This window comes from Bradyrhizobium viridifuturi (assembly GCF_001238275.1).
Classification (GTDB): domain Bacteria; phylum Pseudomonadota; class Alphaproteobacteria; order Rhizobiales; family Xanthobacteraceae; genus Bradyrhizobium; species Bradyrhizobium viridifuturi.
The window spans coordinates 55,703-109,716 of the sequence record NZ_LGTB01000031.1 but is presented as its reverse complement, the minus strand read 5'-3'; the positions used below and the strand labels follow the sequence as shown (position 1 = coordinate 109,716).

The 54,014-nt window shown below is 63.1% G+C and carries 57 protein-coding genes, 1 tRNA gene and 3 pseudogenes (2 of these 61 running past the window's edge); 39 read left to right on the top strand and 22 right to left on the bottom strand.

What is annotated here, in order from left to right:
• From ALC15_RS26450 to ALC15_RS26425, 6 genes and pseudogenes are all read right to left on the bottom strand, one after another.
• Positions 1-188: the 5' portion of a hypothetical protein gene (locus ALC15_RS26450; RefSeq protein WP_128089589.1), read on the bottom strand. The gene continues 73 nt to the left of window position 1, outside the view; 188 of the gene's 261 nt are visible here — the first part of the coding sequence; the start codon lies at positions 186-188; the stop codon falls past the left edge of the window.
• Between the two features lie 307 nt (positions 189-495).
• Positions 496-927: a VOC family protein gene (locus ALC15_RS26445; RefSeq protein ID WP_050629819.1), complete on the bottom strand. Its 432-nt coding sequence runs from the start codon at positions 925-927 to the stop codon at positions 496-498.
• Positions 928-954: 27 nt separating this feature from the next.
• A pseudogene (locus tag ALC15_RS26440) lies at positions 955-2,717 on the bottom strand (MOSC domain-containing protein).
• A 58-nt stretch (positions 2,718-2,775) separates the two neighbouring features.
• Positions 2,776-3,654 carry a DUF427 domain-containing protein gene (locus ALC15_RS26435; protein WP_050629792.1) on the bottom strand — a complete coding sequence of 293 codons (879 nt, stop codon included), beginning with the start codon at positions 3,652-3,654 and terminating at the stop codon, positions 2,776-2,778.
• Positions 3,655-3,810: 156 nt separating this feature from the next.
• The gene (locus tag ALC15_RS26430) at positions 3,811-9,330 is read right to left on the bottom strand and encodes a trifunctional serine/threonine-protein kinase/ATP-binding protein/sensor histidine kinase (RefSeq protein WP_050629791.1); all 5,520 of its coding nucleotides are present in this window, start codon (positions 9,328-9,330) and stop codon (positions 3,811-3,813) included.
• Positions 9,331-9,645: 315 nt separating this feature from the next.
• On the bottom strand, positions 9,646-10,182 hold the full coding sequence (locus ALC15_RS26425) for a YkgB family protein (protein ID WP_050629818.1): 537 nt from the start codon (positions 10,180-10,182) through the stop codon (positions 9,646-9,648).
• On the opposite strand from ALC15_RS26425, the gene ALC15_RS45540 reads away from it, so the two are divergent.
• The 11 genes from ALC15_RS45540 to ALC15_RS26370 all read left to right on the top strand — a co-directional run bounded on the left by ALC15_RS45540 (position 10,174) and on the right by ALC15_RS26370 (position 20,400).
• Positions 10,174-10,422: a hypothetical protein gene (locus tag ALC15_RS45540; RefSeq protein WP_128089588.1), complete on the top strand. Its 249-nt coding sequence runs from the start codon at positions 10,174-10,176 to the stop codon at positions 10,420-10,422. The genes ALC15_RS26425 and ALC15_RS45540 overlap by 9 nt on opposite strands.
• 294 nt (positions 10,423-10,716) lie before the next feature.
• Positions 10,717-11,082 carry a response regulator transcription factor gene (locus ALC15_RS26420; protein WP_050629790.1) on the top strand — a complete coding sequence of 122 codons (366 nt, stop codon included), beginning with the start codon at positions 10,717-10,719 and terminating at the stop codon, positions 11,080-11,082.
• Positions 11,079-11,735 (top strand): sigma factor-like helix-turn-helix DNA-binding protein, encoded by a 657-nt coding sequence (locus ALC15_RS26415; protein WP_094194108.1) that lies wholly within the window; start codon positions 11,079-11,081, stop codon positions 11,733-11,735. Before ALC15_RS26420 ends, ALC15_RS26415 begins: the two co-directional genes overlap by 4 nt.
• Positions 11,736-12,282: 547 nt before the next feature.
• Positions 12,283-12,966: an HWE histidine kinase domain-containing protein gene (locus ALC15_RS26405; RefSeq protein WP_050629787.1), complete on the top strand. Its 684-nt coding sequence runs from the start codon at positions 12,283-12,285 to the stop codon at positions 12,964-12,966.
• A 19-nt stretch (positions 12,967-12,985) separates the two neighbouring features.
• Positions 12,986-13,492, top strand: coding sequence for a DUF417 family protein (locus tag ALC15_RS26400; protein WP_050629786.1), 507 nt, complete (start codon positions 12,986-12,988; stop codon positions 13,490-13,492).
• Between the two features lie 502 nt (positions 13,493-13,994).
• A complete protein-coding gene (locus tag ALC15_RS26395; RefSeq protein ID WP_050629785.1) occupies positions 13,995-15,641 on the top strand; it encodes an ATP-binding protein in 1,647 nt (548 codons plus the stop codon).
• 2 nt (positions 15,642-15,643) lie between these two features.
• A complete protein-coding gene (locus ALC15_RS26390) occupies positions 15,644-16,258 on the top strand; it encodes a response regulator transcription factor (protein WP_050629784.1) in 615 nt (204 codons plus the stop codon).
• 295 nt (positions 16,259-16,553) lie between these two features.
• Positions 16,554-17,528: a helix-turn-helix domain-containing protein gene (locus tag ALC15_RS26385; RefSeq protein ID WP_244486272.1), complete on the top strand. Its 975-nt coding sequence runs from the start codon at positions 16,554-16,556 to the stop codon at positions 17,526-17,528.
• 183 nt (positions 17,529-17,711) lie between these two features.
• A complete protein-coding gene (locus tag ALC15_RS26380) occupies positions 17,712-18,581 on the top strand; it encodes an alpha/beta fold hydrolase (protein WP_050629782.1) in 870 nt (289 codons plus the stop codon).
• Between the two features lie 41 nt (positions 18,582-18,622).
• Entirely contained in the window at positions 18,623-19,597 is a 975-nt protein-coding gene (locus tag ALC15_RS26375) for a zinc-binding alcohol dehydrogenase family protein (RefSeq protein ID WP_050629817.1), read from the top strand.
• Between the two features lie 32 nt (positions 19,598-19,629).
• Complete coding sequence (locus tag ALC15_RS26370) at positions 19,630-20,400, top strand: SDR family oxidoreductase (protein ID WP_050629781.1); 771 nt, start codon at positions 19,630-19,632, stop codon at positions 20,398-20,400.
• Between the two features lie 118 nt (positions 20,401-20,518).
• Here ALC15_RS26370 and ALC15_RS26365 read toward each other — a convergent pair whose 3' ends face one another.
• The 4 genes from ALC15_RS26365 to ALC15_RS26350 are packed head-to-tail and all read right to left on the bottom strand — an operon-like array spanning position 20,519 to position 22,407.
• Positions 20,519-20,731 carry a hypothetical protein gene (locus ALC15_RS26365; RefSeq protein WP_050629780.1) on the bottom strand — a complete coding sequence of 71 codons (213 nt, stop codon included), beginning with the start codon at positions 20,729-20,731 and terminating at the stop codon, positions 20,519-20,521.
• A 38-nt stretch (positions 20,732-20,769) separates the two neighbouring features.
• Complete coding sequence (locus tag ALC15_RS26360; RefSeq protein ID WP_050629779.1) at positions 20,770-21,036, bottom strand: DUF6510 family protein; 267 nt, start codon at positions 21,034-21,036, stop codon at positions 20,770-20,772.
• Positions 21,037-21,041: 5 nt separating this feature from the next.
• Positions 21,042-21,803 carry a ferredoxin reductase gene (locus tag ALC15_RS26355; protein ID WP_050629778.1) on the bottom strand — a complete coding sequence of 254 codons (762 nt, stop codon included), beginning with the start codon at positions 21,801-21,803 and terminating at the stop codon, positions 21,042-21,044.
• On the bottom strand, positions 21,790-22,407 hold the full coding sequence (locus ALC15_RS26350) for a sulfite oxidase-like oxidoreductase (RefSeq protein WP_050629777.1): 618 nt from the start codon (positions 22,405-22,407) through the stop codon (positions 21,790-21,792). Before ALC15_RS26350 ends, ALC15_RS26355 begins: the two co-directional genes overlap by 14 nt.
• A 220-nt stretch (positions 22,408-22,627) precedes the next feature.
• On the opposite strand from ALC15_RS26350, the gene ALC15_RS26345 reads away from it, so the two are divergent.
• From ALC15_RS26345 to ALC15_RS26290, 12 genes are all read left to right on the top strand, one after another.
• Positions 22,628-24,142, top strand: a complete 1,515-nt coding sequence (locus ALC15_RS26345) for an amidase (RefSeq protein ID WP_050629816.1) — start codon at positions 22,628-22,630, stop codon at positions 24,140-24,142.
• A 682-nt stretch (positions 24,143-24,824) separates the two neighbouring features.
• A complete protein-coding gene (locus ALC15_RS46525) occupies positions 24,825-25,166 on the top strand; it encodes a cytochrome P460 family protein (protein WP_244486270.1) in 342 nt (113 codons plus the stop codon).
• A 25-nt stretch (positions 25,167-25,191) separates the two neighbouring features.
• Positions 25,192-25,773 (top strand): cytochrome P460 family protein, encoded by a 582-nt coding sequence (locus tag ALC15_RS26335; protein ID WP_050629776.1) that lies wholly within the window; start codon positions 25,192-25,194, stop codon positions 25,771-25,773.
• A gap of 63 nt (positions 25,774-25,836) precedes the next feature.
• Positions 25,837-27,111: a beta-propeller fold lactonase family protein gene (locus tag ALC15_RS26330; RefSeq protein ID WP_050629775.1), complete on the top strand. Its 1,275-nt coding sequence runs from the start codon at positions 25,837-25,839 to the stop codon at positions 27,109-27,111.
• A gap of 110 nt (positions 27,112-27,221) precedes the next feature.
• On the top strand, positions 27,222-28,133 hold the full coding sequence (locus ALC15_RS26325) for an urease accessory protein UreD (RefSeq protein WP_244486269.1): 912 nt from the start codon (positions 27,222-27,224) through the stop codon (positions 28,131-28,133).
• 26 nt (positions 28,134-28,159) lie between these two features.
• Entirely contained in the window at positions 28,160-28,462 is a 303-nt protein-coding gene (locus ALC15_RS26320) for an urease subunit gamma (RefSeq protein ID WP_050629774.1), read from the top strand.
• A gap of 9 nt (positions 28,463-28,471) precedes the next feature.
• Positions 28,472-29,047, top strand: coding sequence for a HupE/UreJ family protein (locus ALC15_RS26315; protein ID WP_157860943.1), 576 nt, complete (start codon positions 28,472-28,474; stop codon positions 29,045-29,047).
• Entirely contained in the window at positions 29,044-29,382 is a 339-nt protein-coding gene (locus ALC15_RS26310; protein ID WP_050629772.1) for an urease subunit beta, read from the top strand. Before ALC15_RS26315 ends, ALC15_RS26310 begins: the two co-directional genes overlap by 4 nt.
• Before the next feature lie 12 nt (positions 29,383-29,394).
• Entirely contained in the window at positions 29,395-31,098 is a 1,704-nt protein-coding gene (ureC, locus tag ALC15_RS26305) for an urease subunit alpha (protein ID WP_050629771.1), read from the top strand.
• Positions 31,099-31,120: 22 nt separating this feature from the next.
• Positions 31,121-31,759 (top strand): urease accessory protein UreF, encoded by a 639-nt coding sequence (locus ALC15_RS26300; protein WP_244486268.1) that lies wholly within the window; start codon positions 31,121-31,123, stop codon positions 31,757-31,759.
• A gap of 55 nt (positions 31,760-31,814) precedes the next feature.
• Positions 31,815-32,504, top strand: a complete 690-nt coding sequence (gene ureG / locus ALC15_RS26295) for an urease accessory protein UreG (protein ID WP_050629769.1) — start codon at positions 31,815-31,817, stop codon at positions 32,502-32,504.
• Complete coding sequence (locus tag ALC15_RS26290; RefSeq protein ID WP_050629768.1) at positions 32,501-32,812, top strand: chorismate mutase; 312 nt, start codon at positions 32,501-32,503, stop codon at positions 32,810-32,812. Before ureG ends, ALC15_RS26290 begins: the two co-directional genes overlap by 4 nt.
• Positions 32,813-33,081: 269 nt before the next feature.
• Here the strand turns inward: ALC15_RS26290 and ALC15_RS26285 are convergent, their stop codons facing one another.
• A complete protein-coding gene (locus ALC15_RS26285) occupies positions 33,082-34,083 on the bottom strand; it encodes an alpha/beta fold hydrolase (protein WP_094194106.1) in 1,002 nt (333 codons plus the stop codon).
• Between the two features lie 366 nt (positions 34,084-34,449).
• On the opposite strand from ALC15_RS26285, the gene ALC15_RS26280 reads away from it, so the two are divergent.
• The 3 genes from ALC15_RS26280 (at position 34,450) to ALC15_RS43520 (ending at position 36,152) form a co-directional block, all read left to right on the top strand.
• Positions 34,450-35,313, top strand: a complete 864-nt coding sequence (locus ALC15_RS26280) for an alpha/beta fold hydrolase (RefSeq protein ID WP_094194105.1) — start codon at positions 34,450-34,452, stop codon at positions 35,311-35,313.
• A gap of 278 nt (positions 35,314-35,591) precedes the next feature.
• The gene (locus ALC15_RS47960) at positions 35,592-35,855 is read left to right on the top strand and encodes a PilZ domain-containing protein (RefSeq protein WP_128089587.1); all 264 of its coding nucleotides are present in this window, start codon (positions 35,592-35,594) and stop codon (positions 35,853-35,855) included.
• A 114-nt stretch (positions 35,856-35,969) separates the two neighbouring features.
• A complete protein-coding gene (locus ALC15_RS43520; protein WP_128089586.1) occupies positions 35,970-36,152 on the top strand; it encodes a hypothetical protein in 183 nt (60 codons plus the stop codon).
• Positions 36,153-36,415: 263 nt separating this feature from the next.
• On the opposite strand, the gene ALC15_RS26275 is transcribed toward ALC15_RS43520, so the two are convergent.
• Positions 36,416-36,500 (bottom strand) — tRNA-Leu (locus ALC15_RS26275).
• A 156-nt stretch (positions 36,501-36,656) separates the two neighbouring features.
• On the opposite strand from ALC15_RS26275, the gene ALC15_RS26270 reads away from it, so the two are divergent.
• Positions 36,657-37,229, top strand: coding sequence for a disulfide bond formation protein B (locus ALC15_RS26270; protein WP_050629767.1), 573 nt, complete (start codon positions 36,657-36,659; stop codon positions 37,227-37,229).
• A gap of 138 nt (positions 37,230-37,367) precedes the next feature.
• Here ALC15_RS26270 and ALC15_RS26265 read toward each other — a convergent pair whose 3' ends face one another.
• Both ALC15_RS26265 and ALC15_RS26260 read right to left on the bottom strand, forming a co-directional pair.
• Positions 37,368-38,453: an AbrB family transcriptional regulator gene (locus ALC15_RS26265; protein ID WP_094194104.1), complete on the bottom strand. Its 1,086-nt coding sequence runs from the start codon at positions 38,451-38,453 to the stop codon at positions 37,368-37,370.
• 121 nt (positions 38,454-38,574) lie between these two features.
• Positions 38,575-38,853, bottom strand: a complete 279-nt coding sequence (locus ALC15_RS26260) for a PsiF family protein (protein ID WP_050629811.1) — start codon at positions 38,851-38,853, stop codon at positions 38,575-38,577.
• 209 nt (positions 38,854-39,062) lie between these two features.
• On the opposite strand from ALC15_RS26260, the gene ALC15_RS26255 reads away from it, so the two are divergent.
• A complete protein-coding gene (locus tag ALC15_RS26255; protein ID WP_050629766.1) occupies positions 39,063-39,554 on the top strand; it encodes a hypothetical protein in 492 nt (163 codons plus the stop codon).
• Between the two features lie 67 nt (positions 39,555-39,621).
• Here the strand turns inward: ALC15_RS26255 and ALC15_RS26250 are convergent, their stop codons facing one another.
• The gene (locus tag ALC15_RS26250) at positions 39,622-40,179 is read right to left on the bottom strand and encodes a TetR/AcrR family transcriptional regulator (protein ID WP_050629765.1); all 558 of its coding nucleotides are present in this window, start codon (positions 40,177-40,179) and stop codon (positions 39,622-39,624) included.
• A 174-nt stretch (positions 40,180-40,353) separates the two neighbouring features.
• Between ALC15_RS26250 and ALC15_RS26245 the strand changes: the two genes are divergently transcribed.
• From ALC15_RS26245 to ALC15_RS26220, 6 genes and pseudogenes are all read left to right on the top strand, one after another.
• Positions 40,354-40,788, top strand: coding sequence for an acyl-CoA thioesterase (locus tag ALC15_RS26245; RefSeq protein ID WP_050629764.1), 435 nt, complete (start codon positions 40,354-40,356; stop codon positions 40,786-40,788).
• Positions 40,789-40,793: 5 nt separating this feature from the next.
• A complete protein-coding gene (locus tag ALC15_RS26240; RefSeq protein ID WP_050629810.1) occupies positions 40,794-41,234 on the top strand; it encodes a PaaI family thioesterase in 441 nt (146 codons plus the stop codon).
• A gap of 257 nt (positions 41,235-41,491) precedes the next feature.
• Positions 41,492-41,878, top strand: a complete 387-nt coding sequence (locus ALC15_RS26235) for a CidA/LrgA family protein (protein ID WP_050629763.1) — start codon at positions 41,492-41,494, stop codon at positions 41,876-41,878.
• Positions 41,875-42,597 carry an LrgB family protein gene (locus tag ALC15_RS26230; RefSeq protein WP_050629762.1) on the top strand — a complete coding sequence of 241 codons (723 nt, stop codon included), beginning with the start codon at positions 41,875-41,877 and terminating at the stop codon, positions 42,595-42,597. Before ALC15_RS26235 ends, ALC15_RS26230 begins: the two co-directional genes overlap by 4 nt.
• A 219-nt stretch (positions 42,598-42,816) precedes the next feature.
• Positions 42,817-43,553 (top strand): annotated as a pseudogene (locus ALC15_RS26225) (sulfite exporter TauE/SafE family protein).
• A gap of 36 nt (positions 43,554-43,589) precedes the next feature.
• A complete protein-coding gene (locus ALC15_RS26220) occupies positions 43,590-44,267 on the top strand; it encodes a DsbA family protein (protein ID WP_050629761.1) in 678 nt (225 codons plus the stop codon).
• Here the strand turns inward: ALC15_RS26220 and ALC15_RS26215 are convergent.
• Positions 44,264-44,878: a CGNR zinc finger domain-containing protein gene (locus tag ALC15_RS26215; protein WP_050629760.1), complete on the bottom strand. Its 615-nt coding sequence runs from the start codon at positions 44,876-44,878 to the stop codon at positions 44,264-44,266. The two genes, ALC15_RS26220 and ALC15_RS26215, sit on opposite strands and share 4 nt — an antisense overlap.
• Before the next feature lie 55 nt (positions 44,879-44,933).
• Between ALC15_RS26215 and ALC15_RS26210 the strand changes: the two genes are divergently transcribed.
• Together ALC15_RS26210 and ALC15_RS26205 are read left to right on the top strand one after the other, a co-directional pair.
• Positions 44,934-45,611: an AzlC family ABC transporter permease gene (locus ALC15_RS26210; RefSeq protein WP_050629759.1), complete on the top strand. Its 678-nt coding sequence runs from the start codon at positions 44,934-44,936 to the stop codon at positions 45,609-45,611.
• Entirely contained in the window at positions 45,604-45,906 is a 303-nt protein-coding gene (locus ALC15_RS26205) for an AzlD domain-containing protein (protein WP_050629758.1), read from the top strand. The genes ALC15_RS26210 and ALC15_RS26205 overlap by 8 nt, the downstream gene beginning before the upstream one ends.
• Before the next feature lie 10 nt (positions 45,907-45,916).
• Here the strand turns inward: ALC15_RS26205 and ALC15_RS26200 are convergent, their stop codons facing one another.
• Together ALC15_RS26200 and ALC15_RS26195 are read right to left on the bottom strand one after the other, a co-directional pair.
• The gene (locus ALC15_RS26200) at positions 45,917-46,123 is read right to left on the bottom strand and encodes a hypothetical protein (protein WP_050629757.1); all 207 of its coding nucleotides are present in this window, start codon (positions 46,121-46,123) and stop codon (positions 45,917-45,919) included.
• A 63-nt stretch (positions 46,124-46,186) separates the two neighbouring features.
• Positions 46,187-47,074, bottom strand: coding sequence for a LysR family transcriptional regulator (locus tag ALC15_RS26195; RefSeq protein WP_050629756.1), 888 nt, complete (start codon positions 47,072-47,074; stop codon positions 46,187-46,189).
• A gap of 121 nt (positions 47,075-47,195) precedes the next feature.
• Between ALC15_RS26195 and ALC15_RS26190 the strand changes: the two genes are divergently transcribed.
• Complete coding sequence (locus tag ALC15_RS26190; protein ID WP_050629755.1) at positions 47,196-47,936, top strand: SDR family oxidoreductase; 741 nt, start codon at positions 47,196-47,198, stop codon at positions 47,934-47,936.
• A gap of 49 nt (positions 47,937-47,985) precedes the next feature.
• Positions 47,986-48,885, top strand: coding sequence for an SDR family oxidoreductase (locus ALC15_RS26185; protein ID WP_050629754.1), 900 nt, complete (start codon positions 47,986-47,988; stop codon positions 48,883-48,885).
• A gap of 21 nt (positions 48,886-48,906) precedes the next feature.
• Here ALC15_RS26185 and ALC15_RS26180 read toward each other — a convergent pair whose 3' ends face one another.
• From ALC15_RS26180 to ALC15_RS26170, 3 genes are all read right to left on the bottom strand, one after another.
• Complete coding sequence (locus ALC15_RS26180) at positions 48,907-49,989, bottom strand: carboxylesterase family protein (protein ID WP_050629753.1); 1,083 nt, start codon at positions 49,987-49,989, stop codon at positions 48,907-48,909.
• 22 nt (positions 49,990-50,011) lie between these two features.
• The gene (locus ALC15_RS26175) at positions 50,012-50,983 is read right to left on the bottom strand and encodes a S1C family serine protease (RefSeq protein WP_050629752.1); all 972 of its coding nucleotides are present in this window, start codon (positions 50,981-50,983) and stop codon (positions 50,012-50,014) included.
• Between the two features lie 265 nt (positions 50,984-51,248).
• Positions 51,249-52,757: an AMP-binding protein gene (locus tag ALC15_RS26170; protein WP_050629751.1), complete on the bottom strand. Its 1,509-nt coding sequence runs from the start codon at positions 52,755-52,757 to the stop codon at positions 51,249-51,251.
• A 322-nt stretch (positions 52,758-53,079) separates the two neighbouring features.
• Here ALC15_RS26170 and ALC15_RS26165 point away from each other — a divergent pair, with 322 nt between their 5' ends.
• Positions 53,080-53,400, top strand: a complete 321-nt coding sequence (locus ALC15_RS26165) for a PilZ domain-containing protein (RefSeq protein ID WP_050629750.1) — start codon at positions 53,080-53,082, stop codon at positions 53,398-53,400.
• Positions 53,401-53,478: 78 nt separating this feature from the next.
• Here ALC15_RS26165 and ALC15_RS26160 read toward each other — a convergent pair.
• Positions 53,479-54,014 (bottom strand): annotated as a pseudogene (locus ALC15_RS26160) (LysR family transcriptional regulator); it runs 357 nt beyond the window's last position.

The window sequence follows — 54,014 nt, the reverse complement described above, 5'->3', positions numbered from 1 at the left end:
GACAGGACATCCGATTGCGGCACGTCGGCCCGGCTCGGCTGATGATGTCCGATCGGCGCGAGCCAAGGCAGGCGCGACCTCAGCTCGGCGGAAGCGAAGCGCTCGGCCGTCCGCGACGGCAGATTCGGGAGAGCATCGGGCGAGCTGCTCCGTTCGATGGCATGCGCGGGCAACAGCAGGCCGATCACCAGAAGGCCCGCAACGGCGGAACGGATCGAACGTGTCTGGCTCGAAAGGCGGGACATGGCGGTTCTCCATTGGTCGACGCTCGGGATGAGCGGCTCCGTTGGGGACCACGATAGTTGTGAACGCGTAAGCCTGAATGCCGCGCGATATCGAAGATATGCTCGCTCGTCTCACGGGTGTCGATGGAGGGGACGGGTCGGCCATGTCCAGTGTTGATGCGGCCTTGCGAGTCGCGGCGCGGACGCCGCGGCCTGTTGCACCGGCCTTTGCACTACCGGGCATGACGATGCCCGGACGCCGCCGCACGCTTCAAGCCGTGCGGTAGCCTCGTTCCTGGAGCACCCAGCTGTTTCCATCCGGGTCTGAAAAGTCGGCGAAGCTCGCGTAGTCCCCTCGCGCGGGATCGATGCCTGGGGCGAAGCGCCCATCCCACGCCGCGATCGGCGTCTTGTGCCTGATATCGCTCACCTGAACCCCACGTTCCAGCAGGCGATGTCGTGCGGCCTCGAGATCGGTGACGACGAGATAGGCATTCCGAAGCGATCCTGCGGATGCGTCGGTGATGCCTTCGCCGATCTGAATCGAGCAGCTCGAACCAGGGGGCGTGAGCTGCACCACACGGAAGGCGCCATTCGGCGAATAGTCGACGTCGAGTGCGAAGCCGACCTGATCGACATAGAAGCGCAGCGCGCGATCGACGTCTCGTACCGGAACGGTCAGCACTTCGATCGAAAACTTCATGATGGCCCCTGACTTCATCCCTGCGATCTACAAATCGATGACGATGTCTCGAACAGGCTGTGAGCAGCAAATCAGAAGATTCCCGTCGGCCGGCTGATCGAGCGGCAGCGGTGCATAGGCCACCGCGCCGGCAACCAGGCCGCTTTCGCAGTTATGACAGACGCCAGCCCGGCACGACCAGCGGACCGGAACGTCACACGCCTCGGCCAATTCCAGGATGCTCGCGTAAGTCGACGGTTCCCAATGGGCGGCGATACCGCTTCGCGCGAAGGATACCAGCGGGCCGCTGCCCGTCGCGTCCTTGGGCAGGTGCGGAGCTTGCATGGCCGCGCCGACGATGCCGGGCATCAATGAATCGCCGCCACTGAAGACTTCCGTATGAATGCGTTCCGGCATCATGCCGAACCCCGCGAGCGCTTGTTTCATGTCCGCCATGAAACGAGCTGGTCCACAGAGGTAGACATTCGCCTCGCGCGGGATGCCGATGTCCTGGAAGACCGGTTGCGACAGGTGGCCAGGAGCATCGAAATCCTCGCCGAGCTTGTCGCGCGAATCCGGTTTGCTGTAGCAGACAAAGCTGCGGCCCTGCGGGAGGGTGCGCATGAGGCGGCGCACTTCGTCCGCGAATGGATGATGCCGCCCGTCGCGCGCAGCATGCAGCCAGAAGACTTGCCGCGTCGAACGGGTCGCTGCCAGAGCGTGCAGCATGGCCAGAACGGGCGTGGCTCCGATCCCCGCGCTGACCAACACCACCGGCCGCTCGCCGGACTGAAGGGTAAAGCTTCCGCGCGGAGAACTCACCTCGAGAACATCGCCCGCGTGGATGTGCTCGCTCAGGTAATTCCCGGCCGCTCCATTCGGCTCGACCTTCACGCTAATCCGATACCTCGCTGTCGAGACGGGACCCGAGAGCGAGTAGCTGCGAATGAGCAGTGGACCATCGGTTCGCGGAAGGCGCAGGACCACGTACTGGCCGGGCAGAGATGGTGGCAGCGGCTCACGATCCGGATGCTGCAAGGAGAACGAGACGACGTCCAGGGCCTCCCGATCGATCGACGCAACCACGAGCGGACGAAATCCCGGAGCGGCCGGATGCGCTGCGGCTGCCGGAGCAAGGCCCGCGTTGCCGCTGCGCCGCGTGTCCGTTGTTTGGCTCTGAAGCAGCGCCTCAAACGAGGAGCGCCATCCCGACGAAAGCGGCCCGATCCGCAAGGCGCGCTCCAGCCGATCGCGCGGGTGATCGGATGAATAGAGCAGCGCGTTGATCTCGGCAACAGTCATTCGCTCGTCGCTTCGCCGACCTTCACGATTTCGTCGCCGGCGCCGACCTCGCCTTCGTTCAGGACGCGAAAGTAGAACCCTGGTTTTCCGCTCGACGTCAGCAGTGCCGGCATCCTCGGCTCGTTGGTCCGGACGCCGACGCGATAGCAGGTCACGCGCGGTTGGGTGACCTCGAACACGGCGCTGCCGATCTGATAGCGATCGCCTATGCAGACGGCATCGTCGGACAGTCCTTCGATTGTGAAATTCTCGCCGAACTGCCCGTGGACGAAATCGGTGCGGCCCAGCTGCATCTGCCAGTGGCGATATGCTTCAATCTGGTAGACGAAGACCGCGCGTTGCTCGCCTCCGTGGCCGCCCAGGTCGCCTTGACCATCTCCGTCCAGGTTCAATCGGCCGACCCGACAGCGGCCACGCACCGGATTTTTCCAGATCCCCGTGCGTATGGTACGATTCTTCCAGGCGATGTCGCGAGGAAGTCCGACATTCACGGACAGGAGTCGTGCCATGTGCCGCTCCATTTCGACCGATCCAGGTATCTTTCTAGCCGGTTGCAGCCCTTTTGGGCTAGCTCACGGGCGTTGGCGCGGGAGCCACCTCGGCGATGTCAAGATTGCGATCGGGACCGTGTGGAACGACTGACTGACCGGCTGCGAGACTCATCTGCGTGCCGTCGAGATGGACCGTCACGATGTCCGGCTCGAATGACACAAAATTGGAGATACGGCGGACTTCGGGATAGGCGTCGAGGTACGACCAGGCCGCCTGACGGGCCTCTCCGATGGAATAATAGCTGCAGAGACCCTTGTACGGGCAGAAGGTCTGAAGCTTCACCGGAGCAAGGGCAGCCTCATCGATGTCGGCGCGTGGAACGTACCAGCGAGGTGCGAAGCCGGACTCGTAGAGGACCAGCGGCCGCTTTGTATCGGCGATGACCCGACCCTGATGCGTAACGACCAGGTTGCGAGATGCCTTGCGGATGTCGATGCGATGATAGGGATCGGCGGCATGGCCGAGGACGCGCTCGTCTTCTTCGTAGAACGCATCCATGGCCCGCCAGGCGAAGGCGATCAGACCCTGCAAATCGCCCGCATGGGAGGGCAAGTTGGTGTGCTGCCACGCGCCTCGCGCCGCGATGTGTTGCTCGTCCGCCTGCACGCTGTACCAGGACGTGGGCCCGAGGTCGGCATGTTGAGTGATATGCTCGGTGCGCTTCAGGACCTGCGGGGAAACGTCGGCCTCTGGGAAATAAGCCACCGGGTAACGGGCCGGTTCGAACAGCAGAAGAACCCGCTCGCTATCGGCAATCCAGCTTTCTCCAAAGCGCACGCGCATGCGGCGGCGAAGCGGCTCGACGTACAGGAGGCGCTTGGGCAGCGGCTCGGGAACCAGGAAGCGGCCAATTGCTCCCGTTGAAAGCGGGCCTTGTTGCCAGGACAGTCCCAACCGATCTCTCCGTGTGGCACGCCGCCAGTCGATGGCGGGCTCGTTTCCGTCCGCGCCTGGCTTCGGCGGCGCGATCCGGTGGCTATATTTCGTTCGCGGCCCGGCCTTGGTTACACGTCCACCAAACAATTCTATGATCATGCCAGCCAGGCTGGTTCAGCCAATTGCAAATCCATCATCGATCGGGACGGTGAACTGAAAGACGGCTCCGCGCGGTTCGTTTTTGGTCATCCACAGCCTGCCGCCATGCCCAACGATGATCGAACGGCATATTGATAGTCCGACACCCAGGCCGCCCGACTTGGTCGTGTAGAAAGGTTCGAACAGCCGCGCGAGGCCCTCCGCGGACAGTCCCGGTCCCGAATCGGCGATCGACACGAGTATGCTTTCCGCATCGGCTCTCCCGGTCTGGATCAGCAACTCGCGCTCGCCCTCCGTGGTTCCGCTCATCGCCTCGATGGCGTTCAAGATCAGGTTGAGCGTCACCTGTTGCAGCTCGACGCGATCGCCGACGACCTTGGGCAGGCGACCGGCGAACGCCGTGTGGATCGTGACACCGTTCCGCGCCGCTTCAGTCTGCGTGAGCTCGATGACGTGACCGATCACGCCGTTGATCGCCAGGGAATCCCGCTTGGGCGGCGATTTCTTTATCAGATCGCGAATTCGTCCGATGACCTCGCTGGAGCGGATACCGTTCTCGATGGCCCGTGTTAGCGCCCTGCGCGTCTGCTCCAGTGCCGGAGGTTGGTGATCGAGCCAGCTTAATGCTGCCTGCGCGCTGGCGATAACGGCGGTGTTCGGCTGATTGACCTCGTGGGCGATCGACGCCGTCAGCTGTCCCATAACCGCCACGCGGTTGGCATGAGCCAGCTCCATCTGGGACTCGCGGTAGCGCTGCTCGTTCTCGCGTGCCTCGGTTTCTGCGCGCTTGCGCTCGCTGAGATCGAGCACGAAGGCAACGCCTTGTTCTTGCTCGTCGTCGAACAAGGCTCCGCCGGTTAGCACCGGGACCCGGCTGCCGTCCTTGTGGAAGAACGCCTTTTCGAACGGCTTGACGACCCGCGTCGCCTTCAGTTCGGCCCGGGCGCGATCGGTGCGCTCTTGCCATTCAGGCGGCGTCAGATCTGCCCAACGCAACCGGCCCGCGCCGAGGTCCGCGCGATCATATCCCAGGGTTTTGAGGAAGGCATCATTGGCATCGAGAATGTCGGGGACGCGATCAAAGATGAAAATCCCGATGATGTTGGATTCGACCAGTCTGCGGATCCTTGACTCCCGCTCCTGAAGCTCTCGATACAGGCGGGCATTGTCGAGCGAGGTCGCGGCTTCGGACGCGAGAAACTTCAGGATCGCGATCCGGGCCGGAGTGAAAGCGCGCGACGCAAGATTGTTCTCGAGATACAAAAATGCCACCGCTCTGCCTTGCTTGACGAGTGGTACGCACAGGGCTGATAGGACGCGCTTCTGCTTGATGTATTCGTCGCCGCCGAATGCGCTGTCCGTCGACGCGTTGTCGAGCACGACGCTCTCTCGCGTGCGAGCCGTGTAGAGTACGATCGACATCGGTACCTCGGCGGCTGAGATCGGTGAATCGGCAAGATATAGAGCGACCGAACCGCCGCCGGTCACAGCCTCCGCCCGGATTCTCAGCTCGGGGCCTTTTGGCAAAATCAGCACGCCGCGTTCCGCGCCCGCGTGCTCGATGGCGGAACGAAGCAGGGTTTCCGTGAGCTTCTCAAGCACGATCTCACCCGAAACGGCCTCTGAGACCTTGAGAACCGTCGCGAGGTCCAACTGCTCGACGGGCGCTCCGATCGTGCCTGCGGCATTGAGCGCCGATCCTCGCTCCCGCACGCCCGGATGGAGTTCCTCAAGTTGGCTCACCTTTGCCTCGGCACCCCAGCGCGCGTAGCAGTCGCGTGCTTTTATCAAGTAGGAGAGAACGACCGTTCGAATGCCCCGCGCCTCATAGAACCCCGCCGCGCGCTCCGCGGCGATCGCTTCGATCTGCACGAATCCGGATTCCTGCGCCAATCGGATCGATTCTTCATACAGTTGCTCCGCCTCGAGCTCGCGACCTTCGATGCGCGCAAGCTCTGCCGCGACGAGCTTCTGCCGGGCGGCGAAGTTCGCCGGACAGCGGTTGGACCAGACTGTGAGCTTGCGGTGGTGCTCGCGAAGGTCCCTGAGACGTTCTTCGCGATCCTCGGGTCGTGATGCGTGATAAGCCCCGGCATGAGCGAGCGCCGCGTAGAACCGGTACTCGGAGAAATCCAAATAGGCGCGGGCGCACCATGTGACATCTTCCGCGCGCGCGGCGAGCGCAATCGCGACATTGTCACGTCCGGCAAGTACCTCGAGCTGAATTTGCGTCGCATAGTAGAAGAAGGCGGTTAGTGGTTCGCTTGCATCCAGGACCTGAAGCGCCCCCGGGCTCTTGAAGTCATTCCTCTCACTGCGCCCCGTAAGGCTCAGCGCCAGATTTCTTTGCCTGACCAGGCCCTCCGCGGCCAGCCGGACGCCCAAACCCTCCGCAAATGACAGGGCCCGCTCGGTGCTCGAGCAGACGTCCAAAAGCGAATCGCCGCAGAAGAGATCGATCGATATCAGTCCGCGATTTGAGTACGCCGCGAAAGCCAGCTCTCCGGTGGCTAGACAAATTGCAAGCGCACGCTGAATGAACGGCCGTCCCGATCGGATCGGACGAACCCATGGGGTTACGTGGAGACCGAATGCCAAGAGCGCACGTCCGCTCAATCCCATCTGTGGCTGCCGGTCAGCAAGGGCTGCGCCAAACTGCGATAGCCGGAATCCAAGCTCGGCATCGGTCGAGCTACTCGCGAGCACGCCGAATATGGCGGTCAGCGGATAGCACGCTTCAGGGCTGGTCCCGTGTTCGATCGTCAGCCGAGTAGCCTCCACGAGCATGATGTCGGAAAGGTTGCGATCGGTGAGAAAGGCAGGCGTGAGGAGGTCAGCCAGGACGCCCATCGTTGCTCGATGATTCGGATCGGTCATCGGCGGCAGCGCATGCAGCTGATCGTCGGACAGTTTTTCGGTCAAACCTCGCAGGCGTCGCCGATCTTCATCCACCACGCTTCGGTCGGGATGAGGGCCCCAGTCGATCCCGGTCTTGCGCAAGAATGCAAGGCAGACGTCGACCGCCCGCTTGAGCTGTCCCGCGGCGGTGTACAGCTGCGCCTGAAGTCTGGCGACCTCAGCGCTGGCCTGAATGTCCAATCGGCTCTGCGACAGGATCGCCATTTCTGCTTCGGCTGTGTTCAAATCTCCAAGCAGAAATTTGCACTCGGCGTGGAGTAGCCCGATCGCAAAGGCGTCCTGGCTACACTGCGGATGTGCTTCCTCTCCGAGCAGCTTGCGGGCGATTTCAAGGTAGGTTGCGGCCGCGTGGTAAGCCGTTGCATTTCGCGCGCGCCGACCCGCGGCGAGATTGACGGCAACGACCTGGTTGCGTTCGGCGCCGTTTGCCAAAGCGGCGATGCCGCGGTTCAGTTGGTTGGCAGCGACATAGACGCGCTCGTTGGTCTCGTCAGGGGTCAGCTGCGCTGCCAGGGCCAAGCCGATCCGAAGGTGCAGGGCCGTTCGCCTGTTCTGGTCCGGTTCAAGCGCATAAGCGGCCTCTTGCACGCGATCGTGCGCGAACGCGTAGGAGCTCTTGAGACGTCGGACCAGCTCGAGACGTGTCGCGTCTCGCATATCGGCGTGGAGCGTCTGCTCAGATGTTCCGTGCGCGAGGCCGAGCATTGCAACCTCGGCGCTGTGGCCCAGGCAGGCGAGCTGCAGCAGGGCCTGACGCGTCCTGTCGCGCAAACCGCTTAGCCTGCCGACCACGAGATCTGCGACGTTTTCGGCGTAGCTTTTGTCCTTGATGCGTTCGAGGTCCCCAAGCCACTGCCTCTTGTCGTGATCGAAGGTCAGTAGCCCTTCTTCGGCCAGCGTCTGCAGAAATTGCGTCAGAAAGAACGGATTGCCATCCGTCTTCTCGTATAGCACTTCGGCGATAGGCATGGCGTATGCAGGCTCGCAGTGAAGTGCATCCGCAATGAACTCCCGGACGGCAGCTCGGCTGAGCGGGGGTAAGTCGATTTCGTGTACCCGCTTACGGGAAGCGCGAATTTCGGCGAGCCGTTGTGCCAGCAGATGGTTGACGTCGACATCGTTGCGTCGGTACGCGATGACGAGAAGCAGATTTCGCAGGTCCGATCTGTTCAGAAGGTCGTCGATCAGATCCAACGTGGCCACGTCGAGCCACTGCAGATCGTCGAGAAACAGCACGAGGGGACGGTGAGGCTTGGCGAAGATGGCAATGAAGCGTCGAACGACGAGCTGGAAGCGTCGCTGCGCGTCCTGCGCGGAAGCCTCCGGAACAGGTGGTTGATCCCCGATCACCAGCCGCAACTCCGGAACGAGATCGACCATCAGTTGACCGAGATGCCCCAGCGCTTCGCGCAGTGCGTGGCGCCAGGGGACCAGATCGGCATCGCTCTTGGCGAGGAGGCCTCGGATCAGGCCCTGAAGCGCATGCGCCAGCGTCGCGTAAGGCATGTCGCGCTTGTGCTGATCGAACTTGCCCGACGCGAAGAACCCTCCGAGTGGGACTAAAGCCCTGTGCATTTCGTCGACGAGCGCCGACTTGCCGATACCGGAGGGACCGGACACCAGGATCAGCTCGGGCGTGCCGCTCCGGGTGACGCGGTCGAACGAGGTAAGCAGCGCCTCGATCTCGTGCTCCCTGCCGTATAGCCGTTCGGGAATTAACAGGCGGTCCGGCGTATCGGTTTGGGCCAGAACGAAATCATCGATCCGTCCGTGCGCCTCCCATTCGGCGAGTGAGCGTTCGAGGTCGCTCTTGAGGCCGGCGGCGGTCTGGTAGCGGTCCTCGGCCGTCTTGGCGAGGAGCTTCATGATGATCGCCGACACGGCGTCGGGTACATCGCTGCGCCGTTCGGCGGGTGGAACGGCTCGTCTCGCGATGTGGCTGTGCACCCATTCCATCGGATTGGCCGCGGCGAACGGCAGTGCGCCCGTGAGCATCCGGTAGAACGTCACGCCGACGGCGTACAGATCGCTGCGGGAATCGACGGACCGGTTCATGCGGCCGGTCTGCTCTGGAGCCATGTAGGCGAGCGTGCCCGCGATCGTCTCCGGTGGTTCGAGCTGCTGTCGCTCGCGCGGTAGGCGGGATGCCAGGCCGAATCCGGTGATCCTGACCTCGTCCGCTCCGGTCACCAGAAGATTTGCGGGCTTCAAGTCCTTGTGGACCAGGCCACGCCGATGGAGTTGGTCCACGGCAATGGCGATGGCAAGAGCCAATCGCAGAAATCGGTCAAGCATCATCGGAGCGCCGAGCTGCCGTTCGAGCGGCTCGCTGCCGGGATCTTCCAAGATCAGCAACGTTCGCCCACCGTCGCGGATCAGCTCCAGAGGCCGTACGGCCCAGGTCCCATCGAGCTCGTCGCGCAAGGCGTATTCATGGGCGAGCCTCTCGAGGACCGCGGCCGGCGGATGTTCCGCGGCGGCTCTTACGGTCAGGATACTGCCGACGCTGCCGTCGGCGTCCCGGCGCCATTCGCGGCAAAAGACGCGCTCCCCGTCGTCCCATAGGGCTTCGAGGCCGGAACCACCATGCGTGGGGATCGGCGGGGATACTTGCATCTGCCGGACTCCGGAGCTGGTCGGCCGGCCCGTGGAGAAGGGGTGCCCAGCGTCTTATCGCCCCCTCATGGTTTTACTCCACGGAGAGCTCCTCCACAACCGCAGGGGTCAGCACGACGCTACTTGCTCTTCTGGCCTCCGATATCCGGCGCTGCTGTCGCAGCGGTTACAAGTAGATTCGATCGGGAACTCTGAGGGGCGGCAGCGCTCCCGTGAATCGTGGATGCCTCGGCCAGCGTTCTCTTGCCTGGCGTTGTAACCAAACCACGCCGGTTTACGAATGTATCCGCTGGTGATGATCTTGCTCTTCTCGGGTCAACCGGCGCTACCGGATCGCTTCCTGTCGAACAACTCCGTTCCGAGCCGAGGATACCTCGCTGCTGCCCGGATGATGTCCTGCTTGAGCAGATAGATGGAAGCCGCAAGCAGTACGACGTCCTTCATGAGGAAGAGGAACGGCAATGTAGCTGCCGGAAAGCCGCCGGCCGGCGCCGCCCAGGCTTCGGGGAAGAACGGGATGATCGTCACTGTGGCGACATAGGTCGCGCATGAACCAAGCGACCCCAGGACCGCCAGTTTTCTGTTCCAGAGGCCAAACAAGAGGAGCAATCCAATCGACAATTCCGCCGAACCCAGGAAGTAGGCCGCGCCGCGCACGCCAAACGCCGGATATAGCCAGAAGATCAGAGGCCCGTGGCTGATGAACGGAATCAACGCGTGCGCTTCGTAGTCGAACCATTTCTGGCAGCTGAAGACGATAAAGACGACGATCATCGCCACGCGCGTAGCATGGTAGTCAAAATCGCCTTTGACCAGTTCGAGCTGAGACAGTTTCCTTATGAGATGGTCCATCTGATGTCTCATCCTCGAGGTCGCGAACTGGTGCCAAGGGCAGCGATCGATGTCTGTTGTTATCTGAACACTAGCCGGGCTTCGGAGTGCGCGCTGCGCGCAGATTATCGCGCGTTGTTCAAAATTGCGCCGTTCGACGGAAGCAACCGGGATCCGGCAACGCCTGATCTCATTCGTGTTCTGGCATCCCCGACGATGTTCCAAAACGGCGACGCGATCTTTCTGCGGCGGGCCGCGTAGCCTGGAGGCTCGCGTTCGAGCCACAAACCCATACCAAAGTCTGGGTCCGTGCAGCACAATCGCGAGATTGTGGCAGGCGGCTGGCAGACGCATGCTCGAGCCCGACCTGCGCAACCGATCTTGGCGCGGCTACTGGAACTTCCTCAGTTGGGGAGACCGAACATGTGCGTCTCGCGAACACGCATCGAACGTCACGACGGCGGTCGCCTGGTCAACTGGGGAGTGGCTTGCGCGACGGCCGACCTTGTTGCGATCGCAGTTCGATGATGATCGCATCTTGCGAGGGCAAATCAGGTGAAGGTCCCTTTTGTAGGAGTCGTCGATGACGACGAGGCCCTGTGCCTGTCTTTGGTGGATCTGATGCGGTCGATCGGCTATCGCTCCGAGCCGTTTGATAGGGCCGAAGCACTGCTGAGTTACGCCGACCGGTTCAGCTTCGACTGCATCATCGCTGACGTTCACATGCCTGGAATGGGCGGGTTGAACCTCGTTCGTGAGCTCCAACAGCAGAAGGTTGGAGCGCCGGTGATTCTCATTACAGCACTCTCGCACAAGCGGCTGGACGCGGAAGCGATCTCGGCCGGTGCCTTCTGCCTTCTCAGAAAGCCGTTCGAAACAGGTGCGCTGCTTGAGTGTCTCGACAGGAGCCTTCGAAGATGACAGCGCTCTCGGGTGGCAACATCGCGCCCTCCAAAGCCATGCAATCTTCTGGCCGCGACGAGCCCGCGCGCGCGCGCCGGGAGGATACGAGCCGGCGACGACATGATCGCGAGAAGATGACCCGTTGGCAAAGATGGAACGATTGTTCGGAACGATGGGGCCGGCTCATGCTTGCAGCGCGAGAAGGGGATCAGGCCGCATATGAGCAATTGCTTCGGGAATTGGATCTGTGGTTGCGCGCCTACTTCGCGCACCGGCTTCCCTATCCCGCTGCCGACGACGCGAGGCAGGAGGTGCTCCTAGCGATTCATGCGAAACGCCACACTTTTGTAGCCTCGAAGCCTTTCGGCGCCTGGGTCGTGGCGATAGCCCGCTACAAATGGGTTGATCGCATTCGTGATGCATCGCGCTACAATGCTCTAACGCTCGACGAAGACATTGCAGTCGAAGATCACGAAGGTGCCGCGATCAGTGCCGCCGCGCTGGACCAGCTGCTTAGCCGGTTGAAGCCCGCGCAAGAGAGCGTGATCCGCCTCGTGAAGCTGAATGGTCTCAGCATCGCGCGAGCGTCCGGTGCAACCGGCCAGTCCGCAGCCTTGGTCAAGATCAATATCCACCGCGGCCTGAAGAAATTGGCCGCATTCGTCTCCTGACGTCATTGCGGCCGCCGGCTGGGTCAGTCGGGGCGCAGAGACGGAGCCCTCCGCCCATGTGTGACGACAGAGAGTTCTTCTCGGTCATTCTCGCAGAGCGAACGGTCGCGCCAGCCGTCACCTTAAGTCGCATTAGGGACGCAAACGGATCATTTCAACAACATCGCCTCAATCGGCGCAATCCACGAACAGCGAGGCCCGCATGTGTGCCGTATGATGCCTGCGTCTTCATGGCGATTGAACTGCGTCGAGGCGCAACCATGCAACTCCGTTCATCCCTCATCCAGAGCTTCGTCGCCATTCCTCTAGCCGCGCTGGCGGAACCGATTACGGCACCATCGCCAAAGGCGCGGAGCGCGAGTCAGAGCGTCCAGATGCAGCCGCGCGGCAATGGATTCATGCCGAATTCGCTCGCCGAGGATGCGTTGCAGAGGCGCATTACGGACTTCAACCGAGCACAGGAGGGCCGGACGCAGATCGCGAAAAGAAGCATCTGCCGCGGGTGTTGATCAATATCCGGCTCAGCAAACAGCGATAGGTCTGCCACATGAGGCGCACCACCACCAGTTTACTGCAGGGCGGAAGCGACCGTGCGGACTACGAGCGGGCCGTTCCGATTCGGAATGAATCGCTCGAGCTTGTCGTCCGGGAATTGCAGCATCGAATGCGCAATATCCTCAGCATCGTTCTGTGCTTCGTGAACCACACCGATGCGAGTACGACGGCCGATTTTCGGGCGGCGCTCTCGGCGCGAATCATGACCCTGTCCGATGCTTGCAGGACGATCGAGGCAGCGCGAGAGCAGCGCGTCTCGCTTGCGTGGATATTGGAGCGAACGCTGAAGCCGCACGCGATGTGTCGGAAGAGGCGCATTCTGCTCGCGGGTCCGGACCTCACGCTTGAACCGCACATCGCCTTGTCGCTGCACGTCATCTTTCACGAGCTGGCTACCAATGCGAGCAAGCATGGCGCACTGATATCGACTGCGGGAGCCGTCGAGGTGACTTGGGAGAGCCCGCTCTACCTCGGCGGACAGGGTCTTGCGATCCGGTGGCGCGAGAGCGGCGGACCGAGGGTAACGAAGCCCGAACGAAGAGGCTTTGGCGTGCAACTGATTGCGCGGGTCCTGCCAGGAGCGCAGATCGATCTCGATTTTGCGCCCGAGGGGCTTGTCTGCCGACTTCTGATCGATCTCGGCCAGGCGCCGGCCACGCAGGGTGGTGTGAGCTAGGATCAGGAGGATCGACGCCATGACTACATTGACACGAAGCCCACGAAAACCGCTCGCAAGCGGACTGCCGATCTCGGGGTTGCTTGCGGGAGACCTGGATTACCACATGGTCCGCGCCTCAATGGTGATCCTGTTCTTCTTTTTCGGCTACCAGAAATGGTGGGCGTACGAGGCGGATCGTCTGGAGCCGTTCATCAGCAATGGCCCTCTGATCTGGTGGCTCTATCCCGCCTTCGGCCATCAAGGCGCCAGCTGGTTCCTGGGCGTCTCCGAATGGACCTTTGGCGCTTTGATATTCGCGGGCTTTTGGAGCAAGCGCCTCGGCGTTCTGGGCGCCCTTGGATCGACCGGCACATTCATCGCAACGGTCACGATCATTCCTTTCATGCCGGACGGTTGGGACGCATCAGCCGGCGGCTTTCCGGCAATGACGGGCAACGTGCCGTTCCTGATGAAGGATGTCGTACTGCTTGCGGTGTCGCTATATCTCTTGAAGCAAGACGCGGCGCGCACACTTCAGGCTTGAGAGATCCGGCAAGGGAGATGCAGTTTGGCGGCCGGCCGGAACGGCGCGAAGAAATGGCTGCGGCGGCAGAGCGAGACTGTTGATCGCGATAGCGAGAACGGCATCGGGAAAGCATTCAGGAGCGTTTGCGAAGCAGCCTTGCTTGTCGTGCCAGGTCGTTGCCGGTGCAGGTCTGCATTGCCGCGGTCTTGCCTGCCGACGAGGCTGACCAGCGAGCAAGGCATGCCGACGAGCGGCGGCCACAACGCCGCGGTTCTGCACTTTCATGGTTATTCGAAGCAGCGGGGGCATTGGTTACACCTGTTTCGAAAAATCGGCGCCATGCGCAGCGGCATATAAGGCTCTGCTTCGTGAACTCTGTCTCCGAGCAACCAAACTTGGCAATGTTCCCAAGTCCCGTTACACGTTGGGACGTACTGATGCGCTCTCGTCCCCCTTTGACGCGCAGCCACGAGGGACGTGCGAGAGGCCTGGATCTGATTGTCACGCGAGGCATCTCGGTATGAGGCTTGATAACGAGACGCGTGAACTGGATTTGGTCGCGAAAGCATTTCAGATCATCTCCAGAGAAATCAGCTATCAGGGATTGGCCAAGGCACTTCTCATGGAGGCGCTGAGTTATTCCGGAGCCGGTCGAGGAGCGATCCTGCTCAGCGGGCAAAGAGAGTTGCTTGCCAAAGCGGATGCGAGCTTCCCGCGTGAGAGGACGAACTTCTTTGCGTCCTTCCCGTCGAACGCCGAATTCCGCCTGCCGAATGATCTCGCCGAAGAAGTGCTCGATCGAAAGCAAACGGTCGTGAGGCAGGCCGGCGCCGAGAGATCGGCGTTGGTCGGCGATGCGAACCCGAGGCCCGAAACAATAGCCCAGCTTTGCCTGCCCTTGATTCATCATAACTGGGCTATTGGCGTTCTCTATCTCGAAGCAGACGGGGACGCGGATATCTTCACCCCGCGGCGCGTCCGGGTGATATCCATGATGGCCAATCAGGCCGCCGTTTCATTCGAGTCGGTGCGTCTGTTCGAGGCGCTGCGCGAGACCAACATGTGGATGGTCAGAGGTCAGCAGATCGGCGGGATGGGCAGCTATCGCTGGAATACCCGAACCCTGCTCTCCCGCGGATCGCGGGAATGTTATCGCATTCTGGACATAGACCTGGACGTGAACCCCGTGCCGTTCGAGGTGTTCAGGAACCGGGTGCACCCGGAGGACTATCCCGCGCTGGAACAGGCTCTCACCGAGGCGATCGGCACGAGGTCGCCGTTTAGCCACGACTACCGCGTGGTTCACCGGGACGGCAAGACTTTGCATGTCGTGGCCGTCGGGCAGTTCGATGAGGGGCCGACCGGAGACCTCGAACTGGAAGGCATCATCACCGATGTCTCGCAGCGGAAGGCGGCGGAACAGGCTCTCGCCGACGCGCGAAACGAACTTGCCCGGGCGACGGGTCTGACCTCCCTGGGGGAACTTGCCGGCTCGATCATTCACGAGATCGATCAGCCGCTGACGGGCATGATCATGAGTGCGGAAGCTTGCCTGCGGTGGCTCGCCAGGGATCCCGTCCAAGCCGTGGAGGCTCGAAATTCGGTTGCGCGCATCATCAAGCAGGCGCGTCGAGCCGCGGGGGTTGTGACCGGGGTCAGGTCGCTGGTGCGGGGTACGCAGGTCCACTTTGCCGAATTCGATATCAACGAAGCGGTTGCGGAGGTGCTGCTTCTGTCGAACCGGGAGATCGAGCGAGCCGGCGTCATTGTTCGTACGGACTTCGATCGATCGTCGCCTCAAGTCGAAGGGGATCGGGTTCAGGTCCAGCAAGTTGCGCTCAATCTGGTGCGCAACGCGATCGAGGCGATGGCCGGGGTTGAGGACGGGAACCGTATTTTGGCTCTCTCTTCTGGGGTCACCGATGGTATGGTTTTGGTGGCGATCGCCGATACGGGAGCCGGCATCAGTCCGGCTGATAGAGAGCGGGTCTTTGAGACGCTCTATACGACGAAGGGAGCGGGACTTGGTCTGGGGCTGTCGATCTGCCGCAAGATAGTCAAGCTCCACGGAGGACAGCTATGGGTGGAAGAAAACGGGAGGTGCGGAGCGAGGTTCATCTTCACTCTCCCGCTTCGCCAGGCAGCCCAGAGGTCGCAAAGCCGCTAGACATGCCTCCTTCCGGCATTGTTCACATTGTCGACGATGATCGCGCGGTTCGCGAGTCGCTTGGCGACCTGCTCGAGTCCCTGCACTACAGGGTCTCGTTGTACGGGTCCGCTGCGGATTTCTTGAAGGTTGAGCTGTCGGATGCTCCTGCCTGCCTGGTGCTCGATGTCAGATTGCCGGGCACGAGTGGTTTGGAGCTGCAGGAGTACCTGACGAAAATCAATGTCGGAATTCCGGTGATCCTGATGACCGCTTTCGGCGACATACCCATGTCCGTAAGAGGCATGAAGCTGGGGGCGGTCGATTTTCTCACCAAGCCGATACGGGATCAGGATCTCCTCGACGCGGTTACCGCTGCGATCCGGAAGGACATCGATCGACGCGACGACAGCGCGCACCTCGCGCAGCTACAGGAGAAATTTGCGCTGCTGACCGCGCGCGAGCGGCAAGTGATGACGCTGGTGGCATCGGGTCTGATGAACAAGCAGGTCGCCAGCGAGCTCTCGATCAGCGAAGCAACGGTCAAGATGCATCGTGGCAGCGTGATGCGGAAGCTCGGAGCAAGGACCGCGGCAATGCTCGTTCGAATGGCTGAAGCTCTGCAGCTCCAGGGTTGAAGCGTCGACCCGGGCAACAAGTATCTCGTCCTGAATCATTCGGCGTCGTCCCGCTCGCGACCCATACCTAGGTATGGGCCGTAACAGCACAAGCGTGAGATTGTCCACCGCACTGATCAAAAGCATGTTGTGCCCATACGGTGCTGCCGGCGGGTACTGGCAGCTCGCTGTGACCGGGGAGGTAACGCCACTTGCAGCTTTAACGCTGGCTCCAGGCAATCAAGATATCTCTCCCGTGCGGAAGCTTGTTGGTGACTGAACGCTGCCATCCGGAGCACAGAACAGGGCGACGACGATGGGGATGTACGTATCAAATTCGAGTGAGGCCATGCTATGCGCCGCGGCTTCCGCTGCGCCTATCCGGTCGGTCGACGAGACGCAGCCTTCAGGGTGGTCCGAGGCCGCCCTTCATCCGACGGTCAGCATAACGCCTGCCGGCCCGGTGAAACGTCTCGGGATAGGATGGCGTTGGTGGTTTTCGGAGAGCGTTCACCTTCCGGTCGGCAACAGAATCGAGTTTCGCTTCCAGGGATCGAGACACCTCCTGGCGTTGTACAACGAAGGAGCACGGAAAAGCGGCGAGGCCTACATTGATGGCCTCTGTTCGTCGAAGCTGCGGGGGGCCGAACACAGGTTGACCTTTGTTCCGGCAGGACGTGCCTATCGGGAATGGCATGAGACGGCATCGTCTGCACAGGTGACCTTCCTCTACTTCGATCCCGCCGCGCTTCATGGCTCGGTCGGCAGCGCGACCGGACTAGCGCCAAGGATATACTTCGAGGATCCGCTGGTCTGGGAGACGGCCTCCAAATTGAAGAAGGCCATCGAGAGCGGAGAGACCAACTGCGCATCCTACGTCGAGGCGCTCTGCGGCGTGCTCGCCCATGAACTTTCGAGATCCGATCACCATCTCGTTCGTGAGCCGACGCTGATCAGTCGCGGAGGTCTCGCAGGTTGGCAGAGGCGCGTCGTCGTCGAGTATGTCGAGCAGCATCTAGGGGAGCAAGTCTGCCTATTGACGCTCGCCGAGCTCGCCAGGCTCAGCGTTCACCACTTCTGCCGCGCATTCAAGAAGTCGTTCGGCATCCCGGCCTATCAATATCAGGTGCAACGCCGAATGGAGTTCGCCAAGCTGCGACTGGCGGATCGCGCGGTATCGATTACGGACATCGCACTCAGCCTGGGCTACGCACAAACGAGCTCGTTCAGCTCGGCCTTTCGCAAAGTGACGGGTTGGACCCCGACCGACTATCGCAGGAAGTTCGAATGAGCCGATCAGAGCGGGATGGATCGCGACAGCAATCTCGTACGAGCGGAAGAATCCAGGCGGGTCTGTAACCGGATCATGCCGCGCCACGAAATACCTCAGCGAGGCCGCCTCCGACCAACGGCCATCTGAGCATCGTCTTCATGAGGCGGAACGGGTGTCGAGGGCGACCGCGAGGGACCGCAGATGACGAGCATACGATACCGCAAGGCAGACGTGGACGGACTGAATGTATTCTATCGGGAGGCGGGCCCGGCCGGCGCTCCGGCTTTGTTGCTGCTTCACGGATTTCCGACGGCCGGCCACATGTTCCGCGGCCTGATCCCGCTGCTCTCGGATCGCTTTCGATTAATAGCGCCGGATCTGCCCGGGTTTGGCCAGTCCGACATGCCTGCTCGAGGAAGCTTTGCCTATACTTTTGCTGCGTTGGCGCAGGTGATCGAACGGTTCACGGAGGTCGTCGGACTTGCTCGTTTCTCGCTCTACGTCTTCGACTATGGCGCGCCGACGGGCTTTCGGATGGCTCTTCGACATCCCGAGCGGATTGCTTCCATCATTTCTCAGAATGGCAATGCCTATGAGGAAGGATTGAGTGATGGCTGGAGCCCGATCCGTGCCTACTGGGAGGATCCATCGAACGCTAACCGGGCGGTGCTGCGATCATTCCTTTCGCCGGAGACGACGGCCTGGCAGTACACCCACGGGGTGCCTGACACCTCCCTGATCTCTCCTGACGGATACACGCTCGACAACCACTATCTCGCGCGTCCCGACGCCGACGAGATTCAGCTCGATCTTTTCGGCGACTACAGGACCAACGTCGCCATGTACCCAGAATTCCAGGCCTATTTCCGCAAGCACAAGCCACCCTTCTTGGCTGTCTGGGGCGAGAATGATCCCTTTTTCCTTCCAGCCGGCGCGAAGGCGTTTCTGCGCGACCTGCCGGGTGCCAAAGTGAGCTTCTTCGATACGGGGCACTTTGCGCTCGAGACCCACGCTCGAGAGATCGCCGCTGCGATCGGTGATTTTCTTACGCCATCGATCGCAAGCAGGTGACCGGCACTCTCCTCCCAGCGAGAGATGCAGGGAGAGCCATGATGCAAGCCATCGTTCTTGAGAAATTCGGCGGTCTGGACAGCCTTGTCTATCGCGACGTTCCGGAGCCGGAACCGCAACTCGGTCATGTCGTGATCGCGGTCAGGGGATTCGGCATCAATCATGCAGAGATGCACATGCGCCGGGGCGAATGGGCCGAAGCGGCGCCGATCAGCGGCATCGAATGCGTTGGCTTCGTGAAGTCATGCCCGGGCGGAGAATTCCCGACGGGCGCCAAGGTGGCCGCATTGATGGGCGGGCTCGGCCGGACCATCAACGGCAGCTACGCCGAATACACCCGAGCGCCGGTCTCGAACGTCGCTTTGATCGATGCTGATTTACCCTGGGCCGAGCTCGCAGCGATACCCGAAACCTTCGCGACGGCATGGACCTGTCTGTTCCGTAACCTCGAGCTCCGGAGAGAACAGCTTCTCGTCATCCGCGGGGCGACCTCCTCGTTTGGTCAAGCGGCACTCAAGCTCGCGGTCAATGCCGGCGCGCGGGTCGTCGCAACGACGCGCAGCCGGGAGCGTTTTGCCCTGCTGGAGAAGCTTGGGGCTGCGCGCTGCGAAATCGAACGGCGAGATCTCTCAAATCATTTGCCCGAGGCGAAGCAGGTCGACGCGGTTCTGGACCTCGTCGGTAACAGTGTCGTGCTCGAATCTCTTGCTCTGCTTCGTCGCGGCGGCCGTTCCTGCCTCGCCGGATGGCTCGGCGGGCTCGATCCGATTCCCGATTTCAATCCACTGCTGCAGATGCCGAGCGGTGTCTATCTGACGTTCTTCGGCAGCTTCGTGTTCGGCACGCCCGGGTTTCCGCTCTCCGACGTGCCGCTGAAGGACATTGCCGCCGACGCGAAGGCCGGCCGGCTCGATGTCAAGCCAGCCCGGATCTTTCGCTTCGATGAAATTCGTGAAGCCCACCGCGTCATGGAGGCGAACGAAGCGGTCGGAAAGATGGTCGTCGTTCGCGACTGACACTTGCAAGCTTGTTATCCGGGAGAGTTGATATGCCGAAGTCAGTCGCGATCGTGACGGGTGCGAGCCAGGGAATCGGCCGGGCGACCGCGGTGCGTCTGGCGCGCGATTTCTCGGCACTTGTCCTAGTCGCGCGAAACAGCGCCAACCTCGAGGATACCGCCAAGGCGGTGAGGGCCGTGGGCGCCGAGGTGCTGGCGATCAGTGCCGATCTGGCCGAGCCTCTTGCTGCCCAATCTGTCGTCGCGCAGACCCTGGCGGCGTTCGGCCAGATCGATGCGCTGCTCAACATCGCCGGCGCTGTACCTCAGGTCGATCTGTTCGAGACGACGGAGCAGCAGTGGGAGGCTGGACTGGCGTTGAAGCTGCATGGCGCTCGGAGGCTTACGATCGCCGCCTGGCCGGCGCTTGTGGCCGCCAAGGGAGCTGTGGTGTTGATGTCCGGAAACTCGGCGTCTTTCCCTAAAGCGCCGTATGCCGCGGTAGGCACCATCAACGCCGCGATCGTCGCCCTAGCGAAAGCATTCTCCGACAAGGGAATCAGCGATGGCGTCCAGGTCAACAGCGTCCTGCCGGGACCGGTGATGACAGGGCGCCGCCGCTCCTACCTCGAGCATTGGGCGCCCCTGCACAACATGAGCCTCGAAGAGGCAACGGCGAAGTTCCCCAAGGAGGCCGGCATCGCGCGTTACGGCGAGCCGGAGGAGATTGCCGAACTGATGGCATTCCTCGTATCGCCCGGCGCGCGCTGGATGACCGGTTCGGCGTTGCGAATGGACGGCGGCGAGGTGAAATCGATCTGATCGGCGCGTGGGGTGTAGTGCCGCAACCGTCATACACCTCGCCCTCCCGATCGCAATGGCACAATTTCACGGCTGACGCTTCGCTTCCAGGCCTGAGCGCCGGCGCTCGTCGACTTCTTCAATCCTCTCCGGTTCTGGATCTGAGCAGCCCATCGCGATGCCTGATCAGAATCTCGAGCCGTGCGGCCTGATCGTCAATTCGCTGGCCGAGGAGCTCTCTACCCATCTCGACGGAGTATGAGGCAGTCTGTTCGATCAACTCGCGAAGGTTCGCGGCTGCGGCGGCAATCTGGCGCTCGATCTCAGTGAGATGGATGTCTTCACCGTGCATGGGGTCTTTGGTCCGGAGTTTGGTGGGCGACGCGGCATTCAGTAGAACAGTTGCCGGGCACCTTGCATTTCAAGGACACAACCATTCTGGGTTCGCGCTGCCCTCAACAGATCGCTTCCGCAATCGGAGCACTTGACGAGTGCCTCAAGGGTGGTGCCGTCTACGGCCAATGAGCCGAGACTGGATACGGTGTTGCATGCGGCGCACCGGATCCTCATCAGCGCGATGTCAAAGGCAAAGGGCTCTTGAAGCAACCATGTGCCTTGATCACCACCGAGAACGAGGTCCGCGAAGTTGTTTGCCATGGCGACTACCCTCCTGATGGTCCGAATCGTTCGGTCTTGATGCTGAAGGGGTCGAAGCCGAGCTTGACGAGCATGCTCGAGATACTCTCGACGAACCCTGTAGGCCCGCAAACGAAGATGCTGGGATCATGTTCGCGCGCAAAGCTGTTATTCGCGAGCAGCATCTCGTTGACCCGTCCCCAATGTCCGCTCCAGTTGCTGGGCTGCTCGCGGGTGAGCGCATAGACGAGGCGCAGGTCGCGATCGTCCTGAGCCATCGCATCGAGTTCATCCCGATAGACGGCGTCGGCAAGGCTGCGTACCGAATAGATCAGTGATGCCGGTGTATGTGCGAGCGATCTCCTGCGGTGGCGTAACATCGCCATCAGCGGCGTGATCCCCGTGCCGCCCGCGACCAGGAAAATCGGTCCGCCGCGAGTCCTACTCCAGATAAAATGCCGCCCAATGGGGCCGCGAAACTCGAGAGCGTCACCGACCCGCAATTCGTCGAGTAGATAGGACGACACCTCGCCGCCATCGACGCGTTCCACGGTGAGGGTGAGCAGCTTTTCCTCCGGAGGCGACGCAATCGAGTAGCTTCGTTCGGCCTGATAGCCATCTTCGGCAGTGAGACGTATGTCGACGTGCTGGCCAGGCCAGTGCCCGGACCATGTGGCCGGCTCCAGGATGATGCTTTTCACGCGGCTTGTTTCGTCCAGGATGGCGTGCACGCGACCGGTCTGCCAAGCGATCCTCGGCTGCTGCGGGAGTGCATCAGTCGCCGTCATATCGTTGCTCGCGCCAGGGGTCGCCATAATTGTGATAACCGCGCGATTCCCAAAAACCGGGTTCGTCGTTTGGCATGAAGCGGATCCTGCGCAGCCATTTTGCGCTCTTCCAGAAATAGAGATGCGGCACCAAAAGTCGGGCAGGGCCGCCGTGCGCGGGAGCGAGTGGCAACCCCTCATAGCGGGTGGCGATCATCGCTCTTCCCGCAACGAGGTCTGCGACCGGAAGGTTCGTCGTGTAGCCGCCGTCGCAATGCGCCATGACGTAAGCGCTCGGCGGCTCGCTTACTCCGGCCGCCCTGAGAAGGTCGTCGAAGCTTACTCCCTGCCAAACCGTGTCGAACTTCGTCCACTTGGTGACGCAGTGAATATCGACCGTGATCTTGCTTTGAGGCAGCGCTTCGAATTCGTCCCAGGTCCATTTCCCGAGCAGCGAACCGCCGAGTTGAAGTCCAACCTTCCAGTCCGCGACGCGGATCTCCGGCGTGGGTCCGGCGGACAGCACCGGAAAGTCGGTCGTCAGATACTGTCCGGGTGGCAGCCGGGTGGCTTCGGACGCCTGTCGCGTTGATCTGAAGCCGCGAGAAACGGGAGGTCGGTCCATGGCGCGTGCCCTTCTGCGATGAGGCGCGGGATGTCCGGTTGTGCATCGGCATGCCGCGCACCCCGATCGACCGCACATGAACCTTGATCGATGCCTTGTCGATGGCCGTCGCGGTGAATGCATCAAGATTACGAAAGACGCAGCAATCGCGGCTGCGCAGCAGCGGATTGTTTCCATTTCAAATGCGCTCCGACCTGAAGTCGTTCAAATGGAGGTAACGATGTCGAGCGTGAGCCAAACTTTGCATTCCGACGAACTCGCTTACCTCAGCGCGCACGAACTTGCGGCTCGCATCCGGAGCCGCGATCTGTCGCCGGTTGAAGTGGTCGATGCGTTCATCCGGCGTATCGAAGCGCGCAACCCGAGCCTGAACGCGCTGGTTTATCTCGATTTCGACGGCGCTCGCGCGAGAGCGAAAGAAGCCGAACGCGCGGTGGTCGCCGGCGAGCCGCTCGGGCCTCTGCACGGCATTCCGTCGGCACTCAAGGATCTGTTCGACTTCAAGCCGGGTTGGCCCGCGAGCCTGGGCGGCATCCGTGCGCTCAAGCACCACGTCGTGAACGGCTACTGCATGTTCTGCGAGCGCATGGAGAAGCGCGGCGGAGCCGTGTTCGTCGGCAAGACCAACAGCCCTCTGATGGGATTCCGGGGGACTTGCGACAATTACCTGTTCGGTCCCACGCGCAACCCCTTCAACCTCGCCAAGAACACCGGCGGCTCGTCCGGAGGCAGCGCCGCGGCGGTGGCCGACGGACTGCTGCCCATTGCGGAAGGTACCGATGCTGGCGGCTCCATCCGAATCCCCTCCGCCTGGTGCGGGACCTATGGTTACAAGGCATCATTCGGCCGAGTGCCGTTCCTTGTGCGTCCCAATGCGTTCGGCACGGCCGACTCTCCGTTCCTGTTCGAAGGGCCTATCACGCGGACGGTCGAGGATGCCGCGATCGCATTGAACGTCCTTGCCGGCCATGATCAGCGCGATCCCTTCAGCCTGATCGAACCGCCCGTCGACTTCACCGCCGCCACTCGCCGGTCCATCCGTGGTCTCAAGATCGCCTATAGTCCAGACTTGGACGTCTTTCCGGTCGACGCAAAGGTCTCGGAGACGGTTGGTCGCGCATTGCGGGCGTTCGAGGAAGCCGGCGCTCACGTGGAAGAAGTGAGGCTCGGCATCAAACGCTCGCAACGGGAACTGAGTGACGTCTGGTCGCGTCTCTACATGCTTCTGAACCTGCAGGCGATCGAGAATATGAAGCGCGATGGCATCGATCTGTTCGGCGACCATCGCGACGACTTTCCGCCCGAATACATGGATTGGGTCGAGAAGACCAATCGAATGTCGGGCCTCGACTTCTTCCGCGACCAGGCCGTCCGGACAGAGGTATACGACGCGTTTCAGAGCGTCCTCGGCAGATTTCATCTGCTCGTTACGCCGACTGTGGCGTGCCCGCCGGTCGACAACGCGAGCGACGGCAACACGATCGGGCCGAGGTCGATCAATGGTGTCGAGATCGATCCTCTCATCGGATGGGGCCTGACTTACTTCGTCAACTTCACCGGCCATCCGGCGGCGTCGATTCCGGCGGGGCTATCCGACGGCCTTCCGGTGGGGATGCAAATCATAGGTCGGCGAAACGCCGATTTCGACGTGCTGGCCGCGAGCGCGGCTTTCGAACGGCTTCGTCCCTGGCAGGACAACTACCGGATCTGCCGCGAGCGTCCCCTGCGGGTGTGACCATCGGGCGGCCTCCCGCAGCATCAATGTCCTGCGCCCTCGAGCCTGACGAGACTTCCAGTCGGTCTCGAGGTCAAGGGGATGCCGTTTCGAGGGTGAAGCTGCCCTTCTTGTGCGGCGACCGTTCTCGGGTGATGCGAACGATCACCTGAGAACGCCGGCTCTCGGGCCGTCCGTCGTCGCATCTTCCCGTCGTTGCCAAGGGCTCTCTGCGCCGCGGTCGCGGTGCCAATCGGCGGTGAGTCTTGCTTGCGAAGTGCGAACATCGATTGGATCGCATGATAGATGCGGAATACATCAAGATAGAACAAGCGAAGGCAATCTCCAGCGCGCAAGAGTTTCTGCGACCGATTATCTCGTATTCCGACAGGTTAACCGTGCCGGTGCTTCGCGTGCCGGCCGTAGTCGCAGGAGCGAGCAATGCGAGTGGGAGTCCAGGCAGCAGCGGCGGTTATCGTGAGCAGTGCAGTCGCAACGATCATGCTCTTCGGATCACTCAAGGATAGCAACGCCCAGACCAATGCGCGCTATCTGCCGGAATATACCGCCGACGGGCAATTGCTCCTGCCGAAGAATTTTCACGAGTGGGTCTATGTCGGCTCGCCGCTGACGCCGAATGCCCTCAACGGCGGGCAGGCGAATTTCCCCGAGTTTCACAACGTCTATATCGAGCCAGGCTCGTATGCGATCTACAAGAAGACGGGATCCCGAAGGGACAATCCTGTTCAAGGAGCTGCAGCTGACGCTGCCGCAGGAGAATGCCGACGGCTCGCGAACCGAAGCATCGGGACGCGGCTACTTCCCGGGCAAATGGAACGGCGCAGACGTGACCGTCAAGGACTCGAAGCGCTTCGCCGAGACCAACGGCTGGGGCTACTTCAACTTCAATCACCACGAGCCGAAGGCGCCGATGGCCAAGGTGAAGTCGAAGGACGAATGCGCCTACTGCCATATCGCCAACGCCAAGAAGGATGAGGTCTGGACCCAGTTCTATCCGCTGCTGGACAACAAGGACGCGCGGTGACCGCGTAATCCGCGGGGAGGTCTTCATGAAAATCCTCCAAATCGCTTGCGTGGCCTTCGTCGTGATCCTCGTCGGTGCGTCTGCTGTCAGGCAGTCACAGTTCCGGGCGCGCGCAGCGGATGCTGCTTCGACAGGCGCGGGCGTTGCCGACCGCCAGGGGCATCTGCATGTGCCGGCTGATTACCGAACGACCTATCAGTTCCTCGGAAGCTGGGCGATTGCGGCGGACGACGGACGCGGCTCGAAGGAGCTTCACGTCGTGTACGCCTCGCCGGGTGCGATCGACGCCTATCGGAAGGGCAAGCACTTCCCGGACGGCACGGTGTTGATCAAGGAGGTATTCAAGACGGAAACCGCTGAAATGACGACCGGTACCGTCAGCCGCGCCAACGCCTTGAAGGGCTGGTTCGTCATGGTGAGGGACGCGGCGAACAGTCACCCCGAGAACGCGCTCTGGGGAGACGGCTGGGGATGGTCCTGGTTCGACGCCGGCGATCCGCTGAGAACGACGACGTCGAATTACAAGGCGCAGTGTCAAGCGTGCCATGTGCCCGCGCAGGCATCCGACTGGGTTTATGTCGATGGTTACCCTCCGTTGCAGCATTAGCACGGGTGCCGGTCACGGGACGTTATTCGATTCAACCAAAGCCAATCATCAAAGGAGCGAGAGATGGCTAAAGAGGCGACGACGAGCGAGATGGGGATGTCGAAAGGGCAGAACGGCCATCTCTACATCCAGACCAATGAAATCGACAATGCGATCATTCACTACCGCCGGCAGGCGGACGGCCGGCTGGTCGAGGTCGAGCGCATCAGGACCGGGGGCGCCGGCTCCGGTGAATACAAGCCGATCAGCGGCCAGGACAGCGCGCCCAATTCCTTTGAGGGCGCGGGGAGCGTTATCATCACATCTGATCGGCGCTTCATGTTTGCGACCAATGGCGGTGACAACTCCGTTTCGAGCTTCCGCCTGGAGAGCGACGGCCGTCCCACGCTGCTCGATGTGAAGGCGACCGGCAATCCGGTCGATGGAAGGAGCGGTACGGCCAAATCGCTGGCTTTCGCCCCGTCTACGCGCACGCTGTTCGTGCTGCATTCGTTCGGGCCGGATCATCTTCGGCTGATGTCGGTCGATACCGACGGCATGCTCAAGGCGCGACCCGAGCGGTACACAGTGAATACCTACAGCAAGCGAAATCGTGTCTCGACCATGGTCGTGGTCTCGCCCAACGAGGAGCTGGTGATTGTCGGCACCACTTTCGACGAGCCGATCGCGCTCACCGGCCTGTATCCCGACGGATCGCCGATTCTATGGGTCCAGCGCGCCGGCGGCGCGTTGCACTCGATCGCTTCGAATGCACCGGATCCGGACGGCCTCGCCGTGTTCGCCCTGCAAAAGGACGGTTCGCTCGGCACCGCCAGGTTCTATGACGCAAAGGGTGGTTCTCCGTTCTACATCGCCTTCCTGAATCAGCGTCCGAATACGTTCGTGATCGGCTATGCCGTCGGCGACGGATGCTCCATCTGTACCATTGAGAAGAACGGCTCGATCAATATCGGCTCGCTCGTCAAGATCGACACCAGCGCGGGCCTGCCGTCCGAGCTGTGCTGGCTTGCGGTCGCTCCCGATGACCGCACGATCTACGCGACGAATTTCGGCTACAGCAACATCAGCAGCTACCGCATCAATGGTAACGGCCTGGAGATTGCGTGCGATCCGGCGTGCCCGAAGGTCCCCGGCGACGGCACCGCGAGGGGATTGAACGGAACCGTGACGAGCGGTCCTAGCGATAGCTGGATCTCGCCGGACGGCGCCTATCTCTATCAGATCTACGGCAACGCCTCGAAGCTGGTCAGCTACAGCACCCAGCCGGACGGCTCGCTGAAGGAGATCGGCAGCGTCAAGATCCCGTACAACGGCTCCCAGGGGCTTGCGGGATTCTGATCGCTCCTCGTCGACACGAAGTCTGGGCGTGGCCGGCTTTGCAGCTCCACGCCCAGCTTCTCGCTTACCGCAGGCGAAACATGCAACGTCAATCATGAGCCCCGAGACGGATGTTTGAGGTGATTCACGAGCGCTCTCGCCGCAAATCCGCGGCCTGTCCCGGCCTTCCGGGAGAAGAGCACGTTGCCACGGCAAAAGTCGTCCTTCAGCGTGCTGAAGGTGCCGCGCGCATGGTGTTCTCCGGCACAGCAAGCGGTACCGAGATCAGTGACGTCTATCAGAAGTTTCCGATGGCCGTTGCGTTCCCGAATGTTGGCGATCGCCGACGCAAGGAGGCCGTCCTCATCAACACCTCGGGGGGCGTCGCAGGCGGCGACGAGATCAGCATCGAGGTGGTCGCTCAAGACGATGCGTCGGTCGCGGTGACGACGCAGGCAGCGGAGAAGGTCTATCGGGCGCTGGATCGGCCCGCCCGAATCATGACCCGGTTACGGGCTGAGGGAGCTGCCCGGCTGGCGTGGCTTCCACAAGAGACGATCGTCTTCGACCAGGCGCGCATCGCGCGGCGGACCGAGGTCGACGTGAGCTCGGGCGCCGAATTGGTCGCCCTCGAGTGGCTGATTCTTGGCCGCATCGAGAGCGGCGAGGAGGTTCTTGGCGGACACATCCTGGACAGTTGGCGGGTCAGGGTCGACGGCCGTCTGGCGTGGGCGGATGGTTTTCTGGCGTCTGACCAGGTGTTCCCGTGGCTTCGAAGGACGGCTCTGCTTTCGAATTGGAAAGCGATCGCGACAATGATCTACACCGGTCCACGTGCCGAGACCCGGCTCGAGCGATTGCGCGAGATCGGTGCGTCTCTGGAATGCGCGTGCGGCGTCACGATCGTGGGCGCGATCATCGTGATCCGGGTAGCCGCGATTGCCAGCGCGGATCTTAGACGAGGTCTGCGCCGCTTCCTCGATCAACTCAGCCAAGAACTGGGATGCGGGCCCTTCGGAGTGCCGAAGATGTGGTCCTGCTAGCAGCGCGACCAAGTGGGAGAAGTACCTTGAATCTGACGCCACGGGAACGAGACAAGCTGATGATCGCCCTCGCTGCGATCGTTGCGCGTGGCCGGCTCGCGCGAGGCGTCAAGCTGAATTATCCCGAAAGCATCGCATTGATCTCGGATGCCATCATGGAAGGCGCTCGCGACGGACGGTCGGTCGCGGACCTGATGTCCGAAGGCGGCCGGCTTCTGCGTCGCGACCAGGTCATGGAGGGCATCGCGGAAATGATTCGCGAGATCCAGGTGGAGGCGACGTTTCCCGACGGGACCAAGCTTGTCCCGGTTCACAACCCGATCCGATAGGAGCCAATGATGCGTATCGTCCCGTTTTGCGTCGCCGTGTCGAGCGTGCTTGCTTCGCCGGCTTTCGCTCATCCTGTCCTCGGCGCGGGCGGTTCGTTCGATGCCAGCCTCGTCCATCCGTTCAGTGGCGCCGACCATCTGATTGCGATCACGTTGGTGGGAACGGGGAGCGCGCTCATCGGCGGATCTGCGAGAGCAGTGTGGCCGCTGACCTTTCTGATCGCGATGCTGGGCGGCTTCCTGGCGGCAAGCGCGGGACTTCAGATGGGCTTCGTCGAGGCGGCGATCAGCCTCTCGGTGGTGGCGCTGGGCGCGTTCGTTGCGTTCGAATTCAGGATGCCCGTCATGCTGGGCGCCGCGGCCGTCAGCCTGTTCGCTTTCTTCCACGGTCATGCGCACGGAACTGAAGCGGCCTCGATGCTTGTTCCATACGTTATCGGCTTCACAACGGCGACCGTTGCTCTTCTCCTCATCGGCATGGCCGCCGGCCATTGGGGAAGAGGCGCGGCCAGGAGAGGTCTGCTTCGTGCGGCGGGCGTCTGTGCCGGGCTTGCTGGCCTGCTGTTGCTGGGAGGCGTGGCATGATTCCGGGGGAAGTCATTTCGAATGACGGCGACATCGTTCTGAACCAGGACAGGACGGGCTTATCGATTGCCGTATCCAACAGTGGCGACCGGCCGGTCCAGGTGGGCAGCCATTACCACTTCGCCGAAGTAAACGCCGCTCTCACCTTCGATCGATCCGCCGCGCGTGGGCGCCGCCTCGATATCCCGGCCGGAACGGCCGTACGGTTCGAGCCAGGTCAATCGCGCGAGGTTTCATTGATTCCGTTTGCCGGAGCGCGGCGCGTCTACGGATTCAGCGGCAGCGTGATGGGACCTCTGGAGCCGGGAACCGGTGCGTCGGGCTCCAGCAAATAGGGCGAGGAAGACATGTCGCATACGATGAGCCGCAGAGCCTATGCCCAGATGTTCGGCCCCACGGTCGGCGACAGGGTGCGCCTGGCGGACACCGATCTGTTCATTGAACCCGAGAAGGACCTGACGATCTATGGCGAAGAGGTCAAGTTCGGCGGCGGCAAGGTCATTCGCGACGGCATGGGACAATCGCAGCTCACGCGCGCGCAGGGTGCGGTCGACACCGTCATTACCAACGCGCTGATCCTCGATCATTGGGGAATCGTCAAGGCCGACATTGCGATCAAGGACGGGCTCATTGCCGCCATCGGCAAGGCTGGCAATCCCGACATTCAGCCGGGTGTCTCGATCATCATCGGACCGGGCACGGAAATTATTGCCGGCGAGGGCAAGATCATCACCGCCGGCGGAATGGACACGCACATCCATTTCATCTGCCCTCAGCAGATCGAAGAAGCGCTCTACTCGGGTGTGACAACCATGATGGGCGGCGGTACCGGACCCGCCGCAGGAACGACGGCGACGACCTGTACGCCAGGACCGTGGCACATCCATCGGATGCTTGAGGCGCTGGATGCGTTCCCGATGAACTTCGGCATTTTCGGCAAGGGCAATACGAGCCAACCCGCAGGTCTCGTCGAGCAGATCGAAGCCGGCGCGTGTGGCCTGAAGCTTCACGAAGACTGGGGTGCAACACCCGCATCGATCGACTGCTGTCTCTCTGTCGCCGACGACATGGACGTGCAGGTCATGATTCACACCGATTCCCTGAACGAAGGCGGCTTCGTCGAGAGCACGATGGCGGCATTCAGGGGCCGGACGATTCACGCCGCTCATACCGAAGGCGCAGGCGGCGGGCATGCGCCGGACATCATCAAGATCTGTGGAGAGAGGAACGTCATACCAGCCTCGACAAATCCCACGCGGCCTTACACTGCGAATACGCTCGACGAAGCTCTCGACATGCTGATGGTGACCCATCATTTGGATCGTCGTATCCCGGAGGATGTCGCGTTCGCCGAGAGCCGCATCCGAAAGGAGACGATCGCGGCAGAGGATATCCTGCACGATCTCGGCGCGTTCTCAATCGTATCGTCGGATAGCCAGGCGATGGGGCGCGTCGGCGAGGTGATCACGCGGACGTGGCAGACAGCCGACAAGATGAAAAAACAGTTCGGGCGGTTGGCCGAGGAGACTGGGCACAACGACAACTTCAGGGCGCGGCGCTACGTCGCGAAATACACCATCAACCCGGCCATCGTGCAGGGAATGTCACGCTACGTTGGCTCGATCGAGGTCGGGAAGCTCGCGGACGTCGCCATCTGGGATCCGGTGTTCTTCGGGATCAAGCCCGACATGGTCTTGAAATCCGGCATGATCGTCGCGGCGATCATGGGCGATCCCAATGCATCGATACCGACGCCTCAACCGGAATACTACCGGCCCATGTTTGGTGCCTTCGGCCGTTCTCCCGGCAGAAACTCTGTGAGCTTCGTCAGTCAGGCCTCGCTCGAAAGGACGAGCCAGCTCGGCCTCGCAAAGCAACTCCTTCCGGTCTCGAATACGCGATCGATCGGCAAGCATTCCATGATCCTCAACGACGCGCTGCCCCACATGGAGGTCGATTCCGAAACCTACGAGGTGCGGGCAGACGGACGGCTCCTCACTTGTCCGCCGGTGAGTGTGGTCCCGATGGCGCAGCGCTACTTCATGTACTGACGCTTGTCGGCATGGTGCTGCGATGACAGATGAAAGTCATGGACATATGGCGCTTGCGTTCCTGAGGCTGCAGAGCTGGCTCTCGCCGTCGTTCCCGAACGGGGCCTACAGCTACTCGCACGGGCTGGAATGGGCCGTGGAGGCCGGTCATGTCTCCGATCGGCGCAGCCTGATCGATTGGCTCGAGGCGGACCTGTGTCATGGATCCGGCCGAAACGAAGCAATCTTCTTCAGCGAAGCCTACCGATGCGTCGCCGCGGGCGTCGAGGACAGGCTTCCGGATTTGGCCGTACTCGCAGCCGCTTCCCGCGGCACAGCGGAATTCGTGCTCGAATCCGCGCAACAATCCTCTGCGAGCCTTGCGACCCTTCGCAGGGTCTGGCCGGATCGAATTCTGGACATTTTCTCAGACCCCGAATGCCCGCCTGTGCTCGCCGTCCTGCTCGGAGCACGCGCGGCGCGCGAGCGGATAGCGATCGATATCGCGCTGCCCGCATTCCTGCACAGCTACGTCGCCAATCTGGTGAGCGCGGGCGTCGATTGGTGCCTCTCGGTCAGACCGACGGTCAGCTCGCTATCGCGGCGCTCGAGCAGGCGATCCTGTCGCGCAGTGAAATCGCAGGCCAAGAGACGGTCGACGATCTCGGTTCGGCGGGCATGATGGTTGAGCTCGCCTCCATCGCGCATGAACTCCAGTATACGAGGTTGTTCCGGTCATGAACACGATTGAACGCGAGAGCAGGTCTCTCCGCACGCCCGGTAGTTCGGCAACCAACGGGCCACTGCGCGTTGGAATCGGCGGTCCAGTCGGTTCCGGAAAGACGGCGCTGGTCGAGGCGCTGTGCAAGCATCTGCGTGACTTCTACGAGATCTACGTGATCACCAACGACATCTACACCAAGGAAGATCAGCTCATCTTGACTCGCGCGCAGGCGCTTGCGGCAGAACGCATCATGGGGGTGGAAACGGGCGGCTGTCCGCATACCGCCATACGGGAGGACGCCTCGATGAACCTGGCGGCGATCCACGACATGGACCTGAAGTTTCCGGACGCCGAGCTCTGCTTCATCGAATCGGGCGGCGACAATCTCGCAGCGACCTTCAGCCCGGAGCTCGCGGACCTGACTGTCTACGTGATCGACGTTGCGGCTGGAGAGAAGATCCCGCGCAAGGGAGGGCCGGGGATCATGCGATCCGATCTGCTGGTAATCAACAAGATCGACCTGGCTCCGCTGGTGGGAGCTAATCTGGAGATCATGGAAGCGGACGCTCGACGGATGCGTGGCACGCGACCGTTCGTCTTCTCCAATTTGAAGAATAGCCAAGGAGTCGATGAGATCGCGGGCTTCATTCTCCAAAAGGGCGGATTGTCCGCCGCGCCGCTGTCCGGAGGGGCTTGTCGATGACGGATGTTCACCTGGAGTTTGTCGACGATCTGGCCGAGCTGCGACGCAGCATCGACAATCTGGATGCGGCGATGGTGCATCTGCTCGCGGAACGCTTTCGTTGCACTCGCGCGATCGGCGAGCTCAAGGCCAAGCATAGGTTAGTCTCTCGGGATCCCAGACGTGAAGCTGTGCAATTGAAGCGGCTTCGCACACTCGCCTCACAGAGTGGCCTCGATCCGGATTTTATCCAGAAGCTGCATGCTCTGATCGTTCGGGAAGTCGTCGCCAATCATGAGGCGGTGAAGTTCGCATCGGGGGCCGGCTAGGATGACAAGTATCGTACGCTTGGGCGAAACCGGAAACTCCGACCATGAAGCGCTGAACAGGGCGATCGCCGACGGCAAGGAAATCCGCATGCTCATCGACCTTTCAGCCTGTCAAGTTCATGGCGCGAGCGCGTCAGGACCTTACGCGGGATCGGCGAGGCCGCCGGGCCGCCGGCCACAACGCGTGTTCGATCGTCCAGAGGATTGCGCCAGTCGGATCGGTTCGATCGCGTATTACTGCACCATTGGAGCCGATCCGATGTCGAGCATCAGGCGGATAGAAATTTTGTCAGCATCGCCGTCGTCTCCGTAGGGTTCTCCTCGGGAAAGAAGTGGCCGCCCTTGATGGCTTGCCCCTGTACGTTGTTCGCCCATCTCCGCCAGAGTCCCAAGGGGCCGCCATCCTTTCCGTAGAAGGTATCCAGTGGCCCGCCGGCGGCCCACAGATGCAGCATTGGGCACGTGATCCGCCGAGATGCCTTCCGGTCCGCCTCGTCATGATCGATATCCAGCGTTGCGGCTGCGCGATACTCCTCGCAGATTGCATGCACCCGGGCTGGATCGCGGTACGTTTCCGTGTATTCCGCTCTTATTTCGCGGCCAAATGAGCCCTGCCCAAATGGGTTGTCGAAGACCGCACCGGGTGCACTCGAAAGGTATTGTTCCGGAAGCGGGGATTTCTGCGAGAGGAGGCTCCATGGCCAGTAAGTCATTGCGAACTTTGCGTCGGCATGACCCCACGCTTCTGATATCGGCAGGACATCGAACACTGCCAGGCGTTCGACATGTTCCGGATGATCCAGCGCAAGGCGGTAGGAAACCCGGCCGCCGCGGTCGTGTCCAACCAGATCGAACTTGGTGAACCCAAGTTTGGCCATCACGGCCACAAGTTCCTTCGCCATCGCTCGCTTTGTGTAGGGGTAATGATCGTCCGTGGAGGCCGGCACACCACTACGGCCATAGCCGCGAAGATCGACGCAAATCACGGTGTGATTGCTCGCGAGATGCGGCGCCACATGGCGCCACATCAAGCTGGTTCGTGGAAACCCATGAACCATGAGTAGCGGAGGTCCGTTCCCGTAGCGCCTGACGAAAATTGTGTTGCCGTCGGCTTCGACTTCCGCCGTCTCAAAGTGATCGGCCGATCTCACGTTGTCCGGGGATTGTGCCACAGCGCGTTGCGGCACGAGCGCCGATGATAGCGCGGCGCTCGAAGCCGCTGTAATCGCTTGGATGAATGCGCGACGTTCGATGATGGTTTTGTCGGCCATCTGCGATGCCCTTCCAAGGTTGGTACGCTGCTCTCTGTGCAGCCGGCGCTCGATGGTGAGGTTATAGGGCCTCGCGGAAGCACGCTTTCGCAGGATTGGCGTGTTTAAACCGTTCCTGCTGAATGATGGTGGCTGGGCCGACGCCTATCGGGACCAACCTTCGTCGCTCGAATGGCTGTTGCCGTTGCTCGCGATAGATCAGGCCTTTCGAACCAGACATCGAACTGGCCGCCTGCCCAGCAAGCTAAGGGAAGCGGTCGCAAGAATGATCTTCCGGCTGTAACCAATCCTGCCGCATTTCCGAATGGTGGAAAGTGCAATGGCGGAAGCGTGACTGCGCTGACCGTCCCGAGCAATGGAGCAGTTATGCCTGAGAAAATCGACCGCAGCCGCCGTCAGTTGCTTGGTGCCGCCGCAACGACGATCGCCGCCGCGCAGTTCGGCATTACGGCTCCGGCGGATGCTGGCACGACCAGGAAGACGGCTCGACATCAAGCTGGCAAATCGGAGACTGCGAAAGTGAACGCCACCGTCGTTCTTGTCCACGGCGCGTGGGCTGACGGTTCCAGCTGGGCGCGCGTCATTCGGCCGCTGCAGTCCAGGGGACTGAGGACGATGGCCGCTCCGATGCCGCTCACATCGCTATCAGATGACGTTGCCGCGCTTGAGCGCGCGCTTGAGCGGACCGAAGGGCCGGTAGTCCTCGTCGCGCATGCCTATGCCGGTGCGGTGATAGGCGCTTGCACGAACGAAAGAGTCCGGTCGCTGGTCTTCATCTCTGCCCTCTGTCCGGACGAGGGTGAAACGGTCGCCGATGTATTTTATCGCCGTAGTGCGTCTGCGCAGGCGCCGAAGCTCGCGCCCGATAGTCACGGCTTGCTTTGGGTGCCTGAGGATGGATTTGGCGCTGCTTGGTGTCAGAACGCGCGGCCTGAAGAGGCTGCGCTTCTGGCAGCGACGCAGCGTCCCATTGCCGTCGCAGCCATCCAGGAGAAGGCCCCGAAGCCGGCCTGGAAGGTGAAGCCCTCATGGTACCTGGTGGCTGAAGAGGATCGGATGATCAATCCGGCGACGCAGCGATTTTTGGCAGGCCGAATGGGCGCGCACATCCGCTCAGAAAGAGTTGATCATGCGTCGTTGATCACCGCGCCCGATCTCGTCGTCGGAACGGTGCTCGAGGCGGTAAACAGTCTGACCGCGCAGCGGAGCAGCGCGCAGCAACATGGCTGAGCAGTCTTCAAGATGCCCCTGCACAGGCTTTCGGCGGTCCGCGCTGTCAGCCTGATGCTCCGGAGTATCAAGACGCGGCCTTCCGAGTTGGGTTTGCTCGCCGCCAAGAAAACAGGCTTCAAAAATAGTGATTTCAAAGATCCGAGGGACCCCGAACCTCGACGATTCGCGATCCGCCCTGCAGGCCTGACGGTTCAGTTGTCGGATCGGCCAGCTTCCCCGTTAGGAGAAACGCAACATTTCTCGCGCAGCATCAATCTAATTTGCATTAGTTATTGATGGGCACGGACATGGCTGCTCTTCCGGACAGGCGAAAGTCTGTGCGCAATCCATCGCTGGACAACGCGTTGATCAGATTTGGTGAGCTGTCATTGTGCTGTGTCGTGCGCGATATCACAAACAGTGGGGCCGCGCTCAAGGCAGACGTTCCGCCATCTTCCCTTCCTGATCAATTCACGCTTATCGTTCCACCCAGCAAAACTTACTCGTGCAGCGTCGTGTGGCGAGAAGCCGGCTGGGTTGGCGTCGCGTTCGTTGCGTGACGAACTAATCGTCGGGTACGCGGGAATTGCGTGGAAAACCCGCTGCAATGTAACCTGCGTCACACGCTGCCCTGCATAGCTGGCGCTATCCTGCTTTGATTTCAGCGGGACGCCATGGACGACGACTTTTGCAAGGAAAGAGCGCGGACTGTTCGGATGCTTGCCGAGCAGGCTGATCCCATCATCAAGAAACGCCTGCTGCAGCTGGCCGATCACTACGAGCGGCGCGTCGTCATTCGGCCGGAAAACACCGATCGTGATCGGACTGATCAGCAGGCAAAGGACGCTGATCGTTAGGCCTCGGGTTTGGCCAGTGCCGGTGCTTACGTCCTGACGAATTCGACCGCCAACCGGTGGCCTTCAGACGCGTTTGCGGCGGACGATCAACTGATCCGCCTGGTGCCAGGTGAGTGTGACGAACTGAAGAAGTGCTTCGCAATCGTTGAATTCGAATCGAGGACGTGCTGGCAAAGCGGGCAACGTGGTCTAGTGGGCCCCGCCGGCATTGCATGCCGGCGTCGTTGTCACGGACGCCTGCAAACGGGCCTGAACAGCCTGGTTGGTGCCCCTGGCCGGAATCGAACCAGCACTCCTTGCGGAACTCGATTTTGAGTCGAGCGCGTCTACCAGTTCCGCCACAGGGGCATTCGCGATGATCCCGGCCCGGTAGGGCCGGGGGTCACGAAGCGCGGCGGACTATAGCGGGCGGCCCGTCACGGTCAACCCGCGCGGATGTGATTGTCCCGCGCCTCGACAGCGGTATTTCCACGCGATACGACCCGGTGCGGGCATGTGCGGGTCATGACCCTGCCGAATGATGCCCGCAGGAGGACCGCCGTGACGACCGCCACCGCCCATCCGTCGGATGCTTCCGCCACCGGCAATCCGGCGCTGACCTCGGCTCTGGCGATTGCCGTGATCGCTGCCGTGACCTTGGCCGGCGCCTGGTTCTTCCAGCTCGTATTGGAGATCCTGCCCTGTCCGCTCTGCCTCGAGCAGCGCTATGCCTATTACCTCGCGGTCCCGCTCGGCGCCCTGGTGGCGATCGCGGCCGCCCGCGGCGCGGCGCGTCCGGTGCTGCTGGCGGGCCTTGCGATCCTCGGCCTCGCCGCACTCGCCAATGCCGGGCTCGGTGCCTATCACGCCGGCGTCGAATGGGGGTTCTGGCAGGGGCCGACCGATTGCACCGGCCCGATGGTCGATTTCGGCAAGGCCGGCTCGCTGCTGGATCAGCTCGACAAGGTCAAGGTGGTCCGCTGCGACGAGGTGCAGTGGCGCTTCCTCGGCATCTCGCTGGCCGGCTACAACGTGCTGATCTCGCTCTTGATGGCCGCGATCGCCGGCTGGGGTCTGGCGAGGGGCGCGAAGGCCTGAGGTACGGCTTCCCGTGATCCGTCATGCTGAGGAGGCCGCGAAGCGGCCGTCTCGAAGCATGCACGGCTACCAGCCGGGCCGTTCATCCTTCGAGACGCGCTTCGCGCTCCTCAGGATGACGGACTAGACAAGCCAAAGCTAATCGTCGACGTCGTCCTGCGGCCGTCCGAACAGATGGATGATGCCCGGCGTCGAGATGGTGACGAACAGAAACCGCGACAGGTGATGCGCGCCGACGAAGATCGGGTCGATGTGCAGCGTCAGGGCCAGCGCCAGCATTGCGTCCATCGCGCCGGGCGCGAAGGCGACCACGACGTCGGCAAGCCGTACGTGGGTGGTGAAGGCGATCACCGCAACGAACACGGCCGAGATCAGGATGGCGATCGCAAACGAGCCGAGCCCGGCATTGACGTGGCTCAGCAGGGTCGAGGTCTTCATCCGCGCGAAACGGGTGCCGATCAGCGCGCCGATGCCGACCAGCGCGATGTTGCGGAGCCAGGGCGGCAGGCCGCCATCGACCAGGCCCGAGCCGTGCAGCAGGCTGGAGGCGAGCATCGCGCCGAACATCCAGCTGGCGGGGAATTTGATCCAGCGCAGCAGCAGCGAGACGCCGATCGATCCGGCGACGAGGGCCGTGAGGCCGAGCGGCGAGGCGACCGTGGTCGGCAATGGCGGCGGCGCCGCATGCGTCACCCCGGTCAGCGCCAGCACCAGCGGCAGCGCCGCGGTCAGGATGATGACGCGCATGGTCTGCACTACGGCGATCGCCGCGACGTCGGCGCCCTTCTCCGCGGCCAGGATCGTGATCTGCGACAGCGCGCCCGGGCTGCCGGCGAGGAAGGCAGAGGTCTGGTCCCAGCCATGGATGCGCTGAAGGTACAGGCTCGAGCCGAAGGTCGAGCAGAACGTCGCCAGCGCCAACAGAGCGATGGTGAGCGGATAGGAGCTCATGTGCTGCAGTAATTGCTGCGACATCAGCGAGCCCAGCGAAATGCCGAGCAGCAGCAGCACCGATTGCGTCAGCACCGGCGGCACCGCGAGCGGCCGGCCGGCCAGTGCGGCGATCGCGACCGCGCACATCGCCCCCGAGATCAGGCCGCCCGGCAATCCCGCCCATAAAAACAGCAGCCCGCCGCCGGCGCCGATGACGAGAGTCTCGAGCCCGTTCAGAACTTTGCTGCGGTCGGGAATGGCCGTTGCCATCGAAGCGCGGATCAGGGTCACGCCGCCTTATGGCAAATTCGCAATCACGGGACAAATGCATCTCGCGATTGCAGCATTGCGCCCCGAATTCTCGGGGAATCCACCCTCCCCCTTCAGGGGAGGGTGGCAAGATCGTGCGATCTTACTTCGTTGCCGCCGGCGCGGCTGCGCCGCCGCCCGCCGCGTTCTTCTTGCACTCGGAGCGGAATTTCTTGCGCTCCTTGCCGTGCAGGCCCTTGGCGTCGGCCTCCTTCGAGCATTCCAGCGACTCGGCGGTACGCGGCTTGGCTTCCTTGGCCATCTTGGCGTCGGCCTTCGGAGCGGCGTCCTTGGCGGCGGGCGCGGCAGTCTGCGCGAAGGCGCCGCCGATCAGCAGCGCGGAGGCAAGGGCGGTCACGGTCGCAAGGGAGGAGATCTTCATCATGGGGCACCTCTGAGGAAAGGAGGCCGAAACGTTGCGCGGCGATGCTGAACCGTGGATGAACATGCGGTGGTCCCGCCGCCACAATATTTTAATGCTCGGGCGCGCCCGCACGTTGTCGCAAGTCGGGGTTGCGCTAGGATAATGGTCTTACGCCACTGCCCCCCAAGGGAAACCAGCGGGAAACCAGGGATGACGGGAGACCAGGGATGACCATTCAGACCAGATTGTTGTGTGTGATTGCGGTGTCGGGCTTTGCAGCCTTTGCGGCGAGCGCGCCGGCGCAAGCCCTGACCGCGCAGGAATGCAGCGCCAAGTACCAGGCGGCCAAGTCGGCCGGCACCCTCAACGGCCAGAAGTGGAATGATTTCCGCAAGGCGCAATGCGGTGCCGACGCAACCCCGGCTGCGGCGCCCGCCGCGCCGCCGCCCGCTGCTGCCGCGCCCGCACCGGCCGCGCCGAAGGTAGCCAAACGGGAAGCCGCTCCGGCCGCGGCACCGGCAATGCCGGCTGGACCCGCCGTGTTTCCGAACGCGGTCGATCCCAAATATGCCAAGGAGACCGAAGGCAAGCAGCGCATGCACAGCTGCCTCGACCAGTACAACGCCAACAAGACCACGGGCGGTAATGGCGGCCTGAAGTGGATCCAGAAGGGCGGCGGCTATTACAGCGAATGCAACAAGCGCCTGAAGGGCGCCTGAGCCCTTCGCGATGCGTCTTCGACCAAGCGGCCGGCGTCAGCCGGCCGCTTTTCTTTTGGCTGCGGCTCTACCGGCCTTCCGTAAGCAGCTTGTCCGCCGACTGCGCCAGCAGTTGCGCGCGCTTGCGCGGGCCGCGTTCGAGAAACAGCAGGCTCTGGCCGAAGATGAAGCAGTAGAACAGGAAGGCTTGGGCATCGGCCTCCTCGGTCGGCAGCCCGGTGGCGCGATAGAGCTGGCCGACCTGCTTCAGGCGCGCCGCATCGACACTCGCGGCGGCGGCGGCGGCGGCCTCGTCGGTGCGCGCCCATTGCCGGATCGCGAGCTCGACCGCCATGGCCTCGGTGTTCATGCGCTCCGAATAGAGCGTGATGATCGACTTCAGCCGTTCGCGCGCGCTCGCACCATCGAGGGCGGTCTGCTTCTCGATCGCGGCGATTCGGCCGTCGCGCCAGCGCGTCAGCATGGCCTCGAGCAGCGCGGCGCGATCCTTGAAGCGGCGGTAGAAGCCGCCCTTGGTGACGCCGAGATTCTTCGCCAGCACCTCGACCCGCACGCCGTCGACGCCGCTATGGGCGAGTTCGGCAAAGCCGGCCGCAACCCAGACATCGCCCTTGCTCTCAGTCATGTGATCTCCGCGGAGCCCAATGCGCGATCGGGTCATCGCGCATTAGTCGCTTGTTTGAGCACGATCTTTTCGGAAAACCGCTGCCACTTTTCCGGATCGTGCTTGATACGGTACCGTATTGCTAGCCCGCCTTGCGCTTGATACGCTACCGTATCACAATCGGGGAGGAGCAGGATGGAAGGCGAGGCGACCTATCGCGGCACGGTCTATCCCTGGCACTGCGACCACATCGGCCACATGAATGTCATGTGGTATGTCGGCAAGTTCGACGAGGCGAGCTGGAATATGTTCGCGCGGCTCGGCCTGACCCCCACCTATCTGCGCGAGTCCGGCCGCGGCATGGCCGCCGTGCAGCAGAACATCGCCTACAAGCGCGAGCTGCTCGCCGGCGACCTCGTCGAGGTCAAGAGCCGGCTGGTCGAGTTCCGCGACAAGTCGATCCGCATCCTGCACGAGATGCGCAACGCCGAGACCGGCGAGGTCGCCGCGACCTGCGAGATCGCGGCCGTGCATATCGACCGCGCCGCGCGCAAGGCGGCGCCGTTTGCGCCGGCGATCCGCTACGCGGCGATGCCGCATCTCGTCCCGTCAGAGCCCGCGATCGCATGACCGCGATGCCCCGCTTCGAGCCGAAGAATCCCAACTATCGCGCGGTTGCTGCCGAGACGTTCGCGCGGCAGCGCGCGATGCAGACGCTCGGGATCTCGATCGCACGCATCGAGCCGGGCGAGGTCGATCTCGCGATGGCCTATGCACCCGAGTACAGCCAGCAGAACGGCTTCGTGCATGCCGGTGTCATCACCGCGGGTCTCGACAATGCCTGCGGGATCGCGGCCTTCACGCTGATGCCCGAGGGCTCCGACATCCTCACCGTGGAGTTCAAGACCAATCTGCTGGCGCCGGCGCGTGGCGAGCGGTTCGTGTTCCGCGGCGTTGTGGTCAAGCCCGGCCGTACGCTGACCGTCTGCGACGGCCGCGCCTACGCGGTGCAGGACGGCATCGAGACGCTGGTCGCGACCATGAGCGGCACGCTGATGGCGCTGCAGCGGCGATAGGGGTAGGGGGAACGCACCGTTCCATCCACGTCATTGCGAGCGAAGCGAAGCAATCCATCGTTCCGCAAGGGGAGGAATGGATTGCTTCGTCGCTATCGCTCCCCGCAAATGACGGCGGTGATAGCCTCATAGCCTCTCGGCATATTGGAGCGGAAAACCGACGTGCCCAGCATTTACGCACCCATCTAAGATCGGCGCATTGACAAGCCTCCGTCGCACCGACCTGATAGGCGGATGTTTCGCGTGAGTGGCTTGTCATGATTGCCAGCCTCAGCCTGATCCTGCTTTGTCAGCTCGTCGGTGAGGTTGCCGTGCGCGCGCTCGCCGTGCCGGTGCCGGGTCCGGTGGTCGGCCTCGTGCTCCTGCTGTTGCTGCTTTTGGCGCGCGACCGCTATCCGGTGCTGGCGCGCGGGCCGCTCGGCAATGACGGCGTCGAGAGCGCGAGCCGCGGCATGCTCGCCAATCTCTCGCTGCTGTTCATCCCGGCCGGCGTCGGCGTGGTGCAGAAGCTCGATCTGCTCGCCGAGCACGGCATTGCGATCCTGGTGATCCTCGCGGTTTCGGTCATCGTCACGCTGCTGGCGACGGTCGCGACCTTCGTCGCAGCGAGCAGTGTCTTCTCGGGCGAGGACGAGACGCCGTGAGCGACAATCCGTTCTCGCTCTGGGTCTATCTCTCGCAGTCGCCGCTGCTCTGGCTGACGGTGACGCTCGTGACCTATGCCGTGACCGATGCGGTGTCGCTGAAGACGAGGCGGCATCCGCTCGCCAATCCGGTGCTGCATTCGCTGTGGATCATCGGCCTGTTCCTGCTGCTGACAGGGACCTCCTACACCACCTACTTTGCCGGCGCGCAGTTCGTGCACTTCCTGCTCGGGCCGGCGACGGTGGCGCTCGCGGTGCCGCTCTACGAGAACCGCAGGCGGGTCGCAGCGGCGGTGCTGCCGATGCTGGTTGCGCTCGCGGTCGGCTCGCTCACGGCGATCGTCTCGGTGGTGCTGCTGGCGCGGGCCTTCGGCCTGCCGCGGGACATCATCCTGTCGCTGGCGCCGAAGTCGGTCACGGCCGGCGTCGCGATGGGCATCAGCGAATCCCTGCATGCCGATCCCTCGCTGACCGCGGTGTCGGTGATCCTCACCGGCATCATGGGGGCGATCATCGTCACGCCGCTGATGAACTTCACCGGGATTGCCGACTTCCGCGGCCGCGGCTTTGCCGCCGGGATCGCCGCCCACGGCATCGGCACCGCGCGCGCTTTCCAGGTCGACGAGGTGGCCGGCGTCTTTGCCGGCATCGCGATGAGCCTGAACGCGCTGGTCACCTCGCTGCTGGTGCCGTTGGCCGTGACCTATCTGTTGCGCTGAGCATGATCCGGAAAAGTGGGGACCGGTTTTCCCTCGCGACAAAGCGGAACGCGTTTGCGCGGAGATCATGCTCAAATACAGAAAAGCCAGTTGCGGGACAATTTTGTGCTATAGGTATGGCGTTGGGCAGCAAATCCTTCTAGGGTTTCCGCTGCAAACGCGAGTCTGTTCCCCTTGGTCTTCTCCGCAACCCAGAGCGTGCTTGGGCTGGCATCGGGCATGCTGGTCGGTTTTTCGCTGGGCCTGGTCGGTGGCGGCGGGTCGATCCTTGCCGTGCCGCTGATGGTCTATGTGGTCGGGGTGCCCCAGCCGCATGTTGCGATCGGCACCTCGGCGATCGCGGTCGCCGCCAACGCCGCGATTAACTTGTCCAACCACGCCCGCGGCGGCACCGTGATCTGGTCCTGCGCGCTGGTGTTCGCGCTGTCAGGCATGTTCGGCGCTTTCGGCGGCTCGATCCTCGGCAAGATGCTGGACGGGCAGAAGCTGCTGGCGCTGTTCTCGATCGTGATGCTTGTCATCGCGGGCCTGATGCTGAAGACCCGCGCGCGGGTCGGGCTGACCGACGTCAAGATCTCGATGTCCAACATGCCCGCGATCATCGGTCTCGGGCTTGCCACCGGAACCATGTCCGGCTTTTTCGGCATCGGCGGCGGCTTTCTGATCGTGCCGGCCTGATGCTGGCAACCGGGATGCCGATCATGAACGCGGTCAGTTCCTCGCTGGTGGCCGTCACCGCCTTCGGCGTGACCACGGCCCTGAGCTATGCGTGGTCCGGGCTGGTATCATGGGGCCTGGCGGGGTTATTCATTGCCGGCGGCATCGCGGGTGGCCTGCTGGGCACGAGGAGCGCCCGGCACCTGTCGGAACGCCGCGGTGCCCTCAATATCGTATTTGCGACTGTGATTATCGTGGTGGCGATCTATATGCTGCTGCGTAACATCAATGTGTCCTGAACGTAGGAGGGCGAGGAGCCCTTCCGGAAGCCAGCCATGAAGCATCTGACGAAATCACCCCTCGACAACGCCGGCGCCACCCGCCGCGGCGCGCTCGGCCTCATCGGCGCCGGCATCGCGCTGCTGGTCGCGGGCGGCGCGCGCGCCGAGGACGAGAAGGTCCTGACCGAGGAGCAGGTGCTGCGCGATCCCGAGATTCCGGTGATTGGCAACCCCAAGGGCGACATCACGATCGTCGAATGGTTCGACTACAACTGTCCGTACTGCCGCAAGCTCGCGCCGGAACTCCGCCAGGTGGTGCAGGACGATGGCAAGGTCCGCCTGGTGCTGAAGGACTGGCCGATCCTCGGGCCGGTCTCGAAGGTCGCGGCGCGGATGGCGCTGGCGGCGAAGTACCAGGGCAAGTTCGAGGCCGCGCATGAGGCGATGATCTCGGTCAATTCGCGCATCACAGAGCCGCGCATCGCCGAGTTGCTCGCGGGCGCCGGCCTCGACATGGACCGGCTGAAGAAGGATCTCGACGCCAACGCCAAGGCGATCGACGCGATCCTCGCGCGCAACGACGAGCAGGCGCAGGCGTTCGGCTTCAACGGCACGCCGTCATTCATCGTCGGCAAGTATCGCGTGCCGGGCGTGCTCAGCATGGACCAGTTCGAGCAGGCGATCGCCGACGCCCGCAAGGCCAATATGGGCCGCAAGACCGAGCAGAATTAGCGCGAACCTCTCCGCTTGGCATAGGCGCGCCGGGCGCGCTCGCGATTGCCGCAGACTTCGCTCGAGCACCATCTGCGGGTCCGGTTCGGGCTCTCGTCGACGAAGAACCAGCCGCAGCCGTCAGCCTCGCAGCACCCGATCCGCCTGGCGTCGTCGGACGCCAGCAGCGCAGTCAGCGACCACAGCACCGGCCATAACGGCTCGCTCACGTCGCGCCCCGCGAAGGCGTGGCGATAGGCTCGATCCTGCCGCACGAGGTCGGGTTGCCGGGGCGCCGTCGAAAGCAACTGATTGACGAGGCGAAGGTCCGCACCGCGGCCGCCGCGCAGTGCGTCCGAGATGGTCCAGATGTCGCGGCGCAGATCATAGGCCTGCAGCATCGCAGCCGCGGCCTCATTGCTTGCCGAACGCGCCTTCAGCTTCCTGGTCGCTGCAAGCGGCAAGGTCCCGCGGCGTTCGCTCCAGGACAATAGCGCCGCATAATCCGGGATCAGCTCCTGCGGATCGTCCGAGGTGCGCCAGTCCAGCGTATTCGCGAAGTCAAGGCAGACCCGTCCACCGAAGAACTGCGTCGCTGCCGCGCGGGATCTCTTGACATCACGGCCTCTCACAAAGTCTAATCTAATGGTCATGACCATTACAATTGTCTCGCCACGAGCCTCAACGATGACCGCCGCCGGGTTCAGGCGCGGCCTGGTCGCGGCGCTGCCGTTCCTGCTCAGCAATGGCGCCGCCGGCCTCGTGATGGGACTGACCTACAAGGGGCTCGGGCTGGGGGCAGAGCACGCCATTCTGTTCAGCCTGCTGGTCTACTCCGCCACGGCGCAAGCGATCACGCTGAGCATGTGGGCTCATCCGCTGCCGGTCGTCGCCATGGTCGTCGCCTGCATTGCCACGAATTCGCGATACTTACTGATGGGCGCCCATCTGCGCCAGCTGTTTGGCGGCCTGGCCCCGCGCAAGATGCTGCCGACGCTGTTTCTGCTGGCGGATGCATCCTGGCTGATGACGAATTCAGATGCCGATCGCAACGGACCCGATGCGGGCTACCTGCTCGGATCGAGCATCCCGATGGCGATCGGCTGGGTCGGCGGCACCGCGCTTGCCTATGCCGCCCCGCTCGCGGCCAACGAACCGCTCAGGCTCGCCGCCGCATTGCTGCCGACGATGTTCATCGCGACCCTGCTGCCCAGCCAGTGGAAGAATGTGAGATCGCTCTGGCCGTGGCTGACCTCAGCCGTCGCAGCGCTGCTCGTGGCCCGGTTCGTGGATCCCAGCTGGTCCATGCTGATCGGAGGCGGGTGCGGCACGCTCGTAAGCATGATGGAGCGAAGCGATGGATGATTTGCGCGTGCTTGGCGTGATCTGCATCCTCGGCATCACATGCTATGCGATGCGCGCCGGCGGATACGTCCTTGCCGCGTCGATGCGCGATGATGGCATCGCCGCCCGGTTTCTCCGTCTTGCGCCCGGCAATCTGTTCATCGCATTCATTGTCGGTGGCTGCCTGTCGGGCGGGCTGGCAGGCCTTGTCGGCACCATGGTCGCGCTCGTGACCATGGCGATCACTGCGCGAGAATGGGCCGCGTTGGGCGCCGGGTTCGGCGCGGCCTTGGCCGCGTCCGCGATCGGATTGTGAACGTCGATCGTTACTTGGACGCGATCTTGTCCCATTGCTCGCGGGTGCGGGTCTTCAGCAGGTTCCAGTCATGCGCGGCAACGTCCCAATTGACGATGGTGCGCGTGTCCTGCGCGACCTCGCCATTGGCCACGCTCGACGTTCGCATCGAATCGGCGACATAGACGCCGCATACCAGCAGCAGCGCGCCCAGAATCATTCCGAAAAACGTCCGCATCACTTTATCCCTCCGGTGTCTGCGAGATAACGTTGGAGGGTTAGCTGTGGTTCCGGCGTTCGATCAACTGCGCGCGAACACCCGCATCACATAGTCGATGAACACGCGCACGCGCGGCGAGAGCTGGCGGTTGCGCGGATAGAGCAGGTTGACCGGCACCATTGGCGGCAGCCATCGCTGCAGCACCGCCACCAGCGTGCCGCTGGCGAGATCGGCTTCGGCGTGGAAGCGCGGCACCTGCACGAGGCCGAGGCCGAGCTTGGCGCTCGCCAGATAACTCTCGGGGCCGGTCACCGACATCGGCGCGGGCAGCGGAAATTGCTTCACGGCGCCGTCGATCACGAACTCCATCGGCCGCAAACGTCCCGTCGTCAGCGAGCGGATGCCGATCATGCGATGGCCGTCGAGCGCGAACGGATCGGTCGGCACACCGAAGCGCGCGAAATAGTCCGGCGTGGCGCAGGTCAGCCGCTCCAGCATCGTGACTTGCCGCGCGATCATGTCGCTGTCGGGCAGCTTGCCGAAGCGCAGCACGCAGTCGACGCCTTCGCGGATCAGATCGATGAAGCGGTCGCTCTCGCTCATGTTGATCTCGATATCGGGATATTCCGCAAAGAAGCCCGGCAGGTTCGGCAGCAGGAAGTGTCGCGCCAGCGTGCCCTGCACCTCGAGGCGAAGCAGCCCCTTCGGCCGCGCGCCGCCGAACGCACCCTCGGCGTCCTCGAGATCGGCGATCAGCGAAAGGCAGCGGCGGTAATGCGCCTCGCCGTCGAGCGTCGGGCGCACCGTGCGCGTGGTGCGCTCCAGCAGCCGCACGCCGAGCCGCGCTTCCAGCCCTTTTACCGCGTCCGTCACCGTCGAGCGCGGCAGCCCGAGATCGTCGGCAGCCAGCGAAAAGCTGCGCCGCTCGACCACCCGGGTGAACACACGCATCGCATCGAAGCGGTCCATCTATTGTCCGATAATGCCGAATAGTGATGCCAAAAGATGCACGATTATCCGGCCAATGCCAAGGCGTAGCGTCCTCCCATCGAGCGCGGCCCCCGGCCGCACAACTGATGGGAGAGCGAAAATGACCAACCAAACCAACAAGGTAGCTCTGGTGACGGGCGCCTCGCGCGGGATCGGCGCGGCGGTTGCCGAGCGCCTCGCCAGGGACGGCTTCACCGTCGTCATCAACTATTCCGGCGATGCCAGGCCGGCCCAGGCGGTGGTCGACCGGATCGAGGCCGCCGGCGGCCGGGCGCTGACCGCGAAGGCCGATGTCAGCGATGCCAACGCGGTGCGCGGCATGTTCGACGCGGCGGAAGCGGCGTTCGGCGGCGTCGACGTGCTGGTCAACAATGCCGGCATCATGAAGCTCGGCAGGATCGCCGACAGCGACGATGCGACCTTCGACCAGCAGGTCGCGGTCAATCTGAAGGGCTGCTTCAACACCATGCGCGAGGCGGCGCGCCGGCTGCGCAACGGCGGACGCATCGTCAACTTCTCGACCAGCGTGGTCGGCACCAGGCTCGAGAGCTACGGCATCTATGTCGCGACCAAGTCCGCGATCGAATCCTTGACCGCGATCCTGTCGAAGGAGTTGCGCGGCCGCGGCATCACCGTGAATGCGGTCGCGCCGGGCCCGACCGCGACCGATCTGTTCCTCAACGGCAAGTCGGACGAACTGATCGAGCGCTTCGCCAAGATGGTCCCGCTGGAGCGGCTCGGCACGCCCGACGACATCGCCTCCGCCGTGTCGTTCCTCGCCGGTCCCGACGGCTCCTGGATCAACGGCCAGACCCTGCGCGCCAATGGCGGCCTGGTCTGACGCTTTCAACCCAACACTCGTTCAACTCGTCATCGCAAGGACACGTGTCATGAAACAGGTCATCGTCATCACCGGCGCCTCGAGCGGCTTCGGCCGCCTCACCGCCAACGCGCTCGCCAGGGCCAGCCACACCGTCTACGCCTCGATGCGCCACACCACCGGCCGCAACGCCGCGGCGGTTGCGGATATCGAAGAGTTCGCGAGGGATAACAAGGTCGACCTGCGCTCGCTCGAGCTCGATGTCGGCTCGCAGGCTTCGGTCGATAAGGCCATCGCGCAGATTGTTGCAGAAGAAGGTCGCCTCGACGTCGTCATGCACAATGCCGGACACATGGTGTTCGGCCCGGCCGAAGCCTTCACGCCGGAGCAGCTCGCCGAGCTCTACGATGTCAACGTGCTCTCGACCCAGCGCGTCAACCGCGCGGCGCTGCCGCAGCTGCGCAAGCAGGGCAGGGGACTCGTGGTCTGGGTGTCGAGCAGCTCTTCGGCCGGCGGCACGCCGCCCTATCTCGCGCCGTACTTCGCGGCGAAGGCCGGCATGGATGCGATGGCGGTGATCTATGCCCGCGAGCTCGCGCGCTGGGGCATCGAGACCTCGATCATCGTGCCCGGCGCCTTCACCGGCGGCACCAACCACTTCGCGCATTCCGGCCGTCCTGCCGACGAGGCGCGGGTTGCCGAATACGAAGCCGGTCCCTATGCCGGCTTTGGCGAGGAGATCATGAAGGCGTTCGCGGCGATCGTGCCCGAGGATGCCGATGCGTCGCTGGTCGCGGACGCGATCGTCGAGGTGGTCGACACGCCGTTCGGCAAGCGGCCGTTCCGCGTCCACGTCGATCCGACCCAGGACGGTGCCGAGGTCGCCTTCGGCGTGATCGACCGCGTCCGCAACGAGATGCTGCACCGGGTCGGCTTTTCAGACCTGCTCAAGCCGCGGATGAACGAGTAAGGCAAAGCGGCCGGCGGCGCATCATACGCCGTCGGCACGCTCGCCGTTCAGCCACCGCAAGATCTCCGAGTTGATTTCGCGCGGATAGGTGTGGCTGAGATCGTCGATCTCGCGATAGGTCACCCTGGCGCCTGCGGCCGACAGCAGGCCCTGGGTCTGCCGCGCGGTCTGCACCGGGAACATCCAGTCGAGCCGGCCATGGGTGATGAAGATCGGCAAGCCGCGCAGCCGATCCGCATCGGCCATTTCCGCCATCAGCGGATGGAAGGTCGCCGCGACCGGCGCCAGATGCGTGAAGCGCGACGCGCCGTCGAGCCCGGTGACATAGCTGAAGGTGCCGCCGTCGCTCATGCCGGTCAGCAGCATCCGTGTCGCGTCGATATTCCAGCGCGCGTGCACCTGGTCGAGAATGCGATTGAGGTTCGGCGTGTCGGTGTCCTCGCCCATCAGCGCCCAGGTCTGGCCGGTCGCGGTCGGCGCCACCAGGATGGCGCCGCGGCTGCGCGCGTCACGCAGCCAGCTCCACAGGAAGCCGCGGCCGTTGCCGCTGCCGCCATGCAGCGCCATCACCAGCGGCCAGGCGCGATCCGGCGTGTAGTATTCCGGCACGTACATCGAGAAGCCGCCGCGGCTGCCCGGTTCGTTGTGCTCATGAAAGATGCCGGTGTCGTCGTTCGGCGTTGCCGCGAGCTTTGCCTGCAGCCCAGGGTCCTCGCGCAGGTCGGGCGCGATGAAGAAGCCGCTGACCGGCGGCAGCTCGGTCAGGGGATAGAGCGCCTCCTGTGCGCGCGGCAGATAGCGCAGCGCGCGGAATATGCCGACGAGGTCGCCTTCGCCGTTCTGCACCGCGCGCAGTCCCGCATAGCCGGCCAGCGCCGCGTCGATCGCCGCCTCCAGCGCGGTCTTGATGTGCGTGAATTTCTCCGGCCAATCGGCCAGCCGCGGCCGCACCGCCTGCAACGCTTTCTCGGGCTCGCCCGCGATCTGCATCACGCGATCGAAGTCCGGCGGGTTGAGGTTGCGCGCGACAAAGGACAGCGATTCCAGCGTCTGCAACAGCGGCGGCAGCACGGCCACGATATCGTCAACCACGGCCTCGCTCATCGCCGCTGCCTCTCGTTCTGTATCAATGCAGTTGCGGCGCCTTCAACAGCTTCATGCGGTCGATCGAGGTCAGTGTCACATCGAAGGTGACGCCCTCGTGATAGACGGTCAGCGGCACGTCGACGCCGGCGGTACCGAGCGACCAGAGCTTGCGGTAGAAGCCGGTCTGGCTCGTCACCTTGTCGCCGGCGACCGCGAGGATCACGTCGCCGGTCTTCAGCTCGGCGCGCGCCGCCGGCCCCTTGCTGGCGACGCCGACCACTACGAGGCGGTTGTCGATCTCGGTCGTGTACATGCCGAGCCACGGCCGCGCCGGCCTGTCGACGCGGCCGAACTTGCGCAGGTCGTTCAGCACCGGCTTGAGCAGATCGATCGGCACGATCATGTTGACATGCTCGGCGCGGCCCGAGCGTTCGCGCTCGAGCTGCAGCGAGCCGATGCCGATCAGCTCGCCGGCATTGTTGATCAGTCCGGTGCCGCCCCAGTTTGGATGCGCCGGATAGGTGAAGATCGCCTCGTCGAGCAGATATTCCCAATAGCCGGCGAATTCCTGCTTCGCCGCGATCTGGCTTGCGACCGAGCGCGTGCGGCCGCCGGCGCCACCGAGCACGACATTGTCGCCGACCTGCGTTGCCGCCGACGAGCCGATCCGCAGCGGATCGATGTCCAGCCTGCCCAGCGCCTGCACCAGGCCAAAGCCGGATTCGAAATCGAAGCCGAGCGCGTGCCCCTCGACCGCGCGGCCGTCGCCGAGATGCAGCCACACCGTGGCGGCTTCGGTGATCAGATAGCCGATCGTCAGCACCAGCCCGTCGTCGATCAGCACGCCGTTGCCGGTGCGTTCGGTGCCGAGCGTCTCGGCGCTGAACGCATCGGGCGGAATGATCGAATGCAGCCCGACCACGCTCATCAGTGCACGATCGAGGTCATAGCGGTAATCTTCGGGGCGAGGCTGAAAGGCCGCTGGCACTTTCGGTTCGGTCGTGGAAGGCATCCGGGATCTCCTGGCGTGCAGGGCGCTGGAACCCCAAGCTAATCCGAGGTTCTGCCGGCAGGGAAGATGAAATGATATACCCTGCGCGGCGGCCTGCACAGCTCATCTGGCGTGCAGACCTGCCCCTCGCAAGATAGATGAATCTATTCGCTTCTGGAGCGCGCCGAGATCTGTCGTCGCGCCTTAGCTTCTTGTTTGGGCATGATCTCCGCGCAAACCCGTTCCGGGTTTGTCGCGAGGGAGAACCGCCTTGCGCTATTCCGGATCATGCCTTCGCGCGCGCCGGCATGATGCGGAAGGCGCGGTTGTCCCTGATCCACCCGGCGCGCTCGTCGCGCAGCATAGTGCGGCGGACCTTTCCGGAATCGTCGCGCGGCGCGGTGCCGACGCGCTCGAAACTTTCCGGATGCTTGTAGCGGCTGAGCCGGTCCTTGAGGAAATCACCCATGCCGTCGGCAATCTCTTGCGCGTCGACATCGTCGGCGAGCTCGAGGATCGCATGCACGCGCTGGCCGAATTCCGGATCGGGCAATCCGACCACGACGCAGGAGCGCACCTTGGGATGTTCGCTGACCGCGGCCTCGACCTCGGCCGGATAGATGTTGGCGCCGCCGCGGAGCACCATGTCGGCGAGCCGGTCGCCGAGATAGAGATAGCCTTCTTCGTCGAGCCGACCGATATCGCCGAGCGATTCCCAGCCGTCCGTCCGCCGTTTCGGCGTGGCGCCGAGATAGTGATAGGTCGAGCCCGCGCCGTCATTGGGCAGGAAGTAGATCTCGCCGGTTTCGCCGGGCGCGACGTCGTTGCCGTCCTCGCCGATGATGCGTAAGCGCGCGGTCTCGCCGATCTTGCCGACCGAGCCCTTGTGGGCCATCCATTCGACGCCCGAGATCACGCAGGCGCCCTGCCGCTCGGTGCCGCCATAGAGCTCCCAGACCCGCTCCGGCCCGAGCCATTCGATCCACTTCTCCTTCAGCCAGGGCGGCATCGGCGCTGCCATGTGAAACACGATCTGCAGGCTCGAGACATCGTAGCGGTTGCGCACCTCCTCGGGCAGCGCCCAGATCCGGTGCATCATCGTCGGCACGAAGTTGACCCATTGCACGCGTTCGCGCTCGATCAGCCGCAGCGTCTCCTCAGCGTCGAACTTCACCATGCCGGTCAGCTTGCCGCCGCCGAACAGCGCGGAGTGCGACAGGATAAACGGCGCGTTGTGATAGAGCGGGCCCGGGTTGAGCAGCGAGGCCTGATGCGGAATCCCCAGCATCAGCGGCGTCGTGGTCTCGATCACCGCGGGGTTGTGATCGAGGATCACCTTCGGCCGTCCGGTCGAGCCGCCGCTGGTCATCGCCTTCCAGTAGCGCGCAATCGGCGCATCGAGCGGCTCCTCGGAAAATCCCTCCGGCACGAAATTCACCGGCAGCGAGTTCGGCGCGTTCCAGTCGGCCTCGCCGCCGACCACCAGCGACGGCTTCAGGATCTCGAGCACCGCGGCGGCCTCGCCGCGCGGCAGCCGCCATGACAGCGAGGTCGGCGTCGCGCCGCATTTCCACACCGCGAACGTGGTCTCGAAGAATGCGTTGCTGTTGGGCAGCCCGATCGCGACGAAGTCGCCGGGCTTGACGCCCTTGGCGGCGAAGGCCCGCGCCCGCGCATTGGCGCGGCGCTCGAGCTCTAGCCAGGTCAGCGCATCCGCGCCGTGGCTGACGGCGATCGCATCCGTGGGCTTGCGTTCGGCATACCAGCGCGGCACGTCGGCTAAGGGGATCAGCATGGGTCGTTTCCGTCGGAGAGGGGCGGCTTGAAGCGCTCTTGTTGCAGGGATGTGGCCGAAGCCACCGCCGTCACTTCACCAACAGTGCGGTCGCGGTGTCAAGGTCCGAAGCGCCAATATGGGTGGTATCCCGCTGAGGGAATTGCGGAATCCCCGTTTGCTAAAAGCCCCGTCAAGATTCCGGTAAAGTTCAAGCGATCGCGCTAAGCCGGACTTTACGGGGGAACGGCATTGTGGCCCGTGCGGTTATGTGCCGGGCGCGTCGATCGACCTGCGCGGTCTTGCAAGTTTTCAATGACCAATGTCTTCAAGGACGACGACGATGGCGAGCAATGGAGCACGGATCAAGGTCAGTCGCGAGCCGCGGCGCCAGCTCAACAACCGTGCGGCCTGGATCACGGTCGACGATGGCGTGACCGAGAACGCCTGCGCCGTGGTCGACATCTCGCCCGGCGGCGCCAAGATCACCACCGAGGTCGAGTTCGACGTCAAGGATCGCCTCGCGCTGACGCTGCTCGCCGACCATGCCAAGCGCTACCCCTGCGAAGTGGTCTGGCGCCGTGGCAAGACCTACGGGCTCAAATTCGTGACCGTGGAGGCGGAGCCGGACGCACCGGTCGCGGAGCCGGTCGGCGCGGTCTAGAACATGGTCCTCTGAACCGAACGGCGGACAGGCGGTTATCGCAAGCGCACTTCGTCTTGGCCGCGTTGCCGTTCGCGGTCAGCCGCGATAACGCAGCGCATCGACCAGCAGTGCGAAGGCCGGAGCGGATTGCCGCCGGCTCGGATAATAAAGGTGATAGCCGGGAAACGGCGCGCACCAGTCGTCGAGCACCTGGATCAGCTGCCCCTTGGCGAGTTGCGTGCGCACCTGGTCCTCGGCGATGTAGGCAAGCCCCAAGCCGGCCAGCGCCGCCTTGATCCGCAATGTGGTGCTGTTGAACACCAATTGTCCGTCGACGCGGACCTTGAGCGGGCGGCCACGCCGCTCGAATTCCCAGGCATAGATGCCGCCATGGGTCGGCAGGCGGATATTGATGCAGGCATGCTGGGTCAGGTCCTGCGGCCGTTTCGGGCGCTCCCGCCGCTTGAAGTAGGAGGGAGCACCGACCACGACCATGCGGAAATCGGGACCGATCCGCACCGCGATCATGTCCTTTGCAAGCTGCTCGCCGAGCCGGACCCCGGCATCGAAGCGCTCCGCGACAATGTTCGCTAGGCCGTTGTCGACGGTGATCTCCACCTTGATGTCGGGAT

What these genes read in the sequence shown, in the direction of transcription:
- ALC15_RS26445 (WP_050629819.1), bottom strand. Translation starts at nt 927, where the DNA reads ATGAAGTTTTCGATCGAAGTGCTGACCGTTCCGGTACGAGACGTCGAT.
- ALC15_RS26430 (WP_050629791.1), bottom strand. Translation starts at nt 9,330, where the DNA reads ATGCAAGTATCCCCGCCGATCCCCACGCATGGTGGTTCCGGCCTCGAA.
- ALC15_RS45540 (WP_128089588.1), top strand. Translation starts at nt 10,174, where the DNA reads ATGGTCCATCTGATGTCTCATCCTCGAGGTCGCGAACTGGTGCCAAGG.
- ALC15_RS26425 (WP_050629818.1), bottom strand. Translation starts at nt 10,182, where the DNA reads ATGGACCATCTCATAAGGAAACTGTCTCAGCTCGAACTGGTCAAAGGC.
- ALC15_RS26415 (WP_094194108.1), top strand. Translation starts at nt 11,079, where the DNA reads ATGACAGCGCTCTCGGGTGGCAACATCGCGCCCTCCAAAGCCATGCAA.
- ALC15_RS26405 (WP_050629787.1), top strand. Translation starts at nt 12,283, where the DNA reads ATGAGGCGCACCACCACCAGTTTACTGCAGGGCGGAAGCGACCGTGCG.
- ALC15_RS26400 (WP_050629786.1), top strand. Translation starts at nt 12,986, where the DNA reads ATGACTACATTGACACGAAGCCCACGAAAACCGCTCGCAAGCGGACTG.
- ALC15_RS26395 (WP_050629785.1), top strand. Translation starts at nt 13,995, where the DNA reads ATGAGGCTTGATAACGAGACGCGTGAACTGGATTTGGTCGCGAAAGCA.
- ALC15_RS26390 (WP_050629784.1), top strand. Translation starts at nt 15,644, where the DNA reads ATGCCTCCTTCCGGCATTGTTCACATTGTCGACGATGATCGCGCGGTT.
- ALC15_RS26385 (WP_244486272.1), top strand. Translation starts at nt 16,554, where the DNA reads ATGGGGATGTACGTATCAAATTCGAGTGAGGCCATGCTATGCGCCGCG.
- ALC15_RS26380 (WP_050629782.1), top strand. Translation starts at nt 17,712, where the DNA reads ATGACGAGCATACGATACCGCAAGGCAGACGTGGACGGACTGAATGTA.
- ALC15_RS26375 (WP_050629817.1), top strand. Translation starts at nt 18,623, where the DNA reads ATGCAAGCCATCGTTCTTGAGAAATTCGGCGGTCTGGACAGCCTTGTC.
- ALC15_RS26370 (WP_050629781.1), top strand. Translation starts at nt 19,630, where the DNA reads ATGCCGAAGTCAGTCGCGATCGTGACGGGTGCGAGCCAGGGAATCGGC.
- ALC15_RS26365 (WP_050629780.1), bottom strand. Translation starts at nt 20,731, where the DNA reads ATGCACGGTGAAGACATCCATCTCACTGAGATCGAGCGCCAGATTGCC.
- ALC15_RS26360 (WP_050629779.1), bottom strand. Translation starts at nt 21,036, where the DNA reads ATGGCAAACAACTTCGCGGACCTCGTTCTCGGTGGTGATCAAGGCACA.
- ALC15_RS26355 (WP_050629778.1), bottom strand. Translation starts at nt 21,803, where the DNA reads ATGACGGCGACTGATGCACTCCCGCAGCAGCCGAGGATCGCTTGGCAG.
- ALC15_RS26350 (WP_050629777.1), bottom strand. Translation starts at nt 22,407, where the DNA reads ATGGACCGACCTCCCGTTTCTCGCGGCTTCAGATCAACGCGACAGGCG.
- ALC15_RS26345 (WP_050629816.1), top strand. Translation starts at nt 22,628, where the DNA reads ATGTCGAGCGTGAGCCAAACTTTGCATTCCGACGAACTCGCTTACCTC.
- ALC15_RS46525 (WP_244486270.1), top strand. Translation starts at nt 24,825, where the DNA reads ATGCGATCTACAAGAAGACGGGATCCCGAAGGGACAATCCTGTTCAAG.
- ALC15_RS26335 (WP_050629776.1), top strand. Translation starts at nt 25,192, where the DNA reads ATGAAAATCCTCCAAATCGCTTGCGTGGCCTTCGTCGTGATCCTCGTC.
- ALC15_RS26330 (WP_050629775.1), top strand. Translation starts at nt 25,837, where the DNA reads ATGGCTAAAGAGGCGACGACGAGCGAGATGGGGATGTCGAAAGGGCAG.
- ALC15_RS26325 (WP_244486269.1), top strand. Translation starts at nt 27,222, where the DNA reads ATGTTTGAGGTGATTCACGAGCGCTCTCGCCGCAAATCCGCGGCCTGT.
- ALC15_RS26315 (WP_157860943.1), top strand. Translation starts at nt 28,472, where the DNA reads ATGCGTATCGTCCCGTTTTGCGTCGCCGTGTCGAGCGTGCTTGCTTCG.
- ALC15_RS26310 (WP_050629772.1), top strand. Translation starts at nt 29,044, where the DNA reads ATGATTCCGGGGGAAGTCATTTCGAATGACGGCGACATCGTTCTGAAC.
- ureC (WP_050629771.1), top strand. Translation starts at nt 29,395, where the DNA reads ATGTCGCATACGATGAGCCGCAGAGCCTATGCCCAGATGTTCGGCCCC.
- ALC15_RS26300 (WP_244486268.1), top strand. Translation starts at nt 31,121, where the DNA reads ATGACAGATGAAAGTCATGGACATATGGCGCTTGCGTTCCTGAGGCTG.
- ureG (WP_050629769.1), top strand. Translation starts at nt 31,815, where the DNA reads ATGAACACGATTGAACGCGAGAGCAGGTCTCTCCGCACGCCCGGTAGT.
- ALC15_RS26290 (WP_050629768.1), top strand. Translation starts at nt 32,501, where the DNA reads ATGACGGATGTTCACCTGGAGTTTGTCGACGATCTGGCCGAGCTGCGA.
- ALC15_RS26285 (WP_094194106.1), bottom strand. Translation starts at nt 34,083, where the DNA reads ATGGCCGACAAAACCATCATCGAACGTCGCGCATTCATCCAAGCGATT.
- ALC15_RS26280 (WP_094194105.1), top strand. Translation starts at nt 34,450, where the DNA reads ATGCCTGAGAAAATCGACCGCAGCCGCCGTCAGTTGCTTGGTGCCGCC.
- ALC15_RS47960 (WP_128089587.1), top strand. Translation starts at nt 35,592, where the DNA reads ATGGGCACGGACATGGCTGCTCTTCCGGACAGGCGAAAGTCTGTGCGC.
- ALC15_RS43520 (WP_128089586.1), top strand. Translation starts at nt 35,970, where the DNA reads ATGGACGACGACTTTTGCAAGGAAAGAGCGCGGACTGTTCGGATGCTT.
- ALC15_RS26270 (WP_050629767.1), top strand. Translation starts at nt 36,657, where the DNA reads ATGACCCTGCCGAATGATGCCCGCAGGAGGACCGCCGTGACGACCGCC.
- ALC15_RS26260 (WP_050629811.1), bottom strand. Translation starts at nt 38,853, where the DNA reads ATGAAGATCTCCTCCCTTGCGACCGTGACCGCCCTTGCCTCCGCGCTG.
- ALC15_RS26255 (WP_050629766.1), top strand. Translation starts at nt 39,063, where the DNA reads ATGACCATTCAGACCAGATTGTTGTGTGTGATTGCGGTGTCGGGCTTT.
- ALC15_RS26250 (WP_050629765.1), bottom strand. Translation starts at nt 40,179, where the DNA reads ATGACTGAGAGCAAGGGCGATGTCTGGGTTGCGGCCGGCTTTGCCGAA.
- ALC15_RS26245 (WP_050629764.1), top strand. Translation starts at nt 40,354, where the DNA reads ATGGAAGGCGAGGCGACCTATCGCGGCACGGTCTATCCCTGGCACTGC.
- ALC15_RS26240 (WP_050629810.1), top strand. Translation starts at nt 40,794, where the DNA reads ATGCCCCGCTTCGAGCCGAAGAATCCCAACTATCGCGCGGTTGCTGCC.
- ALC15_RS26235 (WP_050629763.1), top strand. Translation starts at nt 41,492, where the DNA reads ATGATTGCCAGCCTCAGCCTGATCCTGCTTTGTCAGCTCGTCGGTGAG.
- ALC15_RS26220 (WP_050629761.1), top strand. Translation starts at nt 43,590, where the DNA reads ATGAAGCATCTGACGAAATCACCCCTCGACAACGCCGGCGCCACCCGC.
- ALC15_RS26210 (WP_050629759.1), top strand. Translation starts at nt 44,934, where the DNA reads ATGACCGCCGCCGGGTTCAGGCGCGGCCTGGTCGCGGCGCTGCCGTTC.
- ALC15_RS26205 (WP_050629758.1), top strand. Translation starts at nt 45,604, where the DNA reads ATGGATGATTTGCGCGTGCTTGGCGTGATCTGCATCCTCGGCATCACA.
- ALC15_RS26200 (WP_050629757.1), bottom strand. Translation starts at nt 46,123, where the DNA reads ATGCGGACGTTTTTCGGAATGATTCTGGGCGCGCTGCTGCTGGTATGC.
- ALC15_RS26195 (WP_050629756.1), bottom strand. Translation starts at nt 47,074, where the DNA reads ATGGACCGCTTCGATGCGATGCGTGTGTTCACCCGGGTGGTCGAGCGG.
- ALC15_RS26190 (WP_050629755.1), top strand. Translation starts at nt 47,196, where the DNA reads ATGACCAACCAAACCAACAAGGTAGCTCTGGTGACGGGCGCCTCGCGC.
- ALC15_RS26185 (WP_050629754.1), top strand. Translation starts at nt 47,986, where the DNA reads ATGAAACAGGTCATCGTCATCACCGGCGCCTCGAGCGGCTTCGGCCGC.
- ALC15_RS26180 (WP_050629753.1), bottom strand. Translation starts at nt 49,989, where the DNA reads ATGAGCGAGGCCGTGGTTGACGATATCGTGGCCGTGCTGCCGCCGCTG.
- ALC15_RS26175 (WP_050629752.1), bottom strand. Translation starts at nt 50,983, where the DNA reads ATGCCTTCCACGACCGAACCGAAAGTGCCAGCGGCCTTTCAGCCTCGC.
- ALC15_RS26170 (WP_050629751.1), bottom strand. Translation starts at nt 52,757, where the DNA reads ATGCTGATCCCCTTAGCCGACGTGCCGCGCTGGTATGCCGAACGCAAG.
- ALC15_RS26165 (WP_050629750.1), top strand. Translation starts at nt 53,080, where the DNA reads ATGGCGAGCAATGGAGCACGGATCAAGGTCAGTCGCGAGCCGCGGCGC.